Below are 52,950 nucleotides of genomic sequence, written 5' to 3' on the forward strand. Positions count from 1 at the left end.
GTAGAGCAGGCGAGCTGAGCGGGCGGGTCCTCAATCTCGGTCACGACGCCTCCTCAACGACGTGGAGGTGGAAGCGGGAGGCGGCGGGGAGGTGGCAGGTGCCGCAGGAGCCGGAGTCATCGGCGGCGAAGCGGTGGAGCGGATTCCCTTCCCTTTCCTTTCCTTCCTTTCCCTTCCCTTCCCTTCCCTTAAGAGCGGAATCCGGGACCTTTCCGCTCGGATTCCGCTCGGAATCCGAGCCGGAATCCGCCTCCTGCTGGCGACGCTCGGCCGCCTTCGCTGCCTTCCGGTCTCGGTCGGCGGCACGCTTCGTGTCGATCTCTTCCATCGAGTCGTTGTGTGCGAACCACGCGGCGATGCACCACTCATCGGTGATCTCGTCACGGACCACGAGGCGCAGGGTGGCTAGCTTCGCCAGTTCGGCCTTCCAGCGCGGTCGACCCAGGCGGCCGATCTGGGACTCCATCAGCCGACCGTCGGTGCCCATCGCCTTGCACCGCAGTGACATGGCCAGGTAGAGGTGCGCCGGGCCGTCGCCGGCCTCGATGATGCGGTCGTCGTCGTAAAAGGTGACCGTCACCGGCAGGAAGAGCTTCGGTTTGCGTCCCATCAGAACGGTGGCTCCTCGGCGCGCTCGCGGCGGGCACGAACGGCCGCCAGACGCTCACCCACGACATCGAGCACCGCCTGGTAGGCGTCCATGGTGGCGTCGTCGTGGAGGTCGATGGTCCGGTCGCGGTAGGTCCTTCCCAGCGCGAGCAGGACCAACGCCGGGAACCTCCTGTCGATGCGGTCGCCGGCCCATCGGTAGTTGTCCTCCGTGTCCGCAGTTGCGACGGCGACATCCGCGGGCAGCATCCACTCGAGGAACTGCTTGACCGCATGTTCGTACTGATCAAGGAGCGATTCGAGCTCCTCCACCTCGCGCCTGTGAAGGTATGCGGCGATCTGCCGGTCGACGTCCCACTCGGCGTACTGCCGGTTGTAGACGGGCCGCTCTTCGCGGACGGCCGCCCGCTCGGCGGCCGATGCAAGCTCGCGCGAGTCGTGCCACTCGGCCTCGGCGCGTGACGCGAACTGCACCCAATCCGAAGACCGGGCGTGACCGCTGTTCGTCCGGTCGCCGAGTGACTCGGTGATGCCGACGTACAGCAGCACGTCGTTCTCGTCGTAGTGCCGATACAGGGCGCACCTGCGCTGATCGGTGGCGCGAACAAGTTCCGTTGTCACCTCTAGCCCTCCTCTTCCTGCCGGAACACCAGACACCGATCGCTGTGCCGCTGAACCAACCTCTTGTCCAGCACTCCCGCCTTGCCCTCGGCGGTCCAGTACGTCCCACCGGCGGTCACCTCGCGCAGATCGACGCGCTGCGACCAGGCCGTGCACTGTTTGAGGACCGGGCAGTGCCGGTGGCAGATGTGTGCCGCGTCATAGCGGTATGCCTTGTGCATGAACAGTTCCGGGTTGAACCGGCATGCGGCCTCGTCGCGCCAGTCGCTCACGCCCGCCTCCCCACCCTGGCCTCGAGGTATCGGGTCGCCAGCTCCTCGGCGGTGCGACGGTCGACCTGGACAGCGGCGATGATTTCGTCGTCGGGGGCGCCGAGACGCAACCCCAGCACCCGGCACACCGCCTGCCGCAGTTCCACGACCTCCACCGGCCTCGCCGCGGCGAGCAGCGCTTTCCACCGCTGCTGCATCGGCCGGGCGGCATACAGGTCGTAGCCGGGTGGCGGCATCCACGGATCACCTGATCCGAGTCCCTCACCCTCGGGCGGCTCCGGGGCCAGGTACGGGCTGTCCCGCTCGGCGATCCGGGGCCTGCCCGCACCGGACACCGGGATACCGTTCGCGTCCCTGAGTGCCCGCACGGTGCGATCCGACCTGGCCGCCGACCTGGCGACGTAGCTCACGGGATGCCCGGCACGCAGCAGGCGCAGGATCTCCCGGCGGTCCTCGTCCGTCAACGGCTGGCGGCTCACCGCTCCACCACCCTGATAGACCGGGCGATCCCCGGAGCCTGCGCAAGCCGCCCTTCAGCAACCAGCACCCGAACCTGATGAGCAGCAGACGAATAGGCGTCCAACCCCACACCCCGGGCAATCTCCCGGATCGTCGGGGCCGTAGCCGTGCGTCAGCCAGTAGTCGGCGACGAACTGGATGATCTGTGCTCGGCGCCGGTCGCCGGAGACGAACGTGGAGGGCATCAGCTCACCTCCGCATCGAACGGGAGAACGTCCTGGGAGAGCCTGCGAGCGATCGCCTCGCAGTAGTACGGCTCCACTCAGCTCGCCTCCTCTCGCGGAACGTCCCGAGCCGCGGTCACGTCGTCGTAGTCGATGACCTTCACCGGGATCCCGGCCGCCTCGGCGGCGTTGGCGCAGTGCGTCGCACCGTTGGACCGGTCACGGATGAACGCCATGCACAGATCGGCGCCGAGGGAAACCATGTGGTTGTTCCGGGCGAAGCCGGCCCGCTTGCCGTGCGTGTCCCACAAGGCCGGATGCCGCTCCGCCCTGATCGGCCACAGGAGGCCCCGCTCGCGCGTCCACTTGTCGGCGATGGCGTCAGCGCCGGACGGGCAGGCGCCGTGGACGACCGTGATGTGGTCGTCGCCGGCGGCTAGCGCCTCCTTGGTGATGGTGTCGAGGCAGAAGCGGATGGACGCCTCGTCATCCCACGTCCGCGAGCCCGTAACCAAGATCCTCATTCGTCGCCTCCCGTCGTCTCTGCGCCTCACGGATCTCCCGAGCAGTCGCCGGCGGGCACAGCTCCCACCCGCCCTCGTCATCGAGGAACACCACCCCGTAGCGCAGGAGGATCGGCTCCTTCAGCGGGTCGGCGGAGCGCGACAGGATCTGCCCGTACGCCTTCGCCATCGGCTCGTGATCGTGCTGCCACCGCCCACACCACCGGCACCCGTGGACGCAATTGCTGAGCCGGTCCGACTCGGCGATCGCCGCACCGTGCACCCCACCCATGCCGGTCTTGATCCGGTGGCAAGGCTCGACCGCCCTGCCCTGGCAGCCCTCCTGCTGGATCTCACAAACCCCGCCGGAACGCAGGGCCAGAGCAGCGCGCAGTTCCACGGTGGATCGCCTCCTCTTCTTCGGTGCTGCTTTTCGGGCCGACGGAGACTCAGACCTGGCCTGCTCCTGCATCGGAGTGGACCGGCGGATCGACGTCTTGCGCTCGAGCGGCTTCCCCGACTTGAGCGGGGTGCGGCGCTTCGCCGGCTCTCTGCGCTTCATGCGGCCACCACCGCAGCGTCGAGGCTCAGCAGTCGGCGGTAGGCGTAGGCGGCCTGCTGCCAGACGACACCGTTGCCGAGGATGCGCAGCATGTCGTTGCGAGACAGGCCAGGGACGGCGCACACCCAGCCGTCGGGGAGGCCCATCATCCACTCGACGAAACGGGGCGCCAGGCGCGGCTGGCCTTTCGACCCGGATTCCGTCGGGTGCGGCGCAGGCCGGTCGAGCACCTGCTCCCAGCGGGCGATCGCCGGGGCGTACTCGCCCCACCGTTCGGCGAACGCGATGTCAGAGAGCGTCCAGCCGTCGTTGTTGACACCGACCTTGTCCTCCGATCGGCTCGCCGTGGCGTTGCGCGAGCCCCGCGAATCCGCGACCGTCGGCGTCGGCAGGAGCATGACCGCGCTCGGCAGCATCAGGTCACCGGAGCTGCCCCGCTGATTCGGGCCGCCCCTGCTCCCGTCGGTGGCGCGCGGCGCTGGTCCAGCATTGTTGCCGACGCCGCGCGCCACCGACGGGAGCAAGGCGACGGCGTCGTCGAGGCCGAACGTCCGATCCGGGTGCTCCCTCCGCTCGCGTGGCACGCGAGCGGAGGGAGCACCAGCCTGGCGTCCGAGCGCTGCGTTCGGCGTGGGCAGCAGGTAGGAGATGGCCGACAGGCTCGGGCTGTTCCGGCTCGCATCCGCAGGGCCAGCCGCACGGCAGTCGCGACGCATCGGAGTCGGCACCGTCGCGGCTGCTGCCGACTCCGATGCGTCGCGACTGCCGTGCGGCTGCTTGAAATCGGCGCGGGCCAGCACGGCGAGGCTCGTGATCGTGGATCGCGCGCCACCCGGCATGGCCGCCCCCGTTGCCATGTGCGCCTCTGGCGTCTTGCCGTCGTCCTTCGCCATCGGCGTCGGGAGGAGCGTCACGCCGTCAGGTCGAACAGCACCTCCGACAGCGGCGGACGGAACCCCTTCCCCGCCCGCCGGCCCGGCGATCCAGTGTCCGAGGCTTTCGGCGTCGGCAGGGTGCGCGACGATGAAGACCCGCTTCCGGCGGTGCGGGGCGCCGACGTCGGAAGCGGGAACAGTGACCCACCGCGCGTCATACCCGAGGTCGGCCAGGTCTCCGAGAACAGCTCCCGATGCTCGCAGAACAGGCTGTTCACGCCCGTCTCCCACACACCACGGGCAGGGTTCCAGATCGCTGTCGGCTCGGGCACTGTGCAGACCCTCCACGTTCTCCAGAAAGACAAGCCGCGGACGGATGACGTCGATCGCGTCGGCGATGTGGGACCAGATCCCGGTCCGGGTGCCTTTGCCGAGTCCGGCGCGTTTCCCGGCGCCGGAGACGTCCTGGCAGGGGAAACCGGCACCGAACACGTCGGCGCGCGGCACGGCCGTCCAGTCGGTGGCGGTGATGTCGCCGAGGTTCGGCACGCCCGGGTAGTGGTGGGCGAGCACCTTTGACGCGGCCGGGTCGTTCTCGGCGTGCCAGACGTGGCCGAGCGGGCCGAGGACGGCTTCGATGCCCATGCCGAGCATCTCGGCGCCTGAGCAGAAGCTGGCGAATGTGGTCACCTCTGCCTCCTGTGGACTTCGGTCGGGGTGTCGTCACGGTGACGACCCGGGTTGACTGGGTGGAAAGCGCGCTTGCGCCTGTGCATCTGCGGGTCAGGGCAGTGGATCCACGACCGGAGCACTGCCGTGTCCCGCTGCTCGCGAAGCTCCCGGCTCTCGGAGCGCAGGGCTTCAAGCTCGGCGAGGAGGCCAGCGCGACGGCGGAGGAAGGAGAAGAGCCTCACGGTGGCCCGTCCGGGATGCCGTAGAGCCTCAGCACCTCGGCCTCGTAGTCCTTCGCGTCCTGCGTGTACGGCATCACCTGCAACGCGAAGAGTAGGTTCACCCGGGCCGGGGTCAGGTCCAGGTCGGACGCGGCGACGATCCGCTGCTCGGCGCAATCGCCAGCACCCAGCGGCGGTGGTGGTTCTGCTGCTGCTGCCGGATACGGCTCGGATCGGGTAGACCTCGAGAAGATCCCGACAACGGCAGCAGCGCAGCCAGCCAGGACGAAGCAGGCGCCGATGAGGAGTTCCTTCACCGGACACCTGCCGGAGCCTTGGTCAGCTCATCAAGCGCCGTCGGCAGGTAGGCGTCGATGAGGTCGAGTTGGGCTTCGCACACCGGCGGCGGTCCGGGATCAGGCTTCGGCTCGTCATCCCCGGGGCCGTCGTCGCGGCGCTCCTCAAACTCCGTGCACTCATCGACAACCGCGTACGTACCCGTCTTGCCGTTGAGCTCCCACGTGATGGTCCTCTCGGTCCATTCGCGCGGTGTCACCTCGCCGAGCAAGGCGACCGTGAGGATCGGGCAGAACACCTCGGGGTCGACGTTCGGGTTGTCGTGAACGCAGTCGTAGCAGTGGCTATCGGCCCAGATGTCGAACTCGGTGCCGTTGCTGAACGCGCGGCCCGGACGGGCGTCAGCGCGGATTTCGTCCTCAGCGCGCATCGGGTGTCTCCTCGGGCTCACGGAGGATCGAGCGGGCAACAGCGATTGAGGCGGCGAACATCCGCTCGGTGTAGGCGCCGATCCCGCCGAAGGTCTTGTTGATGAATTCCTCTTCGCGCTGCCAGGCGAACACGGCGTTTGCGATGTCCTGCGCTTGGGCGTCGAGCCAGTCGGCGAGCGCCAGTGCCACAGGCGGATGCATCAGGGCGATATACGACGCGTCGGGTCGCCCCTCGGTGAGTTCACCGGTGTCCGCGATCATCATTCCGCCGTCAGCGGTGGTGACCTCACTGTCGGCGAGGTCTACGGCCCATCCGTCGTCGGAGAAGGATGCTGCTCTGGCGTGCTCGCGCAGCTTGGCTGCTGCACGACGGAGAAGATCAGCCGACACGGTTCACCTCCAGCCGACCGTTGGAGACCAGTTCGCTCGGCCCGCGCCAGCCGCGCATCTCGGCGAGCAGTTCGGGCCAGGTCATCCAGTCGCCGTCGGTGCTGCCGTCGTCGTCGGTGATGTACCAGCGGCGCTCCTCGTCGCCCGCCTCGACGTAGGCGTCGGTGCGGTAGGCGACCGCTCGCAGGTCGCCGTCGTGGTCCCACCAGGCGACGATGGTCCGCTCCGGAGGCTCGGGGATCAGGTCAGCCGGCATCTCAGTCCTCCCTCTTGGTGCTCGACGAGGAGCCGAGGCTCGGCAGCAGCACCATGAGCAGGACCGACCACCAGTAGCCGATGGTCGGGATCGCCGGCCACCAGTGGGCGTGGGCGACGTCGAGGAAGAGCATGAACAGCCAGCCCTTCAGCAGCGACAGGAGCGCGAAGGTGATGAGGCCGGTGATGCAGCCCTGCAACGCCTTCCCGCGCTGCTCGGACTTGCGGCCCTTACGGATCAGCCGAGCAGCCTCGGCGTAGTCGATGCTCACGAGGAGGCTCCCATCCGCCCGTAGCCGCGCGGCAGCGAGTTGACGGTGAGCGCGACGCACTCCAGCAGCTCCGCGACGTAGCGCCCGCGCTCGAACCCGTCCGGGATGTCGTTCAGCTCTTGCAGGACGGTGTTGAACGCCTCGAGGTCCATCGCTGCGCGGGCCGCGATCAGGCGACGTGACCAGGCGACGGAGGCGCGGACCTCGGACTCGTTGACGGCTCCCGTGTCGACGTTCCAGCCGACCATGCGGAACCGGCCGACCTCGCCGCCGTCGCTCGCGTGGTTGATGAACGTGTCACACCACGCCTTCAGGGCCGTGAACAGCCCCTCGCCGGTGCATTCTTCGTTGAGTCTTTTCAGCACCCGCTCGGCCTTGTGCCAGTCTCGTGCGAGGGCGGCGTGGTAGGCGTTCGTCGCCAGCCGGACAGCCTTGCTGTGCTGCTCGTCAGCGCTCATCGGTGTCCTCCAGCAGTGCGGAGCGCCGGTCGATCGCTTCGATCCACGCCGCAGCAACGGCGGCGACTTGGACCAGCTCGGCCCGCAGCTTCGCGGGGTCATCCTCAGCAAGCGCCTCGGCGACCTCCTCCTCCAAGACGTCCGCCCACGCGAGCGTCCTTTCAGCGGCCTGGGAGTTGGTCCAGAGTTTCGCCGATCGCGCGGCGGCCCGGCGGCCCGGACCGGCAGTTCCGTCCGGGTGGTTCTGCTCGCCCCATTTCGCGTCCTGTGCGGCCCGCTCCCGGGCGATGTCGCCGTAGACCCTGCTGTATGCGGTATCGGGGTTGATGTTGCTCACGGTGCTCCTGCCTCTCGGTGAGCTTGTGACACAGCGGCGGCCTCCTCGCCGGAGCCCGGCAGCAGGAAGCGGTGCATACCGGACATGTATGCGACGTCGAGCATCCTGCGGTCCCAGTAGCCCTCGTCAGTGCCCGCGCACTCGGGGCAGACGACGTTGCGCTCCTTGGCCTGGGAGGCGCCGATTCGCCAGCCGGCAACCCTGGCCGAGTCGTCATCGGTGCCGGCAGGGCTCAGGACAGGCTGGCGCTTCTCGGCCATCTCGCAGATGTCGCAGCGGTAGACGACGGTCGCCACGGGCCTACACCTCCATCGTTCCGAGGCATCCGCACTGGTCGTCGGCTGCCTTCTGGAGTGCGCGGCCGAGGCGGACGACCTCAGCACGTGCCTCGTCCCGCTCCTCGACCGTGTGTTCGTGGAGGCTGTAGAGGTGGCGTAGTTCGGCCTCAAGTTCGTCGCGCTTCTCGTCGGATTCGACGAGGGCGAGCAAGTGGTTCATGGCGCGTTGACGGGCGGACCTCCAGGCCAGCCGGAACCGCTCGGCGCCCCGGCGCATGTTGCAGGCGCCGCAATCGCATTCGCTCACTTCGCTGCTCCTGCCTTGTGTTCGGCGACCAGGGCGGCGACCTGTTCGCGCGTCCACTCGCTCGTGAAGCTCTCCAGCTCCCACGTGGGCAGCGAGCTGGGGGCCATGACGGCGGGTAGCAGCGCGGCCGGGAGGTCCACGCCGAGCGGGTCGGACTCGAAAGCGCGGCGGTGGGAGTCGAGGCGCTGCCGCGCGGCGACCCGCCGACCAATGTCCCGCCGCACCACACGACGACGGACACGGTGGACGATCGGATGCTCATCGGTGCGGATCTCCTCGATGAACGAGGCCAGCCGGGCAACCTCGCCCGAGTCCGACTCGCTCAGGACATCCGTTTCCGCTGCTGCCATCTCAGCCTCGGACCGGGCGCGTCCGCGCTCCACGTTGAGCGGGACGTCCATCTCTCCGGCGAGGGTTTTTCTCCTGGCCATCACCAGCAGGTAGGCCAGAACACCAGCACCGAGAACAGCGATGGCGATGGGCAGCCAGGTGTCAGCCACGGCCCACCATCCGCAACCACCATGCCCGCCGTGTCTGCGGCTGGTAGAACGAATCCGGAGCCTTGTGCTGCGAGAAACAGGTGGAGCACATCCACGACTCGCAGATCGAGCAGCAGGCCAACGCCACAGCAGGATCTGCCTTGCCGCACCCGTCACACTCGGTGCCGTCAGGTGCTTGGTGGTCGACTGCGTGCCGCCCGATGTGGTCGGAGTGGCGGCGGATCAGGTCACGCAGCATCGAATTCCTCCGAGATCAAGTTGGGGTACTTGCCCATGTCGAACGACGTCACGAACGCCTGAACAGGCAGCGGCAGATCAGCGGCGACAGCGTTGCCTTGGCCGTCGAACGCGATCACGTGGGCGTCGCCCCGGACCGGGTCCAGGTAGACCTCAACGGACCTGGCTCGCGGGATGACGTCGCGGACGTAGCGGGCAACCGGGTCGTTCGACTCGCTGCCGACCAGACCCTTGTGCCCCATCGCTGAGAGGTTCGTGGCGATGGCCTGCTCGGTGGTGCCGAGAGCCGTCAGCGCCTTGCCGATGCCCTCGTCGCTGAACTCGTAGGTGATGCGCTCGGTCACTTCTTTCGACCCCCCTCGCCCGCGGGCGGGATGTTCTGGCCGCTGGCCTTGTCCGGGTGGCGGTAGCCCTTCGGACCCTTCACGTTCTTGTCGGGTCCGGCTTTCGGGTCGTTGCTGCTCTTGCTCACGGCTCGATCACCTCTCGTGGAGCGGCCTGCGGACGGTGGTCCCGGATCGTGATGACGTGGGTGCCTGACTTCGGGTAGGCGGTGATGTGCTCGCGACGGCAGGGAGCGAACGGGATGAGCACGTAGTCGCCCGGCGCGAACTCCATGACCTGCTTGTCGCCGGTGACGAGGTCTTCGACGGTGACACGGAACTGGTGGCTCATGCCGGCTCACCGCCGTCGTCGAACACCTCGGTCACGTCGCCCAGCTCGCGGAGTCCGGCCAGTGTGCGGCTCTTGCAGCAGCGGGGCCTGCCGGAACAGCGGTAGAAGGCACTGCCCTCGCGGCGGATCCATCGGTGCGTGAACAGGCCGTCCTCGGCGACGACGTCGACCACGTTCGGGTCCTCGGCCTCGGTGGCGAGCTTGGGCCAGGTGCGCGGCTCTCGCATCACCACGGTCACGGAGCCCTCGTAGTCGAGGATCTCGGCGAGGGTCGTCGTTGCGTTGCCGCGCTTCGGGTCGAGCCACACTGGCGCGGAGACGTCGTCGCGACGCGGGTACCGCATGCCCGACTCGCCACCGATCAGCGCTACGGCTCCTTCCGGGACCTGCGGCAGGGTCAGCACCAGCGGTACGGCCTGAGCGGGCTGCTCCTCGCCGCAGTAGTGGCAGGTCATCGACCGCACGCCACAGGTGCCGCAGGTGATGAGCGTGAGTGGCGTGTACGGCTCGGGCTCGCGCACGGCGGTCACGGTCAGCGGGGCGTAGTCCATCAACTCGCCGTCGGACCAGGGGTGGGGGTCGTCGGCGTTCACGCCACCCAGGTGCCAGCGGCCGTCAGTGCCCCGCTCGTGGTCCCATCCAGTGCGGTCCTCGACTTCGGTCACGTCGTCTGGGATGGACTTTCCGGGCTGGATGATGTCGCCGATGGCGGTCACTTGGTCACTCTCCAGATGATGTAAGCCCAGAAGGCGAAGACGGCGACGACGATGAGGAGGGCGACAAGGTTGTCGCTCACGCGTGCCTCGCGTAGGCGCAGGAGTTGCAGGAGCAGCAGCCGCAGTGCTCGCAGTTCACCGGCTCTTCCCAGTCGCCGGAGTCCGCGTCGTAGTAGCCGCCGCAGTCGTTGCCGCAGTGCTCGTCCGAGACGGTCTTGCCGTCGCCGCACTCGGTGTACTTGACCTTGCTCATTTGCCGTTTCCTTTCGGCGATTCGTTGATGGCCGCAGCAGTGGCGATGAGTGCGGCGATGACGAGCAGCAGCAGGGAGAGGCCGTTCATGACGTCTTCCGGGCCATCTCGTCGAATTCTTTGGCGATGACTCGCTTGCCGGTGGAGATGGCGCGGAGTCGCCCGGCTGCGTCGTCGAGAGAGACGGCATCGAAGACGACGCCTGCGATGAGGTCGACGAGTTCGGCTTCCTGGCGCAGCCGGGCGGCCACCTCGGCGGGGCTTGCCACTTCGCTCACGCCTTGCTCACCCACAGCAGGAGAGCGCCACCCCAGCAGGGGGCGGTCGCGCAGGCGACGGCGACAGTGGCGAGGATGGCGACGATGAGGACCACGGCCAGGGATTCGTGCCATTTCGCGGGCTGGTCGTTCAGCTCGGTCACCGCGACACCTCGATCCAGTCGTCGGCGAGCCCTGCATCCATGGCGTTGTTGCGCCGGATGTTCTGTGCGGTGGCGGCCACGTCCGCGAGAGTGGCGTGCACGTGGGCGAGTGCGATCGTCTGGCTGATCTGCCCCTGCTCGAGGTCGGCCTGCGCGGCGGACATCGTGACGCCGAGGAGTGCTGCGCTCTTGTCCTTCGCCAACTGGGCGAGACGCTCGGCCTCGCGGTAGTGCCAAGGTCCGGTAGCCATTAGTACGGCCTCCCAAACTCGTCGAATTCGGCCTCACGGCCCTGGTGGTGGATTGGCGCGGCGACGTACTTCAGGGCGCCGATGAAGGCGGCGAGGAGGAGGAGCACGGCGGCGAAGGTCAGTGGGAAGCCCACGGCCGCCCTCCCATCGCCTGACGTCCGAAGTCCTTCAGGCGGTAGTAGGTGACGCCTTTCGCTGTCGTCTCGCCTCGCCCGCGCGGCTCGTCGGGCGTCAAGGCCCGCACCCACTCGTGGTCGATGAACTCCTTGACCATGGCGGTCACCCGCCGGTAGGTCTGCTTGTCGAAGACCTGCCCGGCCTCGCCGTAGATCCGTCCGCCACCGGCAGCAATCAGCCGCAGCAGGGCTTTTCGGGTCGGGGTCGGGTACAGGCCGTTGACCTCAGGCATCGGGGATCACCTCGGCCTTCGCCAGGAGCTGGCCGGTCGTGGCACGCGCCTTGTTGGTGTCGAGGCCACCAGCGCCGGGGAGCGCGTGGTCCCAGTAGATGTGCCGCCACATCTCGCTCTGCCCGGCGTCGGGGTCTTCTGCGCTGCACCACTCGCGGTGGCCGCAGGACGGGCAGACCATCCAGCAGGGGAGCTTCGGCCCGCTCACTGGATCACCACCGAGAGCACCCAGGCACCGGCGAGGATCAGAGCGCCGAGGACGATGAAGCCGACGATGGCGGCGAGGTTGAGCAGGAGTCGCTTCACCGCTGCCCACCTCCGGTCATCAGCAGGTGGCGCAGTTCGGCATCGAAATCGATGACCTCGGCGCCGTAGGGCACGAGGTCTTCGGCGTCGATGAGCAGGGCCCGGATGTTGTCGGCGGGACAACGAAGGATGGCCCGGCCGTCGGGGCTGGACAATGCGAGGTGGTACCGGTCCTCGGCGTCGGTCCAGCAGCAGAAGTCACCGACACCGGCAGGTCCGAGGAGTCCGTCGCGGAGGATGTCCCGGGCGAGGCGCCACACGATCCGCCGTCCGTCACACCGGCGGCCGAAGTTGGCGACTACCTCCAGCGGCTCTGAGGTGCGGTAGGACAGGGTCAGCCATAGCTGGGCGACGGTCGGGTCGATGACGGTGAACAGCACCTCGGTGCGGATCGTGCTCACCGCTGCTCTCCCCTGAGGTACTGCTCGATCCGGTCGAGCCGGGCGGACATCCCGAGCGCGGTCAGGGGCGCGTACTCATCGCCGATGATCTGCACCGAGTCCCGGAGCGCGGCGACCTCTTCGAGTACCGCATGCACGCGGTCACTGATTCCGGTGCGTTCTTCTGCTGGCGTGTTGGCGGTGCGTTCCTCACCCGTTGAGACGGCCGCCGGCTCGATGAGCTCGCGCCTCGGCGCCATCCGCTCGGCCATACCACGCAACGCACCGGTCAGCTCGCCGAGCTGCGCGACGAGCGCGGCGACGGACGCCCTGAGGCCGTCGCTGTCCGGCTCCGGCGCCGGGCCGCCGTTGAGCCACGCCACACGCTCGGCGGCTTCGCGGATGCTGCCGTGGTCGCTCTCCGGCTCCCAGTCGGTTCCGCCCTGACTGCGCGGGGTGCCGGTGCCGACAGTCCACAGGCCGGGCTCGGACTGGATGTAGTGGTAGCCGCTCACTGCTGCTCTCCTTCAGAACTCGGGGTGGCCCATCCCTGCGGGAAGCAGCTCCGACAGGGCGAGGCCATCTGCCGCTGCGCGTACCAGGCGCCGAAACGCAGGTACGGGCTTCCGGCTGCCGCCCCGCAGTGGGTTTGGGTTGAGCCCTCCGCGTGCGGGCGGTGGATGATGACGTTGGGGCCGGGGCGCCGGACGGCGAGGACGTCGTCTGTCTCGCTCACAGCGCCACCAGCGCAGCCTCAGCAACCTGCCGCTTGTAGTCCTCGTGCGCGACGACCCGCACCACGGCCCGGGTCGTGTTGGCGAGGCTGCTGAACATGCCCAGCGCCGTGGCGTAGTCGATGGGTCGGCTGTACTGCACGCCGTTGGTGAGCACGACGTACCGCTCGAAGGTGTGCACCTCGTCGAGCACGGCCCACATCTCGTCGCTGAGTTTGGTTTTGGCGCCTTTGCCCCCGTCGGCGCCGAGCAACTGGAGTAGGGCGTCACGGTCGTAGGTGTGCTTGGCGGTGCTCACTCGGACTCACCACCCTGGGCCTCGCGCTGCGCCCTGCGGCCGAGATCCATCAGTTCGTGGTAGTCGTCCATCTCGCGGCGGACGACGTACACGGCCTTGTAGGAGGCCGTGCCGAATCGCCTCGACGCGCGGTAGTGCGTCTTGTCGTCGTTGACCGTCATCTCCACGCCGAGGGCGGCGGCGATGCGCTGGATCTCCTCGATGCCGACCTGGTCGTCATCGCTGCCGACGTAGTACTCAACTTCGACGCCGAAGTCCCGCAGCGGGACGCCTTCGTTCTTCGCCAGGAACGTCACTAGTCCCTCAAGGTCGGACAGCAACTCCTCGCGGCGGCCGTTCTTCTCGGTGTTCATTTCGGTAAGCTCCATTCGTCTGGAGCGGCTCGCGCGATCCACGGGCAAGGTGTTGGCGGGCCGCTCTTGGCTTGTTCAGGTCAGATGCGCGCGTTCTTGCGGATCTTCTTGCCGAGCGAGCGCCAGTACCGCTCCCGGTTGGCGCGCTCCGTCGGTGACTCGGCGTCGGGGCCCGTGTAGCCGTAGTAGACGGCGCCGGACGGGACGAGGGTCGGGGAGGCCATGTCTCTCCTTCGATGAGCTTTTGGGCTTGTTCAGGTCTGGGGAAGACCGGCCCGGTGCCGGGTTGGAGCAACGCCAGTCGCCCTCAGGCCACCCGGCGCCGGGCCGGGGCTCAGGCAGCCTCGGACTTGCCGAGGTACTCGTCGAGGTCCAGGCCGAGCAGCTCGGCGGCCTCGGCAGGTGACTTCGCCGCGGGCGCGAGCACCCGCAGGGCGAGCAGCCGGTCGTACTGCTGGACCTTCACCGTGTAGGAGCGGGTGGCCTTAATGACCTCTTCGCGCTTCTCTGCGATCTCGTCCCAGGACCACACGACGATCAATTCCCGCTGGTAGGTCACCTCACCGGCGACCTTGACCTTGCGGCCCTGCCGGCGGGGCACGCTGAGCAACTGCCCGTCGTAGGAGACGAGCGCCCGGTTGCGGTCCTCGAAACGCACGATCTCCTTGCCGAGCCCGGCACGACGGCAGGCCCGGGAGACGTGCAGCGCCCACGTCCGCTGCGCCTGAACGGCGTCGGTGAGCTTGTCCTCGAACAGGTCGAGCCGCTCCGACGTGTCGGTGGTGGCGTTGCAGATCTCGGCGAGCAGGTCTTCGTACTCGTCCTTGTCCCGCTCGGACCATGCGGCCCGGTTGATCGCGTAGCGGCTCACTGGACTCTCCTCAGGTGACGGACTTTGCTCTCGCCTTCGGCGATCTGGGCATTGCTCACGGCGCGCTGAAGGTCGTCCAGGTCGGCGACAAAGTGGCCGAACTCCTCCAGTAGCTGCGCGTCCGCCTTCTCGGCGATCTCCTCGCCGGAGTACTTGCGGAACGCCTTCCGGGCCGCGAACACGGCGTCAAGGAATGCCTTTTGCCATTCGTGGTGCGGGTTCGGGTCGGGAGCGTGCTTGTCCAGTACCGCGGCGACCTTGCGCGGCATCGGCCCGATCGGCGTCTGCACCAGTTCGTCGCCGGGGTCGGCCGGAGTGGAGGCGGCAGGAAGGGCGTCCGCCTCCTCCGCTCCGGCCCCACCGGGGGCATCCCGGTGGTCGTGCTCCGGCTGGCCCTCGGGGGCCGGAGGGTCTTGGGGTGCGGCAGGCAGCGGGTGATCTGCATCGCCGCTTGAAGCCCCGTCGCCTGCCGCTGGTCCGGACTGCACGTTGTCAGCCGCGCCGGTGTCCGGACCTTCGCCGGTACCGTCGGCGCTTCCACCGCCGCCGGGGCCGGACGTCTGGTTGTCCGACTGGGGAATTTCCCCAGTCGACTGGGGCGCCTTGGAACTGGCGGATTCCGCCAGTTGACGCTCCTTGCCGTCGCCACCCTTCCGGCGCTGGGTCGGCTGGAGCTTGCCGAGAGCCTGAAGGTCAGCACGGATGCGGCCGACAGTGTCGTGGTGGACACCGCACCGGCGGGCGTGTTCCCGGTCGGCCATGATCGGGTCGCGCATCAGCGACTTCTTGACCAGCTCGCGCCGAGCCGCTCGGTCAAGGTGCCGCCGGGCCAAGTTGACCGTTAGCGCGTAGTCGACCTTCTCGAAGTCCTCCAGGTCGCGGACGATGCGCTCCGGGCATTCGATGCCGAGCATGAGCGCGATGGCCTTCCGGTGATGCCCGTCGAGCACCTCGCTGTTTTCGTCCACGTCAATCGGGACTCGGATGCCATTGGCCTGAATGTCCTCGCGCAGCGCGGCAAACTCGTCATCGCCGAGCGGCGGAAGAAGCTGATACTTGCCGTTGCTCATGCCGGCACCACCGCAGGCGTGTGGGCGGTGGTGCGCTGGTAGAGGGCGTAGGTGCGGCGCATGGGGGCTCCTCAGGCGAACAAGTGCGCGGATCGTGGATCGTGGGCAGCGACGCCGACGGCGAACGCGTACCAGGTGCCGGCGTCGCAGACCCCGTCGATTACGGCCCGATCTGCGCAATCCGCCGCCTCGTCGAGCGCCAGCAGCGCCTCGCGAACCGCCAGAGGTGATTCGGTCGGTTCGAGCCTCGCGGCCTCGATGGCGCGGTCCCACTGCTGCTCGGCGGTGGCTGGGGTCTTCAACGTGTTCATCGCGTTCCCCTCAGGCGGCGGTGCAGGTCGGCGTCGAGCTCGAGGAGGTCGCAGGTACGGAGCCGGTCGGCGGTGTTGGTGACGGTGCGGTTCATGCAGTTGTTCATGCCGCACTGGCCGGGGTCTCGCCGCGCACGATCGCCTCGACGTCCGAGCGGCGGAAGCGCTTGACACCGAAGACATCGACGTACGGCAGCTTTCCGATCCGCGCCCAGCGGTGCACGGTTTCGTCGGTGAGCCGGAGGACCTCCGCCACCTCGGCGGGCGTCATAAGCTCGGGAAGCTGTTCCATGGACAGGTACGTTAGGGGTGGACGTTAACCTGTGTCAAGGACAGGTTCAGGCCAGCTCGCTTGCTTGGTGTGTCAAAATCGGTATCCTGTCCGTTATGAGTACCGACGTTCTGGGGACCGCGACAGAAGAGCCGGCCGCCCCGGCGGCCTGGATCCCCGATGACACCGACTTCGGCGCGCGACTGGCGATGGTCAGGTGGCGGATGGGCTGGAACATCAAAGAAGCCGCAGCGGCATGTGGGGTGCCGGCGGCTTCATGGCGACTCTGGGAGCTAGGTGGCGCTCAGCCGCGCAAGCTCATGGTTGTGGGGCGGAAGATCTCCAGCCGTACCGGCGTGAGTCTGGCTTGGCTGGTGGATGGCCGGGACCTGGTCGGCGGGCAAACACCCTAGTGTGTCCGGTCTGCGACGGTCAGACCCCCTTGGGGTGCCAAACCGTCTTGATCTCCAATAAGGCGAGCATCCGGGAAACGCCGGGGTCAGCGGCCCAGTCCGGGTTGCTGGGACGGATCACCCGTTTGAGATTTTCCGCCGCGGCGACCTCCAATTCGACCGCCGATGTGGCGTCCGTCACACCGGTGAGATCGACGGCGTTCACATCCATGTGCGCGGCGAGCCACGGCCCCATCTCGCTGACCTTCCCCGTCAGCACGTTGACCACACCACCCGGCAGGTCGGACGTGGCCAGGACCTCGGCGAGCGAGACGGCCGGCAGCGGGCGGGTCTCGGACGCGATCACCACGACGGTGTTGCCGCTGACGATCGCCGGCGCGATGACGCTGACCAGTCCGAGCAGGGAAGAGTCGGCGGGGGCCACGACGCCGACCACGCCGGTCGGCTCCGGGGAGGACAGGTTGAAGTACGGCCCGGCGACCGGGTTCGCGCCGCCGTGGACCTGGGCGATCTTGTCGGCCCACCCCGCATACCACACCCAGCGGTCGATCGCGGCGTCGACGACGAGCCCGGCGTCCTTGCGCGAGCCGCCCTCGGCCGCCTTGACCTCGGCGATGAACTGGTCGCGGCGGCCCTCGAGCATCTCCGCGACCCGGTAGAGGACCTGTCCGCGGTTGTACGCGGTGGCGCCGGACCACTTCGCGACCGCGGCGCGGGCCGCCGTGACCGCGTCGCGGACGTCCTTGCGGGAAGCGAGAGCGGCGTTGGCGAGCAGCTCGCCCGAGGCCGAATGCACCTGGTAGGACCTCCCGGACTCGCTGCGGGGGAACGCGCCGCCGATGTAGAGCTTGTAGGTCTTGCGAACGGCGAGGCGCGTCGGCGTCTCAGTGCTCAAGGTAGGCCTCCAGCCCGTGCCGGCCACCCTCGCGGCCGTAGCCCGACTCCTTGTATCCGCCGAAGGGCGAGGTCGGGTCGAACTTGTTGAACGTGTTGGCCCAGACCACGCCGGCGCGCAACTTGTCCGCGATGTCCAGGATGCGCGAGCCCTTCTCCGTCCACACGCCGGCGGACAGACCGTACGGCGTGTTGTTGGCCTTCTCGACGGCCTCGGCTGGCGTGCGGAACGTCAGGACCGACAGCACCGGCCCGAAGATCTCCTCGCGGGCGATCCGGTGCGCCTGGGTGACGCCGGTGAAGACGGTCGGCGCGAACCAGAAGCCGCGCTCCGGCAGCTCGCACGGCGGCGACCAGCGCTCGGCACCCTCGTCCTCGCCCACCCGGGAAAGCTCCCGGACGCGGGCGAGCTGCGCGGCCGAATTGATCGCGCCGACGTCGGTGTTCTTGTCCAGCGGGTCGCCGACACGCAGCCGCGCCATCCGCCGCTTCAGCGACTCCAGGAACTCCTCGGCGACCGACTCCTGCAGCAGCAGCCGCGAGCCGGCGCAGCACACGTGGCCCTGGTTGAAGAAGATGCCGTTGACGACGCCTTCGACCGCCTGGTCGATCGGCGCGTCGTCGAACACGATGTTGGCGGCCTTGCCGCCCAGCTCCAGGGAGAGTCTCTTGGTCGTACCGGCGACAGCCCGCGCGATCTGCCGTCCGACCTCGGTCGAGCCGGTGAAGGCGACCTTGTCGACGCCGGGGTGCTCGACGAGCAGCCGGCCGGTCTCCCCGGCGCCCGTCACGATGTTGACGACCCCGGGCGGCAGCTCGGCCTGCTGGCAGATCTCGGCGAACAGCAGCGCGGTCAGCGGCGTCGTCTCGGCGGGCTTGAGCACCACCGTGTTGCCGGCCGCGAGCGCCGGCGCGATCTTCCAGGCCAGCATCAGCAGCGGGAAGTTCCACGGGATGACCTGGCCGGCCACGCCGAGCGGCCGCGGGTCGGGCCCGAAGCCGGCGTAGGGCAGCTTGTCGGCCCAGCCGGCGTAGTAGAAGAAGTGCGCGGCGACCAGCGGCACGTCGACGTCACGCGACTCGCGGATCGGCTTGCCGTTGTCCAGCGACTCCAGGACCGCGAGCTCCCGGCCCCGCTCCTGGATGATCCGGGCGATCCGGAAGAGGTACTTCGCCCGCTCCCGCCCCGGCATCGGCCCCCAGACGGTGTCGAACGCGCGCCGCGCGGCCCGCACCGCGGCGTCGACATCGGCGGCGTCGGCCGCGGCGATGTCCGCGAGCAGTTCCTCGTTGGCCGGGTTGATCGACTTGAAGGACTCACCGCGTCCGTCGACGAACTCGCCGTCGACGAACAAGCCGTACGACGAGCGGATGTCGACGATGGAGCGGGACTCCGGCGCCGGTGCGTACTGGAATTCCATCGGGCTAGTCCAGGGTGAAGTAGTCGGGGCCGCAATAGCGGCCGGTGGCCATCTTGGTGCGCTGCATCAGCAGGTCGTTGAGCAGGGTCGACGCGCCGAAGCGGAACCGGTCGGGGTGGAGCCAGTCGGGGCCGGCCGTCTCGTTCACCAGCACCAGGTATTTGATCGCGTCCTTCGCGGTGCGGATGCCACCCGCCGGCTTGACCCCGACCACGCGGCCGGTCTGCTCGCGGAAGTCACGGACCGCCTCCAGCATCACCAGCGTCACGGGCAGCGTCGCCGCGGGCTGCACCTTGCCGGTAGAGGTCTTGACGAAGTCGGCGCCGGCCAGCATCGCCAGCCACGACGCCCGGCGCACGTTGTCGAGTGTGGCCAGCTCACCGGTCTCCAGGATGACCTTGAGGTGCGCGCCGCCGCACGCCTCCTTCACCGCGGCGATCTCGTCGTGGACCTCCGCATACCGACCGGCGAGGAACGCGCCGCGGCTGATCACCATGTCGATCTCGTCGGCACCGGCGGCGACCGCGGCGCGGGTATCGGCCAGCTTGACGTCGAGCGGCGCCTGGCCGGACGGGAAGGCGGTCGCGACGCTGGCCAGGTGCACCCCGGTGCCCCGGAGCGCCTCGGCGGCGACCGGGATCATCGCCGGGTAGACGCAGACGGCGGCGGCACTCGGACAGGTGGCGTCGGCCGGGTCGGGCCGCACGGCCTTCGCGCACAGCGCGCGCACCTTGCCCGGCGTGTCCGAGCCCTCCAGCGTGGTCAGATCGACCATGCGGATCGCGAGGTCGAGTGCCTGCGCCTTGGCGGTGGTCTTGATCGAGCGGGTGCCGAGCATCGCGGCGCGTTGCTCCGCGCCGACCTGGTCGACACCCGGGAGGCCGTGCAGGAAGGTCCGCAGTGCGGCTTGGGAACGCGCGACCTCGACGGTGAGGGTCATGATGCCGAGTTTAGGCCCTGCCCTGCCGCTCCGGTCGGCCCGCGGCGGTGCCTCGGCTCGACAAGGGCGGCAGCGCAGGGCCTACGCTCTCATCCTGTGGACATACTCGTGGTGGATCACCCCTTGGCCAAGTCACGCCTGACGGCGATGCGGGACGAACGTACCGACAGCGCCGCCTTCCGGGCGGCGCTGCACGAACTCACCACGATGCTGGTGTACGAGGCGGCGCGCACGTTCGCGACCGAGCGGTTCCCGGTGCAGACCCCGGTCGCGACGGCCGAAGGCACCCGGCTGGCCAGCCCGCCGCTGCTGGTGCCGGTGCTGCGGGCCGGACTGGGCATGGCCGACTCGGCACTCGCGCTGTTGCCGGAGTCGTCGATGGGGTTCGTGGGGCTGGCCCGGGACGAGGACACGTTCGAGCCGCGCGGCTACATGGAGTCGCTGCCGCGTGACCTCGCCGGCATCCCGGTGCTCGTGCTCGACCCGATGCTCGCCACCGGCGGCTCCCTCGAGCACTGCGTGCGGCTGCTGGTCGACCGCGGCGCGACCGACATCACCGTGCTGTGCGTGCTCGCCGCGCCCGTCGGCATCGAGCGGCTGGTCAACTCGGGCCTGCCGATGCGCCTGGTGACTGCGGCGATCGACGAGAAGCTCAACGAGCGCATGTTCATCGTTCCCGGCCTCGGCGACGCGGGCGACCGGCAGTTCGGCGGGATGCCCCGATTCTGAAATCCCGATGAAGAAACGTCGCCGGATCGGGGGATTGCCGCTGCTCAGGGCTTGCTCGGCGAGCCGGGTGGCGGCCTACGGTGTCCGGCGATGAAGCACCGACGAGTCACCTTCCTGCGGTCCCATCCCGTGCTCGCCGTCGTCGCGGCCGTCATCGGGCTGGCCGGTTCGGGCGCGATCGCGTCGACCGTGTCGATGCGGGCCGAACCGCGGCGTCCGGACGTACCGGTGGCGCAAGAGATCGGCAGTCGCCTCGGCGGTGGCGCCGGACCGGCCGGGGCCGACCCGGCCCATCCCGGTGGGGCGCCGTCGTCGCAGGCGGCGCACGCGTCACCCGCGGCCGGGCAGACGCGGCGCTGCACGGTCGGCGCGAAGCTCGTGCCGACCTGCGGGCTGCTCTGGGGCGTCGCGCCCGGCGCGTTCACCGACCTGCCGGCGGCGCGGGCGCTGGCCAACTTCGAGCGCACGACCGGCCGCCACGCCGACATCCTGCATTCGTACCATCGCGGCGACGAGGTGTTCCCGACCGCCGACGAGATCGCCGCGGTACGGCAGCCGAAGAAACGGATCCTCTTCGCGAACTGGAAGGTCGCCTGGGGCACCACCTGGGCCGACGTCGCCGCGGGCGGCCAGGATGCGCGCATCGACCGCGCCGCCGAGCGGCTGAAGGCGTTCCCCGGCACGCTGTTCCTCGCGCCGCACCACGAGCCGGAGAACGACGTGCGCAGCGGCGGCGGCATGACCGCCAAGGACTACGCCGCGATGTTCCGCCACACCGTCGAGCGGCTGCGCGCCCGGGGCGTGACGAACGTGGTCTTCGTGCTGGCCTACATGGCCTACGAGCCGTGGTGCGTCCAGCCCTGGTTCGACGATCTCTACCCCGGTGACGACGTCGTCGACTGGATCGGCATGGACCCGTATCTCTACGCCAAACCGGGCGGCTACGGTTACGGCGACTTCTCGTACCTGGTCAACCGCACGTCGGACCCCGCGAAGTGGCCCGGGTTCTACAACTGGGTCACCCGGACCCACGGCAACAAGCCCCTGATGGTCGCGGAATGGGGAGTGTACGAGCACACCGCCGACCCGGCGCAGAAGGCGTGGATCTTCTCGACGGTCGGCCGGCAGCTCGCGCAGTTCCCGGCGATCAAGGCGCTGGTCTACTTCGACTCGCCGCACGCGCCGAAGGGCGACACCAGGCCGGACTCCTCGGATTCCGCGCTGGCCGAGTTTCGCCGCCTGGCCGAGTCGACGGTGTTCTCCGTGACCCTCTAGCGCAGGCCGAGGGCCGCGGCCGTCTCGGTGCGCAGGGCGACCAGGGAGGCCGCCGCGGTCTCCCGCGCCTTGCGGATGTCGCCGCCGACGACCGGCTCCACGACCTCCAGGTAGGCCTTCAGCTTCGGTTCGGTGCCCGACGGGCGGACCACGACGCGGGTCGTCCCGGCGCGGAGGATCAGCACGTCGGACTCGGGGAGCCGGTCCTCGACGCCCGTCACCGGCTCGTCGAGCAGCGCGGCCGGCGGCCGCCGGCGGATGGTGTCCATCGCCAGCGCGATGTCGGCCAGGTCGTCGACGCGGACGGAGAGCTGGTCGGTGGCGTGCACGCCGTAGCGCTCGGCCAGCTCGTCGAGCCGGTCGGTGAGGGTCTTCAGTTCCGCCTTCAGCCCGGCCGCGAGTTCGCAGACCAGGAGGGCGGCGGTGATGCCGTCCTTGTCGCGGACGATCGACGGGGCAACGCAGTACCCCAGCGCCTCCTCGTAGCCGTAGACCAGATCGTCACCGGCCCGCACGATCCACTTGAAGCCGGTCAGCGTCTCTCCGTAGGGCAGCCCGCGCGCGGCGCACATCCGCGACAGCAGGCTCGACGACACGATGGTGGTCGCGTAGCGCCCCTGTGTGCCGCGGCGCATCAGGTGGTCGGCCAGCAGGACGCCGACCTCGTCACCGCGCAGCAGCCGCCAGTCGCCGCCGTCGGGGACCGCGACGGCGCACCGGTCGGCGTCGGGGTCGTTGGCGATCGCGATGTCCGCGCCCGACTCCCGGGCCAGGGCGAGCAGCAGGTCGGTCGCCCCGGGCTCCTCCGGGTTGGGGAACGCGACGGTGGGGAAGTCGGCGTCGGGCTCGGCCTGCGCCGGCACGACGAACGGCGCCGGATAGCCCGCGGCCTCGAGCGTCGTGACGAAGACGTCCCGGCCGACACCGTGCATCGGGGTGTACGCGACGAGCAGGTCACGTGGCACCGCCGCGTCGACGACACCGATCGCGGCGTCGACGTACGCCTGCACGATCTCCTCGGTGAGCACCTGGCCGGGCGGCCCGAGCGGCACCTCGGCGAGCGGCCCGACGGCCCGGATCGCCTGCTCGATCTCCACGTCGGCCGGCGGGACGATCTGGGAGCCGTCGCCGAGATAGACCTTGTAGCCGTTGTCCTGCGGAGGATTGTGGCTCGCGGTGACCATGACCCCGGCGGCCGCGCGGTGGTGCCGCACGGCGAACGCGAGCACCGGGGTGGGCAGCGGCCGGGGCAGCAGCAGCGCCTCGCGGCCGGCGCCGGTGGCGACGCGGGCGGTCTCCACGGCGAACGCGTGCGAGCCGTGCCGCGCGTCGTAGCCGATGACCAGCGGCCCTTCGACCTCGTGGTCGGCGAGCCGGCGGACCAGACCGGCCGCGGCGGCCCGGACGACGGCGAGATTCATGCCGTTGGGCCCGGCGCGCAGCGGTCCGCGCAGCCCGGCGGTGCCGAAGCGCAGCGGACCGGCGAACCGGTCGGCGAGCTCGGCGCCGCCGTTGCCGCTGTCGAGCACGGCGCGCAGCTCCTCGCGCGTGGCCGGATCGGGGTCGTCGGCCAGCCAGGCCTCGGCTTCCGCACGCAGATCACGCTCCGTGGAGGTCATCTGCCTTTCTTAGCACGGCGTTTCCCCGGCCCGGTGCCCGGACGGCGAGCGTGCTCACTGGCCCGCGGCCGGGCCGGTGAGGTCGAACGAGCGGACCATCTCGTTGAAGATCGCCTTGCTCTCGTCGAAGCGGGCGTCGGGCACGGTCACGAAGAAGTGGTACGCCTTGCCGTTGACCACGATCGCGTTCCACAGGGCGTGGCGCTTCTGGTCGCCCGAGCCGCAGGTGTACTCCAGCAGCGCCCCGTCGTGGCCGTCGAGCTTACCGTCGCCCAGGTTGACCTGCTCATACGGGGCGGCACAGCTCGCCGCGGTGGACTTGAGCCGGTTCGCCGCGCCCTCCAGGAACGCCTTCGGCGTGCTCGAGGCCTTCTCGATGTTGATCCGGACGCGGCGGTTGGCATCGGCCGGGTCGGTGATGTCGAAATAGGGCGCGCTGGCGTTGCCGGCCTGCTTGCGGGTCCAGCCCTTCGGGACGTTGACCGTGATGCCGCCCGGGTGGCTGAACGACTCCACCTCGAACGGCGGCTTCGCCGGCGCGCTCGATGCCGGGCCGGCCGGCCGCTGGCCTTGCGAGGTGGAGCCGGCACCGGAGAACAGTCCGGCCGCCGCGCCGACGCTGAGGAGCAGCACGACCGCGACACCGGCGGCCACCGCGATCTTCGCCCATTTCGGCGCCCGCTTGGCCCGCTCGACGAGCTGGGTCGCCACGTTGCCGGTCGGCGGGGGAGGCGGCGGCACCTGGGTCCAGTCGGTGCCCAGCGCGTCGGCCGAGAAGCGACTGGCGTCGGTCCGCTCGAGCTCGGCCTCGTGGGCCGTGCCGGCCGCCGGCGCCGAGTGCATGCGCCGCAGCGCACCGCTGACCGTCTCACCCGGTGCGATCATCGCCCGGCCGCCGATCTGGCCGGTCGGGGCCGGCTGCTGCGGCGTCACCACCGTCGGCTGCTGCACCGGGCGGACCACCGCATACGGATCGGTCATGTGCGCCGGCGCGTTGCTGGCCAGCGGGCCGGCGAGCAGGTCACGCAGGACGGCGCGGGCGGTCTCGACGTTCCACCGGCGGCCGGGGTCCTTCTCGAGCAGCCCATAGAGCACGCCTGCGAGCGGGCCGGCCCGCATGGCCTGCGCCGGAGGCTCTTCGACGACGGCCCGCATGGTCTCGAACGGATCCCGCTTGTCGAACGGCGGACGCCCCTCGACGGCGGTGTAGAGCGTCACGCCCAGCGAGAAGAGATCGCTCGGCGGGCCGAACTTGGCGCCGATGGCCCGCTCGGGCGAGATGAAGTGCGGCGAGCCGAGCACCATGCCGGGCGTGGTGAGCTCGCTGTCGGTGGGCATCCGGGCCACGCCGAAGTCGGTGAGCACGCAGCGGCCGTCACCGCAGATCAGCACGTTGGCCGGCTTGACGTCGCGGTGCAGCACCCCGGCGGCGTGGGCCACCTCGAGCGCGCCGAGCAGCGCGATGCCGATCTTGGCCACCGCGCGGGCGGCCAGCGGACCGTCCTCCACGATCATCTCGGCCAGGCTGCGGGCCTGGAGGAGCTCCATGACGATCCACGGCCGCGCGGCCTCGGTCACCACGTCGTAGACCTGGACGACCGCGGGGTGTGAGAGTGCGGCCGCCGCCCGGGCCTCGCGCAGCGTCCGCTGATACATCGAGTCGCGGTCGCTCGGGGCCATGTTGGGCGGCAGAATCACCTCCTTGACGGCGACGTCGCGGCGCAGCAGCGTGTCGCTGGCCCGCCAGACGGTGCCCATGCCGCCGTGCCCGATGGCGGTGCGCAGCGCGTAGCGCCCGCCGATCACGACACCCGGGGCCGCACGCTGCCCCGGCACGGGCGGCGCGGTAGAACCCGGCTCGCGAGGTTCCCGGGCGGTTGTGTTGTTGGGAGTGTCGGAGCCGCGCGCAGGATCACGCCCGGCTCCGGCAGAGGCCAGAGCACCGGTGGATGGCAGCGGCTCGCCGTGCCATGTCGGGAGCTGAGTCACAGGCAGTAAACCGTCATGGGAAGGGGAGGTTGACTTCTCGCCCCACTATCTTGCGTGGTCTTGCGCGCTGAAGAAAGGTGGGGTCACCTCCTTCACCGTACCGTGACCCGGCTACAACCCATCGTGCCGATCTTGTAGCGGATTGAACCTTCGCAGGATTGAATCCGCTCTTTCGGGGAACCGAAACGGTGGGTCGCAGCGTCTACGCAGGTGACGGAAACGCGCCCGGAACATCCGGACCCTAGTTTTCTGGATTTCACCGCGGCAGCGCCGATAGATGGACGTACGGTGCGGTGTGAGGCCCCGGCTTCGTGCCAGCCTGCGACGTCTTTCGTCACTGTGCGTCAATCTTTGGCAACCGTAGTCGCGGTGCCGCTGTGAGAAAGTGTCGCGACACCACGTGACCGTGTCGCCTGTCACCCGTTGTAGGAGGTGAGGGGTACTTGTCCGGAGTCGAACCGGCACTCCCGACGGTGCCTGCGACTTTGCGCCTCCAAGGGGATTCAAGTGACGCTCAGCTATCCGAACATCACGAGAATGATGTTGCGCTCCGTCACGTTGGCCCAGTTAGTCTGTCCATGGCACGCATGGGGCGGGCCGCTCCATTAGACCGAAATAGAGAACTCACCGTGACGAGAGCGCTGACGCTGCCCGATCCTGCCGCTGCTGCGGCACGGTCGATCAGCGAGTTGACGTCGTCCTGGCCCGAGACTCCACCTGGGGCCGATCCGCTGCCCGGTCAGCTCGACCGCTGGCTCGCCTCCCGCGGCGCCGAGCTCGTCGCGGTACGACGTCACATTCACGCGCACCCGGAGCTGTCCGGCCACGAGTTCGAGACCGCGGCGCTCGTCGCCCGCGAGCTGACCCGTGCCGGGCTGTCACCGCGCATGCTGCCCAAGGGCAACGGCGTGATGTGTGACATCGGTTACGGCGACCGGGTGATCGCGCTGCGCGCCGACCTCGACGCGCTGCCCCTGCCCGACACGAAGGACGTGCCCTACCGCTCGACCGTCGACAATGTCTGTCACGCGTGCGGTCACGACGTCCACACGACCGTGCTGCTCGGCGTCGGCCTCGCGCTGGCCCAGCTCGCCGAGCGCGACGAGCTGCCGGGCCGGGTGCGGCTGCTGTTCCAGCCGGCCGAGGAGACCATGCCGTCGGGTGCGCCCGAGGTCATCGCGGCGGGCGGCCTCAAGGACGTCGCCGCGATCTTCGCGCTGCACTGCGCGCCGCAGTTGCCGGTCGGCCTGGTCGGCGTCCGCTCCGGGCCGTTCACCGCGGCCGCTGACAAGATCGAGGTCCGGCTCACCGGCCGCGGCGGGCACACCGCCCGTCCGCACCTGACCGCCGACCTGGTCCACGCGCTCGGCCGCATTCTCGTGGACGTGCCGTCGCTGCTCGACCGCAAGCTCGACGCGCGGGCCGGGGTGTCGATGGTGTGGGGCGCGGTGCGGGCCGGCGAGGCCGCCAACGCGATCCCGATCGAGGGCGTCGCCCGGGGCACCATCCGCGTCCTGAGCCGCGACGCCTGGCGTGACGTGCCCGAGTTGGTCACCAAGCTGGTCCACGACGTCATCGCCCCGACCGGCGCCGACGTCGAGGTCAACTACACCCGGGGTGTCCCGCCCGTGGTCAACGACCGGCTCGCCACCGCGGTCGTCGCCGGTGCGGCCGGTGCGGCCCTCGGGTCCGACCGGATCGTCGAGGCCGAGATCAGCATGGGCGGCGAGGACTTCGCGTTCTACCTCGACGGCGTGCCCGGCTCGATGATCCGGCTCGGCGTCGGCGTGCCCGGCTCCGAGACCAAGTTCGACATCCACCAGTCGGCCTTCGACGTCGACGAGCGCTCCATCGGCTACGGGGTGCGGGTCATGGTCCACACCGCCCTGGCCGCGCTCAGCGCTGGAGCCTTCTAGCGCGTGTTTCATCCGCCTGTTTCATCGCCGGGGTCGAGGTGAGGCGGAGTCCAAACGTTGGCCGCTCCTGCCGCCGTTCATGTTCGTCGGCGTCGACGACCGCCCGCCGGAACGCGTCGGCGCGGTGCTGGCCCGGCCGGGACACAGGATCCCGGACCGGGGCCAGCACACCCCCCGTTGCGCCAACCTCTGGCGGGACACCGGCCCCGTCGGCGGACCGGTGGAGCCGCCGACCGCGAAGGACGTGCGGTTCGCCGACCCGCCGGGCATCGACATCCCGCCCGGCGGCACGATGCTTCCCGAGGCTGACGGCCGTTCCGGCTACCAGTCGCGGTCAGCGGTCTTCCGCAGGACCTCGCGGATGCTGCTGGTCCGCGGGTTCCGCGTCAGCCGGCGGCCCCGCCGACCGGGTAGTTCCCGCGGCTTCCCGGCGGCCCTCAGCCGTAGGCTCGGACCCGCCTGCCTCGCCTGCTTCCGGCACCGCGGCCGCCCCTGCCCCGGAAACAGGCGCTGAAACCGAAGGCGATGGGGCAACCGACGGTGGGGCGGAGAGCGGGCCGGCACCGCCCTGCGGCGGGACGGGAATCGGGCCGGAAACCGGGAAGGCCGGGCCACCGACGGGCGGTGGAACCGGGCCACCGGCACCCGGCCGGCCACCCGGGAACGGCGGCGGGACTCGCCCGGGCGGCACCGGGGAACCCGGCGGGATTCGGCCGGGCGGCACCGGGGAACCCGGCGGCGGCACCGGGAGACCGGCGTGCGGCATCGCGGGGCCGCCCGCACCGGCCAGCGCCGGGCGCTTCGGCCGGAACCGCCGCAGCAACCAGATCAGCAGGTAGACCGGGCCGCCCACGAGCACCAGCCAGGGCAGCAGCCAGCCGAGCGCGGTCAGCGCGACCCGCAGCGAGGTGACGAACGCGGACCAGCCGTTCTCCAGGCCGACCCCGATGCCGAGGTCCTCCTTGTCGACGGCCGCCTCGGGGCCGAGCAGCACCAGCGTGATGGTGGACAGCGCGGTCAGCCCGTCGAGCCTGCGCTTGCGGGCCTGCAACGACTCCAGATCCGCCTCCCGCCGGGACAGCTCCGACTCCAGCGAGGTGATCTCGCTGATGGTCTGCGCCTTGGCCAGCAGCGCCCGGATGCGGTCGACACTCGCCTGGGCGGTCCGCAGCCGCGCCTCCACGTCGACCACCTGGTCGGTCACGTCCTGCGCGGTGATCTGCCGGCTCTCCTCGTCGCCGAGGGACTTGAGCTGGTCGAGCGTTGTGGTGAACTTCGCCGCGGGGACGCGTAACGTCAGCGTGCCCTGCGAGCGCCGGTCGTCGTGGCGGCGGTTGTCCCCGCCGACGAACCCACCCGCGCCGGTGGCGAACGCGATCGCCTGCGCGGCGGCGGTGTCGACGTCCTTCACCCGTACCGTCATCGTGCCCGCGTAGATGATCGAGCGGTTCTCGACGTCCAGGTTGTCCGGCACCTTCGCCTGCGAGTCGGCGCCCTCCGCGGGCTTGTCCTGCTGCGGGCCGGCGCCTCCCTGCTGCGCGGGTGCCGCCGCCGGGGGTGCCGCGCCGGAGGAACTGGCGTCGTCGCGGCTGTCGGCACCGCACCCGCTCAGCGCCATCAGCACGGCGGCGCACGCCGCCGTGAGGAACAGTGTGGTGCGCCTGACTGACATGACGCCTCCTGGGTAGGGTCGATCGGGAGATCCGACTGCACCCTGGGACGCGGCCCGGTGCAGGTGCGTTCCCGCCGCTTGTGTCACGGTTCTGCCACGAGGAGGTCACCGGATGCGCATCACCAAGTACACGCACGCCTGTCTGCGGCTCGAACACGGCGGCGGGGTCCTGGTGATCGATCCCGGCGTGTTCAGCGAGCCGGAGTCGCTCGACGGTGCCGACGCGGTGCTCATCACCCACGAGCACTTCGACCACATCGACATCGAGAAGCTGCGCGCCGCGGCGGCGAGGCAACCGGCGCTCACCGTCTACACCCACCCCGACGTCGAGGCCCAGTTGGTCGACCTCGACGCCGAGAAGTTCGCGGTCGCACCCGGCGACACGTTCGTCGCGGCCGGCATGACCGTGCGGGCCCGCGGCGGTCAGCACGCGATCATCCACCCCGACATCCCGCGGATCGTCAACGTGGGTTACCTGATCGAGAGTCCGGACGGGCCGATCTACCACCCGGGCGACTCGTTCTTCGTGCCGGAGGACGAGGTCGCCACGCTGTTCGTCCCGGTCTCGGCACCGTGGCTGAGGCTGGCCGAGGCGATCGACTTCACGCGCGCGCTGCGGCCGGACCGCGCGTTCGCCCTGCACGACAGCCTGCTCGTGGAGGCCGGCCAGCAGATCGTCACCGGCCACATGACCCGCCTGTCCGGCACCCACTACACGCGCCTCCAGCCCGGCGAGTCCGTCTGAGGTCTTCGTCGGTACATTCCGTGCGTGCCTGAAGGTCATACGATCCACCGCCTCGCCGAGCGGCACCGCGAGTTGTTCGCCGGCCGCGCGGTGCGGGTCAGCAGCCCGCAGGGCCGGTTCGCCGCGGGCGCGCGACGGATCGACGGCCGGGTCCTGGAGAGCACCGAGGCCCACGGCAAGCACCTGCTGCACCACTACGCCGGCGGCGACACGCTGCACATCCATCTCGGGCTTTACGGGAAGTTCACCGAAGGTGACGGACCGCCGCCGCGGGAGTGGGGCGAGATCCGGCTCCGGATGGTCAACGACGAGCACTGGCTGGACCTGCGCGGTCCGGCCGCGTGCGAGTTGCTCGATCCCGGCGAGGTCGCGGCGCTCCACGCACGGCTCGGACCGGATCCGCTCGTGCCGGACAGCGACGGCGACAGCGCGTACCGAATCATCAGGAAGTCCGGGCGGACCCTCATGGGTCTGCTCATGGACCAGTCCGTCGTGGCCGGCGCCGGGCTCATCTACGTGACCGAGGCGCTGTTCCGGGCCGGGCTGCCGCCGACGATGACCGGCAAGAGCCTGTCCCACGCGCAGTGGCAGGAGATCTGGGCCGACCTGCGGATGCTGATGCGCACCGGCGTGGCCGTGGGACGCATCGACACCGTCCACAGCGCACACATGCCGGAGGCGATGGGGCGGCCGCCGCGGGTGGACCGGCACGGCGGCGAGGTGTACGTCTACCGCCGCACCGGCCAGCCCTGCCTGGTCTGCGACACGCCCGTGCGCACGGCGGTGCTCAACGCGCGCAACGCGTACTGGTGCCCGGTCTGCCAGCAGGCGGCGTAGATGGTCGCGTCGATCTTGCGGTTGTGGTGCCTGACAAACCGGGCATTCAGGGAGTGACCCGGCACCACAACTGCAAGATCGACGCGGTGTTAGTCCTCGTCGTGCTGCATGAGCTGGCGGGCCGCCTCGGCGATGGAGCCGGAGATCGACGGGTAGATCGTGATGGTGTGGGCCAACTGGTCGACGCTCAGGTGATTCTCCACCGCCATCGCGATCGGCATGATCAGCTCGCTTGCCCTGGGCGCCACCACGACGCCGCCGACCACCAGGCCGGAGGCGGGCCGGCAGAAGATCTTCACGAAGCCGTCGTCCAGCCCGGCCATCTTGGCCCGCGCGTTGCCGGCCAGCGGCAGCGTGACCGCCCGCGCCGGCACCTTGCCGCTGTCGATGTCGGACTGGGTGATTCCTACGCTCGCCAGCTCCGGGTCGGTGAAGACGTTGGCGGCGACGGTGCGCAGCTTGAGCGGCGCCACCGCCTCGCCGAGCGCGTGCCACATCGCGATGCGGCCCTGCATGGCCGCGACGCTGGCCAGCGGCAGCAGGCCGGTGCAGTCGCCGGCCGCGTAGATGCCGGGGACGTTGGTCCGCGAGACCCGGTCGACGGTCACGTAGCCGCCGGGCGCGACCTCGACGCCGTAGTCCTCCAGGCCGAGCGTGGACGTCTGCGGTACCGAACCCACGGCCATCAGCACATGGGAGCCCTCGACCGTCCGGCCGTCGGCCAGCTCGACCACAACGCCGTCGGCGGTGCGGCGGGCGGCGGACGCGCGGCAGTTGTTGAGGATCGTCATGCCGCGGGTGCGGAAGACGCGCTCGATCGCCATCGCGGCGTCGGGGTCCTCATGCGGCATGACGCGGTCGCGGCTGGACACCAGGGTCACCTCGGTGCCCATGGCGAGATAGGCGGACGCGAACTCGGCGCCGGTCACCCCGGATCCGACGACGATGAGGTGCTCGGGCAGCTTCGGCAGGTCGTAGACCTGGCGCCAGTCGAGGATGCGCTCGCCGTCGGGCACGGCGGTCGGCAGCACGCGCGGGGTCGCGCCGGTCGCGATCAGCACCGTCGACGCGGCGATCACATACGGAGCGTCACCACTCGTCGGGGTCACCCGCACGGTGTGGGTGTGACCGAGCGTGTCCTCGCCGAGGCGCGCGGTGCCCGTGACGAACTCCACACCGGCCTTGACGAGTTTGGCATAGATGTCGCCCGACTGTGCCGCGGCGAGCCTTTTGACCCGCTGGTGCACCGCGGCGGCGTCGACCCGCACGTCAGGCCCCGGCGGGCCGATCACCCCGAACTCCTCCGTGTCGAGGTGCGCGGTGACGACGTCGGAGCTCGCGATGAACGTCTTGGACGGCACGCAGTCGTGCAGGACGCAGGCGCCGCCTGCGCCTTCGGCCTCGATCACGGTGACCTCGGCGTCGAGCTGCGCGGCGACCAGTGCCGCCTCGTAGCCCGCCGGGCCCCCTCCGATGATCACGATCCGGCCCACGCTGCCCACCCCTCCTCGAGCTTCCCGGACCATTCTCCCACCCGCCGGCACGGCACCACCCGAGCGGTGCGCCCCGCGCCGACGAGTGGATTCGAATACGACACGCTCTGCAGTATTCTCTCGTACACCCGGTCGGGTCTATCGTCATCGCCGTGCGTCATTACGCCGCGTATGGCTCGAACCTTGACCCTGCCCGCATGCGGGCCTACTGTCCGTATTCGCCGATGATCGGCACCGGCTGGCTGGAGGGCTGGCGCCTCACCTTCGCCGGTGAGGACGTCCTCGGCTGGGAGGGCTCGGTCACCACGATCGTCGAATCACCCGGCGATCGGGTCTTCGTCGCGCTCTACGACGTGCACCCCAACGACGAGAAGCAGCTCGACGAGGTCGAGGGAGCGCTCTCCGGCACGTACCAGAAGCTTCACCTGCGCGTCGCCACGCTCGACGGCGAGGACACCGCGTGGGTCTACGTCTTCAACGGCTACGAGGGCGGCCTGCCCACCGCGTGGTATCTCGCCGAGATCGCCAACGCCGCCGCGAAGGCCGGCGCCCCGGCGGACTATCTGGAGGAGCTGCGCTCCCGGCCCACCAAAACGGCTATGCCGTGACCCGCCGCTCGTACATGTCGGCGGCGAAGGTCATGGTCATGCCCACCCCGGTGTAGAGCTCGTAGGCCCCGGTGGGGTTGGTCAGGTCGACACCCAGGCCGGCTGACGTGCGGCCCTTCGCCGCATAGGCCGCGAAGGCCGTCCGCAGCAGTGCGCCGCCGATGCCGGCCTTGCGGTGCGGGCGGAGCACGGCCAGGTTCTTGACCCAGCCCTCGTTGTGCTCGACCGCCTGGTCGGCCGACTGGAGCACGCCGACGACCTCGCCGTCGGCCAGGTGGACGAACCACTCGTCGAAGCTCACCGACGGCAGCCGGCGCAGTGCCGCACGCCAGTCGCCGTACGACGTCGGCTGGTAGTCGGGCGTGTCGGCGAACGCCGACTCGAGCACCTCGTGGAACCGCCGCATCTCGGCGTCGTCGCCGGCCCGCACGGGCCGGACGTCCGGGCCTCCGGGCGCCTGTTCCTGCCCGGTCAGCACGCGGCGCATCCGGGCGTGCCGTTTCACGAACCGGAAGCCCTTCTCCCGCAGTACGGCCACATAGGCGGTCTCGACGGCGAGCGTCCCCGCCCGGAGCGTCACCCCGGCGTGCCCGGCGTCGCGCGCCCGCTCGGCGACGCGCGGCAGGGCCAGGTCGAGCAGCGGACCGTAGGCGGGCCACCCGCACTCGGGCGTGCCGTAGACCTCGACGTTGTCGCGGGCGCCGCGCTGGGGGTTGTCGAGGTACGCCCACGCGACCGCCGCGCCGGACGGGTCGAAGGCCAGCCACATGTCGACCGCGGGATCCTGGTTGGGCGCCGTGAGGGTCGCCACGATCTCGTCCTCCGACCAGTCGGGCTCGCCGAGCGCGGCGATGTCGCCGGCCCTGGTGATCGCCAGGATGGCGGGGACGTCGCGCAGCGAGCACCCACGGACGGTCCAGCCGGGCAGCCCCCGAAGCCCTGTCACGCCGGCGACGCCTCCTTCACCGACGTCACCGCCGCGTCGAGCAGGTTGACGAGTTCGATCCGTTCGGCCGTGCCCAGCGCCCGGAACGCCTCACCGGCGATGCGGTCGGTCAGCGCCTCGGCCCAGCTACGGCGGCGTACCAGCGGCTCATACGCGGGGTAGGGCGGCTGCCACCCGAACGCGGTCGCCCCCGCCTCACCCTCGGGCCCGGCGATGATGGCCTCCAGCGGGCTCAGGCCGCTGGCCCGGATCGCCAGTAGGTGAGCGGCCCCGCGATGCTCGCGCATGAGGTGGGCCAGCACCGCGGCCCGGGCACCCGGCGAGTCGTCGGGCAGCGGCATGGCCCGCCAGGCGGCGAACAGCGGCATGCCGGCCGTCTCGGCGCTCACCACGACCCGCTCGGCGAGCTCGACCAGCTTGGGCAGCGCGTAGAAACTCTCGAGGTGCTCACGCCCCCAGCGGCAGCACTCGTCGAGGTTGTCGGCGGCGATCTGCTCGGGTGGGGCGACCTTGCGGGCGGCGTCCCAGCCGTCCTGCACGGTCTCGGGCGCGATGAAGCCCAGCGCGGCCGCGACGGTGTCGGCGCGCACGTCACCGAGGGCGCCGCCCCGCCCGGCCACGTAGAAGGCCCAACCGGTCAGCCCGATCTGGCGGGCCCGGCGCATGGTCTTGGGATCGTCGCTGAAGGCGCCGCCCAGGACCAGCACCGCCTGCTTCGCCGCCGCGGCCGCCTGCTCGGGAGTCACCGGGCCATTCTGCCCTCCCGCACGGATCACGGTGAAGCCACTCGTTCGTGGCACGCAGTAGTTGACCTTGGTGGATCTCCGTGGCTCGGGTGGGCTCAGGTGGCAGCGGGGCCGAGGTCGGACAGGGCGGCCTGGGCCAGCGCCACCCGCTTCTCGGCCAGCGCGATCGCCTTCTCCGCCGCCGCCACCTGCTTCTCGGCCTCCGACTTCGCCGTCTCGGCGTCCGACAACTGTTGCAGCGCGGTCATCAGCTCGCGACGGGCCTGGCGGACCGCCCGGGCGTGCTCCTCCTCCGCCTGACGGCGCTCCTCCTCCCTGCGACGGGCCTCGGCGCGGCGCTCACGCTCGTCGTCCGACGGCGCCGACCGGATCTGGCGGACAGTGGCGGAAGCAGCGGCAGCGGAGTCGCCGGTGCCGTGCACCAGCCGGAGCTGCGGACGCGGTGTCTCGCCGAAGCCGGTGTACTCCAGGGCCTTGGTGAGGCTTCCCTCCCGTACCGCCGCTGCCACCTCGGGATCCGCGAGCGCCGCCGCGAACGTGTTCTCCACCTCGGTCAACGGCAGGTTGCCCCGCCCCGGGCCGGCCAGCTTCGCGGCCTCCCGGGCCAGCGCGCCGACGGTCGCCCGGCGCCGGGTCGACAGCTCCCGCAGCTCGGCACCCCGCAGCTCGCGCTGGGCCGTGCGCAGCTCCTCGGCCAGCTCGAGCAGCTCCTCGACCAGGTCCGGCCGCTCGTGCGCCACGAGGTTGACCAGCCAGGCGGCGACCGTCGGCTTGCGCAGCTTGGCGATCGCGGCGGCCAGCCGCGTGTCACGGGCCTTCCGCGCGCGGGCGACCTCCTCGGTGCGCAGCGCGACGAAGTCCTCCGGGGGCGCCGCGTACAGCCGGGCCACGACGGCGGCGAACGAATCGTCCACGACTCCGATCGTAGATTCACGTATGGTCGCCGCATGCGCGCCGACGTCTACTTCTCCCTGGATGTGGAAGCCGACGGCCCGATACCGGGGCCGTATTCGATGGTGAGCGTCGGGCTCGCGGTCGCCGGGCGCTTCGACGGCACGTTCACCGCCGCCGACCCGGCCGCCGACACCTTCTACCGTGAGCTGCGCCCGATCAGCGCCGACTTCGTGCCGGAGGCGCTGGCCGTGTCCGGGCTCGACCGGGAGGCGCTGCTGCGCGACGGCGCCGACCCGGTCACCGCGATGGCGGAGCTGACCGCCTGGGTCTCCCGCACGGCGGGCGCCGACCGGCCGGTGATCGTGGCGTATCCGGCCGTCTTCGACTGGATGTTCCTCTACTGGTACCTGCTGAGGTTCACCGGCGAGAGCATCTTCGGCCACTCCGGCTGCCTGGACATGAAGACGTTCTACGCCGTGCGCGCCGGCGTGCCGATCGGCGCCGCCGTCAAGGGGCGGATGCCCAAGCACCTGCTGTCGAAGCGCCGGCACACGCACCACGCCCTGGACGACGCGATCGAGCAGGCCGAGCTCTTCGCCAACCTGATGGCCTGGAAACCGTAGCGCCGCGGACGGCCGTGCCGCGCTATGCGTGCTCGACGAGGTGGTCGCCGCGCTGCGGCTGATGCGGGTCCTGTACGAGGCGCCGGGTTACGTGCCGTCGTCGTACCGGCTGTCGTTGCGCGGCGACGGCGACAAGTACGTGGACGATCCGCCGATGTGGTCACGAGCGACCGCCGTGCTGCGCGACGCGCTCGCCGCGGCCGGAGTGTCCTATGTGGAAGCTCCCGGCGAGGCGGCCTTCTACGGGCCGAAGATCGACGTGCAGCTCGTCGACCCGCCGGACGCGAGGGCACCCTGGCGACCGTCCAGGTGGACCACTCCCAGCCAGCCCGGTTCAATCTGTCCTATGTGGACGCTTCCGGCGAGCGGCGCCGGCCGGTCACGACCGCACGGCGCAACTACGCGGCCTTGTGGCCAAGCAACCCGACGTTTCCCTTGATCTACGAACCCCAGCCGCACCATCCGGCCCGCTCAACCGTGATCGCGAACGCATCGCGATCACGGCGTGAAGTCGTGGGGGACTCGAGCATGATCACGGAGGTTCGTGCGGGTCCGGCGCAAGGTTGTGGACGTCGACGTCTGCCAGGCGGGCCGCGTCCCTGCGTGGGTGGCCGTCGTGGTAGCCCCGCCGGCTGGTGTGGAGTCGCGTGGTCGCCTGGGCCACCACAGGATTCCACGGCCGCTACCTATCGGCCAGGGCCGGGGCGGGCGCCGCGGATCTTCACGGCCGCTCACCTGCTGGCCTGGGCCGGGGCGGGTGCTGCGGATCTTCACGGCCGATTACCTGTCGGCCAGGGGTCGGGGCGGGCGCGGCGGGGCCGCTCGCCCGCCGGTCAAGGGGTCGGGTGGGCGCCGCGGACCGCCATCCAAGTCGCCCTCCGGGGCCGCGTCAGGACGGGAAAACGGGGCATCCATTCTCCAGCACCGGACGAAGAATCGGGTGATTCCGGCTAGATCCACACGTAGTCGTACATATATGCATACAGTTTATTCGTGCTGGTTGTTACCACTGAAGGGCTCCCCGGATACGAGATCACCACGGTGCTCGGCGAGGTGCTGGGCGTGGTCGCGACCTCGCGCAACCCCTTCGCGGCCGGTATCCGGTCCACCGAAGGCGGCCCGGGAGCGGACATGTCGCAGTTTCTCGTGCAGACGCGGTCCCGCGCCGTCGGGCAGATGGTCGCGGCGGCCGAGCACCGCGGTGCCAACGCCATCGTCGGCATGCGGTTCGACCATCGGGACGTCACCAACACGTGGGTGGAACTGTGCGCATACGGCACCGCCGTGGTCGCCGTCGCCCTGAACGTGCGGACCGGCGCCCACGCGGCCTGATGCCTACTTGATCTCGGTGATCACCGCGCCGGCGGAGACCACCTCGCCAACCTTGGCGCTCAGGCCGGTCACCACGCCCGCCTTGTGGGCGTTCAGCGGCTGCTCCATTTTCATCGCCTCCAGGACGACGATCAGGTCGCCCTCCGCGACCGTGTCACCCTCGGCCACCGCGATCTTGACGATCGTGCCCTGCATGGGGCTGGTCAGCGAGTCCCCGCCCGCGGCGCCGGACTGCTTCTTCGAGGCCGACCGGCGACGCGGTGCCGACTGGGCGGGGGCACTGGCCGTACCGAAGCCGGAGGGCAGCGTGACCTCCAACCGCTTCCCGCCGACCTCCACCACGACCGTCGAGCGGGGCTCGGGCTCCTCGGTGGCCTGGCCCGCGCCGGCGAACGGCGGCACCTCGTTGACCCACTCCGTCTCGATCCAGCGGGTGTGGACCCGGAACGGGGTGTCGGTGAACGCCGGATCGCGCAGCACGGCGCGGTGGAACGGCAGCGCGGTCGCCATGCCGTCGACGACCATCTCGTCGAGGGCGCGGCGGGCACGCTCGACGGCCTGGTCGCGGGTCTCGCCGACGACGATGACCTTGGCGAGCAGCGAGTCGAAGTTGCCGCCGATGACGCTGCCCGACTCGATGCCGGTGTCGACGCGGACACCGGGACCGGTCGGCAGGGTCAGCGTCGTCACGGTGCCGGGTGCGGGCAGGAAGTTGCGGCCCGGGTCCTCGCCGTTGATGCGGAACTCGATCGCGTGGCCGCGCGGCGTCGGGTCGGCGTCGAACCGGAGCTTCTCGCCGTCGGCGACGCGGAACTGCTCGCGGACGAGGTCGATGCCGGTGGTCTCCTCGGTGACCGGGTGCTCGACCTGGAGGCGGGTGTTGACCTCGAGGAAGGAGACGGTGCCGTCGTTGCCGACGAGGTATTCGACGGTGCCGGCGCCGTGGTAGCCGGCCTCCCGGCAGATCGCCTTGGCCGACTCGTGGATCTGGGCGCGCTGGGCGTCGGTGAGGAACGGCGCGGGCGCCTCCTCGACGAGCTTCTGGTGACGCCGCTGCAGGGAGCAGTCGCGGGTGCCCACGACGATGACGTTGCCGTGCTGGTCGGCGAGGACCTGGGCCTCGACGTGACGCGGCTGGTCGAGGTACCGCTCGACGAAGCACTCGCCGCGTCCGAACGCCGCGACCGCCTCCCGCGTCGCCGACTCGAACAGCGCCGGGATCTCCTCGATCGTGCGGGCGACCTTCAGGCCGCGCCCGCCGCCGCCGAACGCGGCCTTGATCGCGACGGGCAGACCGAACGTCCTGGCGAACTCGAGGATCTCGTCGGCGTCCCGCACCGGCTCGGGGGTGCCGGGTACGAGTGGCGCACCGGCGCGTTGTGCGATGTGGCGGGCGGTCACCTTGTCGCCGAGGTCGCGGATCGCCTGCGGGGTCGGGCCGATCCAGGTCAGCCCGGCGTCGATGACCGCCTGGGCGAAGTCCGCGTTTTCGGACAGGAAGCCGTAGCCGGGGTGGACCGCATCCGCGCCGGACTGCCGGCAGACGTCGATGAGCTTGTCGATGCGCAGGTAGGAGTCGGCCGCGGTGTCGCCGCCGAGCGCGTATGCCTCGTCGGCGAGGCGGGTGTGCAGGGCGTCGCGGTCCGAGTCCGCGTAGACCGCCACGCTGCCCAGGCCCGCATCGCGGCAGGCACGGATGACGCGGACGGCGATCTCGCCCCGGTTGGCGATGAGAACCTTGCGCACGCTGAACGCTCCCTTGGGTTAACCCTTCGGCGCAGTCTAAGCCTTGGTTCGGCACCCGGCCTTGCCAACAAAGTCACTGTGGGGCATTAGTCAAGTTTTCCTATTACGCTTGTGCCGTGTCGAATACGCGTCTGATGATCTTGGGCCTGGTGTCGCAACTCCAGCCCGTCCATGGCTACGACATCCGCAAGGAGTTGACGAGCTGGAACGTGGAGAGTTGGGCCAACGTCCAGCCGGGCTCGATCTATCACGCGTTGCGCAAGATGACCGAGGAGGGCCTCCTGGAGGAGGTCGACACCGAGCAGGTCAACAACCGTCCCGCCCGTACGCGGTACCGGATGACCAGGGACGGCGAGGCCGAGTACCAAACGCTGCTACGCAAGTACTGGTGGGAGTACCGGGAGCCGGTCGACCCCTTCCTCGCCGCGTTCTCGTTTCTGCCCTCGCTGCCGCGGGCCGAGGCGGCCGGCGCCCTGCGGGCTCGCGCGCGACTGCTGGAGGGTTGGTCCGCGACCTATCGCGACCATGACGAGGAATGGTCCGCGAGCAAGCCGCCGCACGTCGGCTGGCAGTTCGAGCTCACCATGCTCCGCTGCGAGGCGGAGGCCCGCTGGTGCCACGACATCGCCGCGCGGATCGAGGCCGGCGAAGGCCTACACGTGAACGAGCTGCCCGAGGGCGCCTACGGCGAGGCGTGGCGCAACAGCCTCCGGGTGGAGTACGGCGATCCGGTCGATGACGAAGATGAGTAGTACGCGACATATTCAATCTTGACCACGCGATGTATATCGCGTTACCGTCTCCCTGCTGATGTGAAGACAGGGAGACCGACATGATCGAGACCAAGGGGCTGCGGAAGTCGTTCCGCTCGCGCGCCGGTCGGGAGACGAAGGTCGTCGAAGCGGTCCGCGGGGTAGATCTCTCCGTCAAGGAAGGGGAGATCTTCGGGTTCCTCGGCCCCAACGGCGCCGGCAAGACCACGACACTGCGCATGCTCGCCACGCTCATCACACCCGACGGTGGCGAGGCCGAAATCGCCGGTGCCGACCTGCTCAAGGACCCGGGTGAGGTCCGGCGCCGGATCGGCTACGTGGCCCAGGGCGGCAGCACCTGGGACGAGAGCACGGCGCGCGAGGAGCTGGTCCTCCAGGCCCGCTTCTACGGCATTTCCAAGGCGGAAGCCCAGCGGCGGGCGGCGAAGGCGCTCGACGCGTTCCAGCTCACCGACTACGCGGACCGCCGCACCAAGACCTACTCCGGCGGCCAGCGCCGCCGGGTCGACATCGCGCTCGGCATCATCCACGAGCCGAGGGTCGTCTTCCTCGACGAGCCGACCACCGGCCTCGACCCGCAGAGCCGGGCCCACATGTGGGACGAGATCCGCCGACTGCGCGACGAGGGCATGACGGTCTTCATCACCACTCACTACCTCGACGAGGCCGACGCGCTCTGCGACCGCATCGCGATCATGGATCACGGCGAGATCGTCACCGAGGGGACCGTCGACGCCTTGAAGCGCGAGGTCGCCGGCGACGTCGTGACGGTGGGGGTCAACGGATCCGCCAGTTTCGCCGCCGACCTGCTGCAGAACCAGGACTATGTGCGCAGCCTGGAGCAGAAGACCGGCCAGTTGCGCCTCTACGTCGACGAGGGCGCCGTCGCCATCCCGCACATCCTGCGGCTGCTCGACCACGCTGGGGTGACGCTCGGCTCCATGGAGCTGCACCGGCCCAGCCTCGACGACGTCTTCCTGATCAAGACCGGCCGATCGCTGCGAGAGAGCTGAGGAGACCAGCGATGAAATTCCTCCGTGACACCTGGCTGGTGTTCCAGCGCCAGATGCAGCTTATGCTGCGCAACCCGGTCTGGCTGATCGTCGGCGTCATCCAGCCGCTGTTCTACCTGCTGCTCTTCGCCCCGCTGCTCAAGCCGGCGCTGGGGGTGAGCAGCAACGCCGAGGCGTACAAGCTCTTCGTCCCCGGCCTGCTGGTGCTGCTGGCGATGTTCGGCTCGCTGTTCACCGGCTTCGGCCTGATCGCCGAGCTGCGCGCCGGGGTCATCGAGCGTAGCCGGGTGACACCGGTCAGCCGGCTGGCGCTGCTGGTCGGCCGCTCGCTGCGGGACGTCGTGTCGCTGCTGTTCCAGGCCCTGCTCATCGTGCTGATCGCGGTGGGGTTCGGGCTGAAGGTCGCCGTGCTCGACGTGATCACCGCGTTCGGCCTGATGGCGGTCATCTCGCTGATGCTCTCCGCGTTCTCGTACGCCATCTCCCTCAAGCTGCGCAGCGAGGACGCGCTCGCTCCGCTGCTCAACACCATCTCGCAGCCGCTGCTGCTGACCGCGGGCATCCTTCTGCCGCTCACCTTCGCTCCGAACTGGCTGAAGACCGTCGCCGACTGGAACCCCTTCTCGTGGGCCGTCGACGGGGTGCGTGCGCTCTTCGCCGGCAACCCGGGTGCCGACTCGGTGTGGCAGGCCGCGGTGGTCATCGGCGGATTGACCGTGATCACGGTGATCTGGGCGTCGCGGGCGTTCGCGAAGGGCGTCCGCTAGCTGCCCGCCTCGTCCCCATGACCGCGTTGATCTTGCAGTTGTGGTGTCTCTCGACTTTCGGAGTTTTGGTTGATCAATTCGGGTGAGTGCGGCGTGGTGGCGTGATCGACGGCCGAACATGGTGAAGCATCGACGGTCTTCTTCCTGGCAGAAGGGGACTGTCGATGCTTCAGACGCAGATTCTACCGACGTCGTTGACCTCGTTGCTGGCCCTGCTGCGGCCGTGTTTCACCGGGCCGTCGTTCCGCACGTTCACCGCCCTGGTCGCGGGCATGATCGCGCAGCCCGGCCGGCGCACCATCACGGGGATGCTGACCGGGGCCGGGCTGGCCGGGGTATGGCACCACTCCCGGGCGTACTGGTTCTTCGGTCACGCCCGCTGGTGTGTCACGCAGGTCAGCACCGCACTGACCAGGCTGGTCGTGTCCCACCTGCTGCCCGGTGACGCCCCGGTACTCATCGCCGTGGACGACACCCTGTTCCACCGCTCGGGCCGCAAGGTCCACGCCACCGCCTGGCACCACGACGGCGCCGCCACCGGGCCGCGGCGCAACAAGGTCGCCTGGGGCAACAACTGGGTGATCGCCGCCATCGTCGTCACCCTGCCCTTCCACGACCGGCCGGTCAGCCTGCCGGTGGCCTTCGCCCTGTGGACCAAGGGCGGCCCCACCAAACAGGTCCTGGCCTGCCGGCTGGTCAGCATCATCGCCGCAGCCACCAACCACCCCGACCACCCCGACCACCCCGACCACCCCGACCACCCCGACCGGCCTCGCCGGCCCGTCCACGTGGTCGCCGACGCCTGGTACGCCGGCGCTGACGGCGCACCAGGCGCCACGGTCGGCGCCAACCGCGAACGCGGCCTGCCCACCCTGGTCAGCCTGACCTCCCGACTCCGCGCCAACGCCAAACTCCACGCCATCGCCGTGCCCACCCCCGGCAAAGGCGGCCGCCCCAAACGCATCGGCGCCGTACTCGGCACCCCCAAACAGATCGCCGCCACCACCACCGCGTGGACCACCACCCAGGTCACCCGCTACGCACGCACCACCACCGTCCACATCGCCGACCTGCACTGCCTGTGGTACGGCGTCTACCGCTCCCGCACCGTCCGGGTCCTGCTCGTCCGCGACCCGAACAGCACCGCCAAAGCCGGCTACGACCTCGCCCTCATCACCACCGACCTGACCAGCACCGCCGCCGACCTGGTCGCCCGCTACGCCGCCCGCTGGTCGATCGAGGTCGCCATCGAGGACGCCAAACAAACCACCGGCATCGGCCAGGCCCGCAACCGTACCGCCACCGCCGTAGCCCGCACCGTCCCGTTCGGCTTCACCGCGCAAACCCTCGTCGTGTGCTGGTACACCCTGCACGGCCACCACCCCGACACCGTGACCCAACGCCGCGCCCAGGCCCCCTGGTACCGCAGCAAAACCCAACCCTCCTACCACGACATGATCATCAAGCTTCGGCGCGTCATCATCACGGCCAGGTTTCGTGCAGGAAAGGCCGCAAACCCCACCCCCCACGAAACCCGGGCCGTACTCCTGGCCTGGGCAGAAGCCGCGGCCTAGGAGCACAGAACTCCGAAAGTCGAGGTGTCTGACAACCCGGACAAGATGGGAGTGTCGAGGCACCACAACTACAAGATCAACGCGACGAGTGGACGCGGTCAGTGGCGGCGGGCGATGGTCAGGCCGTCGGCGATCGGCAGGAGCATCGACTCGACCCGGTCGTCCCGCAGGACGAACCGGTTGAACTCGATGATCGCGATCGTCGCGGCGTCGGACGGGTCGGGATCGAGGACACGGCCGTGGCGGAGCACGTTGTCGACCAGGATCAGGCCGCCCGGGCGCATCCGCGGCACGATCTCCTGCCAGTAGCCGAGGTAGCCGGTCTTGTCCGCGTCGATGAACACCAGGTCGAGGTGCGGCTCGGCGGGGAGCGTGGCCAGGGTCTGCGCGGCCGGGCCGAGCCGCAGCTCGATCCGGTCCTCGAGGCCGGCGCGCTTCCAGTACCGCCGGGCGATACTCGTGAACTCGTCGGAGATGTCGAAGCAGGTCAACCGGCCGCCGTCGGCGAGCCCGCGAGCGATGGCGATGGACGAGAGGCCGGTGAAGGTGCCGATCTCGACCGCGGTCCGCACCCCCGCGATCTTCGTCAGCAGGGTGAGGAACGCCGCCTGCTCTTGGGCGATCTGCATGCCCTGGTCGGCCGGCAGGACCCGGGCCGTCTCGTCGATCAGGTCCCGGACGAGATCGTCGGGCTCGCTGCCGTTGGCGACGACGTAGGCGAGCAGGTCGTCGCTGAGCGAGAGCGTTTGCTTGGTCATACCACCATGCCTACCAGAGCGAAGTGACCGGTACGCCGACCGAGGCGAGCAGGTTGCGCAGCGTCGGCAGCGACAGCCCCACCACGTTGCCGTGGTCTCCCTCGATGCCCTTGACGAACAGCCCGCCCAGCCCGTCGATCGTGAACGCCCCGGCCACCTGCAACGGCTCCCCGGACGCGACGTAGGCGGCGATCTCCTCGTCGGTCGGCTCGGCGAAGTGCACGGTCGTGCCGACGGTCGCCGCCGCCTCCCTGCCGGTGGCCGTGTCGATCAGGCAGTGCCCGGTGTAGAGGATCCCGGACCGGCCGCGCATCGCCTTCCATCGCCGCGTGGCCTCGTCGGCGTCCGCGGGCTTGCCCAGGATCTCGCCGTCGAAGGCGAGCACCGAGTCGCAGCCGAGGACGAGGGGACCGTCGAGCGGGCCGGCCACCGCGCGGGCCTTGAGCTCGGCGAGCGTGCCGGCGAGGGTGGCCGCGTCACCGGCCGCCACGGCCGACTCGTCGACGCCGCTGACGATGACCTGTGGCGACAGGCCGGCGGACCGGAGCAGCTTCAGCCGGGCGGGGCTGGCTGAGGCGAGAATGAACGTCTTCACGGGTCAGAACGCTAGCGCCTCGTCCGTACCATCGCGCCATGCGGAAGCTCTGGGCGGAGCTCAAGGCGAGCGCGGGCGGTCGCTGGATCAGCGGCCCTGCCCGTTCTGCTACGACCGGGTGCCGGTGGCCGCGCTGATGTGCCGGCCGTGCGGTCAGCAGTTGGTCGCCGAGCTGCCGTCACTCGCCGACGCCGAGCGGATGCTCACCGAACGGGAGGCACGTCGCTGGCCGGCCCTGCCGCCGATCACGATCCCGCGCCGCCGTGGTGGCGCGAGCACGGAGGAAGGGACTAGCGCCAGTGCGGACGGGCACCCGGCAGAGCGCTCTCCCGCCACCGGGAGCGTGCCGGACGGGCCGGGGGAGCGGTCGGCGCGAGACTGAACAGCGCACCCACGATCGCCGCGACCTCTTCGGCTGTCGGAGTGCCCCGCACGACCCTGAACAGCGACTCCTCGCTCACGCGACCTCCCGAACAAATCCACGAAACGTTGCCGTCCTGCGAGCATACGCACACCTGAGCGGCGCATACTCGGGTGGAACGGGAGTCGATGGCGAATTGGGGGGCGCATTGACAAACGTCCGGATTCGCGCTGCATCGACGTTGTTCGTCGCGGCGCTGTTCGTCGTACTGCTGCCCGCTGTGCCGTCGAGTGCCCGGGAAGGCGAGTCGCCCGCGTCGATCTCCGCGTCGCTGCACTATCTTGTGACGTTCGTCGCGCGGTCCTGCGACAGCTTCGCCAATGTGATGGGCAACCGCGTCCGCGACGACCGCATGGAGTCGCCGTCGGCGCCCGGCCGCGACAACACCTACCGCGACGGCCAGGCCGTCGACCCGGCGGTCGAGGCCGCCAACAGCGCCGGCTGCGCGCCGCTGAACGGCTGGCACTTCTCGCTCGGTGCCGGCCACGAGAAGAAGGGCCCGCTGTCGACGGTCACCACCGCCGCCGTCGACTCCGGCGCCACGGCCGCCGGTGTGCCGCTGCTCGACGGCAACGGCCAGCGGACCGACACGATGGTCGACGGCGCGGTGACCCTGCAACTGACCGACGACCAGGCGCGAGCCGCGGCGCGGCGGCAGTTGTGGGTCCAGGGCGGCACCCCCGGCGACCCGCTGCTCTCCGCGGCGCTGCCCGGATACGGCTTCGGCGCGTTGCGCTGCGCCACCGACGGCCACACCGGCGGAAACGTCCAGTGGCTCGGCTTCCCCAGCGGCGTCCGGCACGTCTTCTGCTACGCCTACTACGTCAAGACCGCCGCGGCACCCGGCACGCTCGTCGTGCGGGCCCGCACCGCCGAGGCCCCCGGCTACCCGCAGCGGTTCGCCTTCGACGCGAGCCCCAGCTATACCGCCGACAAGCGGATCTCCGTCGACACCACCACCGATGCCACCTTCGTGCGCAGCTCCGGCGGACAGCCCGCCACGGTCGTCTCGCGCACCCCACCCGGCTGGACGCTCACCGGCCTCGGCTGCGGCAAGAGCGGCGCCGGGCGCAGCCTCACCACCACCGACCTACCCACCGCCACGGCCACCGTCACGCTCGCCCCGGGCGAGATCGTGACGTGCACGTTCACCTACACGCCTCCTGCCGCGCCGCCCGGGCTCACACTGCGGCTCTTCGGCGACAATCCGGGCGGCGCGTTCGGCCTCGCGGTGGCCGGTGAGGGCGGCACCCGGCAGTTGACCGCGGCGCTGACCGGCGACGGCTCGGCGACGGTGGCAACGGGTGCGGACCTCGCGACGCTGCTGCCGGGCGCCTATCCGGTAACCGTGACCCCGCCGCCCGGCGAGGCCGCGGTGTGGAGCCTGACCGGCGTCGGCTGCGGTGAGACCGAGCTCAAACCCGAAGGCATGACGGTGACCGTGGTCGTCACCACCGGCACGCCGACCGACTGCACGCTCCGCGTGAGCCGCAAGCTCGGCGGCCTGGAGCTGCGCAGTGTGACCGTCGGCGGCACCGGCGCGGCCTCGTTCGCCGTGACGCCGCTCAAGCAGGGCGCGCCCGGCTGGTCCGGCGTCGCGACGACCACCGGGACCGGTGTCGCGGCGATCGCGCAGGGCGACGTGCCGCAGGCACTGCCGTTCGGCGAGTACCTCGTCACCCCGGTCCCGCCGGTCTCCACAGTGGACGGCCGCTGGCAGCTCAGCTCGTTCGCCTGCGATCCCGGCCGGTCGCAGGACATGCCCGACGTCGGCGCCGACGTCGTGCCGCTCTCCACCGGTGAGCCCGCCGCGAAGTGCACCGCCACCTACACGTTCGAGTCGGCGCGGCAGTTGCGGGTGACACTGCGCTTCGCGGGCAGCGTCGACGGGCGCGCGGGTGCCGTGGTTCTCGACGTCAACTGCGCCGACGGCTCGACCGGCCGCGCCGTTCTGAGCGACGGCGACAACGGGGAGGCCGCGCTGCCGGCGCCGCTGGGTTTCCTGCACCCGACGAAGTGCACGATCGAGCGACCGGTCGCGTCGGCGGTGAAGGAGGCCACGGTGTCGGTGACCGCCGTACTGGACCCGGTGCCGGGCAACGCTCCGTTGGCGATTCCCGGCACGATCGACATCGGCGGCGACGTGGAGCTGTACACGGTGGTTGTCACAGTCACGTTCGAGACCGCCGCGGAGGCGCCCGCGCGGCAGAGGGTGCTCGACACGTTCCGGGTGCTCCCGATTGCGCTGATCGGTGCCGGTCTGGTGGGAATCGGCCTGGTCATCCTCTTGATCATGGTGCTTCGATCGCGCGGTTACCGGGACGAGTGATCGCTGCCGGAACCGGACTGTCTCACACGAGCCCGGGTTGGGTAACTTGCTAGTGGTGACCCAACCCGAGTCCTTGATAGCCGAGCGGTATCGATTGATCGAGTTGCTCGGCGCGGGCGGTATGGGCCGGGTCTGGCTCGCCCGCGACGAGATGCTGCGCCGCGACGTGGCGATCAAGGAGGTCATCCCGCCCCACGGGCTGACCGCCGAGGAGCGCAACGAGTTGCGGTTGCGCACACTGCGCGAGGCCCGGGCGGCGGCCCGGCTCAACGACCCCAACGTCGTGCGGATCTACGACGTGATCCAGACCGAGCAGGCACCGTGGATCGTCATGGAGTACGTGCCGTCCCGCTCGCTGCACCAGGTGATCACCGACGACGGCCCGCTGCCGCCGGAGCGGGTCGCGCAGATCGGCCTCGCGGTGCTCAGCGCGCTGCGCGCCGCGCACGCCGCCGGGGTGCTCCACCGCGACGTCAAGCCGGGCAACGTCCTGCTCGCCGACACCGGCCGGGTCGTCCTGACCGACTTCGGCCTGGCCGTGTTCGAGGGCGGTGACGGCGCCGTCACGCGGCCCGGGCTGATTCTGGGCTCCCCGCAGTACATCTCCCCGGAGCGCGCCCGCGAGGGCGTCTCCGACCCGGCGTCCGACCTGTGGTCCCTCGGCGCCACGCTCTACGCCGCCGTCGAGGGCCGCTCGCCGTATGCCCGCTCCACCACCTACGCCACGCTGACCGCTCTGGCGACCGAGGAGCCCGACCCGTCCACGCGGGCCGGCGCGCTCAAGCCGGTGCTCACCGCGTTGCTGCGCAAGGATCCGCGCTCCCGCGCCGGGACGGCCGAGATCGAGCGGTTGCTCCTGCGCGCGGCCTCCGGCGCGCACCGGGGCCGGCCGTGGACGCTGCCGGCGCTGCCGCGCCCGCGGCGATCCAAGGAGGGGCAGTCGACGGGCCTGCGCAGCCCCTCGCGCGGCTCTGGCGGCTCGGTCCATCCGGTGGCCGGCGGCGACGCCGTCACCGCGGTCCCGGTCGCCCCGGTCAGCGCGCCCCCGGCCGCCGGGTCGGAGCGTTCCCACGCGATCGAGCCCGAAACCGAGCCCGAAACCGAGCCCGAAACCGAGCCGGTAGCCGAGCCGGTAACCGAGCCCGTCGAGCCGCGCATCGACCTCCCGGGCCGCGCTGGGAGCAGCGCGCCGCCGCCGGTCGAGACGAACCTCGACGAGGAGCCGCCGGCGACCGGTGCCGAGCGCCGGCGGCGCTGGACGGTGCTCGCGGCCGCCGTCGCGGTGGCCGCCGTCGTGGTCGCGGCCGTCCTCCTCATCACCGGCTCCGGTGACGAGGAGACGGGCAACCGGCCGACCGGCCTGCCGTCGGCCATCGAGGCGACCACCACGCCGGCCACGCCCGGCGAAGACGCGTCCCGAAGCCCGGCCCCGAGCCGGTCGCCGCAGGTGGAGGGCTCGGCCGGCAACGAGGTGACGCGGTTGCCGGCCGGCTACCACTACGAGACCGATCCGACCTGGGGCTGGACCGTCGCGGTGCCCGACGGCTGGATCCGCACGCCGCACGAGTCGTCGAGATCGATGATCTACTTCGTGAGCAACACCGACCAGCGGATGCGGATGGGCATCGACACCACCGACAAGCCGTCGGCCGACCCGGTCGCCGACTGGACCGCGCAGGAGGCCCAGCGGGTGCGCGGCCGGATGTATGCCAACTATCAGCGGGTCAAGATCGAGCCGGCCCAGTTCATCGGGGACTGCGCCGACTGGCAGTGGACGTATGACAGCTCGCGGGGCGGCCGGATGCACGTGTCGAACCTGGGTTGTCGCATCCGGCCGAACCTGGGCCACGCCCTCTACTGGGAGGTCCCCGAGGAGCTCTGGGCCAGCCAGCCGGTGACCACGACGTACGGCGTCATCCGCGTGTCGTTCCGGCCGAAGCCGCCCTCCTGACGGACCTCCAAGCTACAGCGGGATGTTGCCGTGCTTCTTCGGCGGCAGCGTCTCCCGCTTGGTCCGCAGCAGCCGCAGCGCCCGCACGACCTCGACGCGGGTCGTCGACGGCGGGATGACCCCGTCGATGTAACCGCGCTCCGCCGCGACGTACGGGTTGGCGAGCGTGTCCTCGTACTCCTGGATCAGCTCGGCACGCAGCGCGGCCGGGTCCTGCGCCTCGCGCAACTCCTGCCGGTAGAGGATGTTCACCGCACCCTGCGCGCCCATGACCGCGATCTGCGCGGTCGGCCACGCGAAGTTGAGGTCCGCGCCGAGGTGCTTGGAGCCCATGACGTCGTACGCGCCGCCGTACGCCTTCCGGGTGATGACGGTCACCTTCGGTACCGTCGCCTCGGCATACGCGTAGATCAGCTTCGCGCCGCGCCGGATGATGCCGTCCCACTCCTGGCTCGCGCCGGGCAGGAAGCCCGGGACGTCGACGAACGTCAGGATCGGGATGTTGAACGCGTCGCAGGTCCGCACGAAGCGCGCCGCCTTCTCCGACGCGTTGATGTCGAGGCAGCCGGCGAAGTGCATCGGCTGGTTGGCCACGACGCCGACCGGGTGGCCCTCGACGCGGCCGAAGCCCACGACGATGTTCTGCGCGAAGAGCGGCTGGACCTCCAGGAAGTCCTCGACGACCGCCTCGATGACGGTGTGGATGTCATACGGCTGGTTCGCCGAGTCCGGGATCACCGAGTCGAGCGCCAGGTCGTCCTGATCCACCTCGAGCGTCGCGGGCGTGGGCACGACGGGCACGTCGTCGAGGTTGTTCGACGGCAGGTACGACAGCAGCGCCTTGACGTATTCGATCGCGTCGTCCTCGTCGGAGGCCAGGTAGTGCGCGTTGCCGGACTTGGTGTTGTGCGTCCGCGCCCCGCCCAGCTCCTCGAACTCGACGTCCTCGCCGGTCACCGTCTTGATCACGTCGGGGCCGGTGATGAACATGTGTGAGGTCTGGTCGACCATGACCGTGAAGTCGGTGACCGCGGGGGAGTAGACCGCCCCGCCCGCGCACGGCCCCATGATCAGCGAGATCTGCGGGATGACGCCCGAGGCACGCACGTTGCGGAAGAAGATCTCGCCGTACAGCCCCAGGGAGACGACGCCCTCCTGGATGCGCGCGCCACCCGAGTCGTTGATCCCGACGATCGGGCAGCCGATCTTCATCGCGAGGTCCATGACCTTGACGATCTTCTCGCCGAACACCTCGCCGAGGCTGCCGCCGAAGACTGTGAAGTCCTGGGCGAACACGCAGATCTGGCGGCCGTCGACGGTGCCGTAGCCGGTGACCACCCCGTCGCCGTAGGGCCGGGTCACCTCCAGGCCGAAGTTGGTGGATCGGTGCCGGGCCAGCTCGTCGAGCTCGACGAACGACCCCGGGTCGAGCAGCATCTCGATCCGCTCCCGGGCGGTCTTCTTGCCCCGGGCGTGCTGCTTCTCGACGGCCCGCGCCGATCCCGCGTGGACCGCCTCGTCGGTGCGCCGCCCGAGATCCGCGAGCTTTCCTGCGGTCGTGTGGATGTCGGTCCCGGCTCCAGCGTCGACACCAACCTGCTCAATGGTCACTCTGGGCATGGTAATCGCGGGGCCTTAGGGTCGAGCTGTGAAGATTTACACCGACCTGGAGCGCCCTCCGCTGCGCCCGGCCGCGTTGCGGCGCGCATTGGTCGTTCCGGGCGGGCTCTGGACCGATCTGCGGGTGGTCGAGGAGACCGGATCCACCAATGCCGACGTGGCCTCGGCCGCGCACGACGGCGCCGCCGAGGGGCTGGTGGTCGTCGCCGAGCGGCAGATCGCGGGCCGGGGCCGGCTGGGCCGGCAGTGGCAGTCGCCGCCGCGTGCCGGCCTGGCGCTGAGCCTGCTGCTGCGCCCGACGGTCGCGCCGACGAGGCTGGGCTGGCTGCCGCTGCTCACCGGAGTGGCCCTCGCCGAGGCGGTCCGCCGGGTCGCGCGGCTGGACGCCTACCTGAAGTGGCCCAACGACCTCCTCCTCCAGGGTGACCGCAAGACCGCCGGCATCCTGGCCGAGGCCGTCGGCGACGGCGCGATCGTCGTCGGCGTCGGTCTCAACACCACGCTGCGCGAGCACGAGTTGCCGCGCCCCGACGCCACGTCGCTGGCGCTCGCGGGGGCCGCCAGCGCCGACCGCGACCCGCTGTTGCGAGCCTTCCTGCGGTCTTTCGAGGAGTGGTACGGACCGTGGCGCGCGGCCGACGGTGATCCGTCCGCCTCGGGACTGCACGAGGCCTACCTCTTCCACTGCGGGACGATCGGCCGCCGTGTGCAGGTCCAGATGCCCGGCGACGAAACGCTCGTCGGCACGGCCACCGGCATCGACGACGACGGGAGACTACAGGTCGCCGACCGGTCGGGGGCGGTGCGGGCGGTGGCCGCCGGTGACGTGGTCCACGTCCGTCCGGACACGCCCGGCAACACGGCCGGGTAGGAGGTGCCGCCGGGGACACCGAAGGGTCTAGCCTCACCTCGACATTCATGAACGAGGAGGTTGGCGTGGGGTTCCCGGAAAGCGTCCTCACCAAGGACGAGCAGGTGGTGCTGCACCTGCACCCCCACTGGAAAGCGCTGTTCCTGCCGGTGGTCTGGTTTGTGCTCGCCCTCGCCGCGGTCATCGCGGCGGTGGTCTTCACCGGCTGGGGCATGATCCCGTTGCTCGTCGTGGGCGGCATCGCGCTGGCGGTGGTGCTGGTGGTGACCGTGTGGCCGTGGATCAGGTGGCGGACCACGCACTATGTGTTCACGAACGAGCGGGTGATCATGCGCAGCGGCGTGTTCTCGCGCAGCGGCCGTGACATCCCGCTGGGCCGCGTCAACGACGTGTCGTTCTCGCACACGCTCTTCGAGCGGATGCTGGGCTGCGGCACGCTGACGATCGAGTCGGCCGGCGAGCGCGGCCAGGTCCAGCTCACCGACCTGCCCCAGGTCGAGAAGACCCAGAGCGCGCTGTACGAACTGGTGGACGCCGACCGCCAGAAGCACACCTTCGGAGACGACGACCGCGACGCCTTGGTGCGGGAGATCAAGAACGACTAGCGCGCCGCGCCCCACCCGCGTCGATCTTGCAGTTGTGGTGCCCGACAAACCGGGCATTCAGGGAGTGTCCCGGCACCACAACTGCAAGATCGACGCGGGTTTGGGGGCGTGGTTCGGGGGCGTGGTTCGGGTTAGCGGCGGTGGCCGGCCGGGGTCTCCAGGTGGAGGTCCTCGGACTGGCGCGGCGCCGGGGCGACGGAGAGGTCCGTGAAGGCGACCTCCAGGGCCTCGACCTCGGCCTCCAGCTCCTGCTCGGCGGTGGCCGGCGTCTGCTTGAAGACGAACGTGCGATATGCCCAGAAGCGGAACACCATCGCCAACGCGATGCCCACCGCGTTGGCGATGTTGAACGCCAGCCGGTCGTCGCTGTTGTGCTCGCTGAAGTGCAGCCCGTACTTCGCGACGGCCAGGACGGCGCCCTGGATGACCAGGCCGACGCCGTTGAGGGCGAAGAACAGGGTGTATTCGCGGCGGATGGTGCTGCGGTCGCGGGACTGGAACGTCCACTGACGGTTCAGCACGTAGGAGACCGTCGTGGCCACGACCGCGGCGACGATCTTCGCCTTCAGCGGGCCGATCGACAGCAGCAGGTTGAGCACGGCGTAGTCGATGACGGTGTTGACCCCGCCGACGGCGGCGAACCTGAACAGCTCGGTGACGAGCGACCGGTAACGTTCAGGAACGAACCGGTCGCGAAGATTGCTGGCAAGGCGCACCGTGCAACCTTACGGTAGGTG

74 protein-coding genes (1 of these 74 running past the window's edge) are annotated in these 52,950 nt (G+C 70.2%); 19 read left to right on the forward strand and 55 right to left on the reverse strand.

The features are described from left to right. The 39 genes from Drose_RS04430 to Drose_RS04615 all read right to left on the reverse strand — a co-directional run. Positions 1 to 44, reverse strand: partial view of a hypothetical protein gene (locus Drose_RS04430; protein WP_260726886.1) — the beginning only. 238 nt of this gene lie to the left of the window's left edge; only the first 44 of its 282 coding nucleotides appear in the window; the start codon lies at positions 42 to 44; its stop codon lies off the left edge, out of view. Then, positions 41 to 610 (reverse strand): hypothetical protein, encoded by a 570-nt coding sequence (locus Drose_RS04435; RefSeq protein ID WP_260726887.1) that lies wholly within the window; start codon positions 608 to 610, stop codon positions 41 to 43. The genes Drose_RS04430 and Drose_RS04435 overlap by 4 nt, the downstream gene beginning before the upstream one ends. After that, positions 610 to 1,230 (reverse strand): hypothetical protein, encoded by a 621-nt coding sequence (locus Drose_RS04440; RefSeq protein WP_260726888.1) that lies wholly within the window; start codon positions 1,228 to 1,230, stop codon positions 610 to 612. Before Drose_RS04440 ends, Drose_RS04435 begins: the two co-directional genes overlap by 1 nt. A gap of 2 nt (positions 1,231 to 1,232) precedes the next feature. Then, positions 1,233 to 1,502 carry a WhiB family transcriptional regulator gene (locus tag Drose_RS04445; protein ID WP_260726889.1) on the reverse strand — a complete coding sequence of 90 codons (270 nt, stop codon included), beginning with the start codon at positions 1,500 to 1,502 and terminating at the stop codon, positions 1,233 to 1,235. Continuing rightward, the gene (locus Drose_RS04450; protein ID WP_260726890.1) at positions 1,499 to 1,981 is read right to left on the reverse strand and encodes a helix-turn-helix domain-containing protein; all 483 of its coding nucleotides are present in this window, start codon (positions 1,979 to 1,981) and stop codon (positions 1,499 to 1,501) included. The genes Drose_RS04445 and Drose_RS04450 overlap by 4 nt, the downstream gene beginning before the upstream one ends. Further along, on the reverse strand, positions 1,978 to 2,091 hold the full coding sequence (locus Drose_RS38980; protein ID WP_390891321.1) for a hypothetical protein: 114 nt from the start codon (positions 2,089 to 2,091) through the stop codon (positions 1,978 to 1,980). The genes Drose_RS04450 and Drose_RS38980 overlap by 4 nt, the downstream gene beginning before the upstream one ends. Before the next feature lie 192 nt (positions 2,092 to 2,283). Further along, entirely contained in the window at positions 2,284 to 2,709 is a 426-nt protein-coding gene (locus Drose_RS04455; RefSeq protein ID WP_260726891.1) for a DUF2493 domain-containing protein, read from the reverse strand. Then, a complete protein-coding gene (locus Drose_RS04460) occupies positions 2,672 to 3,250 on the reverse strand; it encodes a hypothetical protein (protein ID WP_260726892.1) in 579 nt (192 codons plus the stop codon). Before Drose_RS04460 ends, Drose_RS04455 begins: the two co-directional genes overlap by 38 nt. Continuing rightward, positions 3,247 to 4,815, reverse strand: a complete 1,569-nt coding sequence (locus Drose_RS04465) for a DNA cytosine methyltransferase (protein ID WP_260726893.1) — start codon at positions 4,813 to 4,815, stop codon at positions 3,247 to 3,249. Before Drose_RS04465 ends, Drose_RS04460 begins: the two co-directional genes overlap by 4 nt. A gap of 220 nt (positions 4,816 to 5,035) precedes the next feature. Next, entirely contained in the window at positions 5,036 to 5,335 is a 300-nt protein-coding gene (locus Drose_RS04470) for a hypothetical protein (protein WP_260726894.1), read from the reverse strand. Beyond that, positions 5,332 to 5,745 (reverse strand): hypothetical protein, encoded by a 414-nt coding sequence (locus tag Drose_RS04475; protein WP_260726895.1) that lies wholly within the window; start codon positions 5,743 to 5,745, stop codon positions 5,332 to 5,334. Before Drose_RS04475 ends, Drose_RS04470 begins: the two co-directional genes overlap by 4 nt. Continuing rightward, entirely contained in the window at positions 5,735 to 6,136 is a 402-nt protein-coding gene (locus tag Drose_RS04480; RefSeq protein ID WP_260726896.1) for a hypothetical protein, read from the reverse strand. Before Drose_RS04480 ends, Drose_RS04475 begins: the two co-directional genes overlap by 11 nt. Continuing rightward, complete coding sequence (locus Drose_RS04485) at positions 6,126 to 6,392, reverse strand: hypothetical protein (protein WP_260726897.1); 267 nt, start codon at positions 6,390 to 6,392, stop codon at positions 6,126 to 6,128. Before Drose_RS04485 ends, Drose_RS04480 begins: the two co-directional genes overlap by 11 nt. A 1-nt stretch (position 6,393) precedes the next feature. After that, on the reverse strand, positions 6,394 to 6,663 hold the full coding sequence (locus tag Drose_RS04490) for a hypothetical protein (RefSeq protein WP_260726898.1): 270 nt from the start codon (positions 6,661 to 6,663) through the stop codon (positions 6,394 to 6,396). After that, positions 6,660 to 7,121 (reverse strand): hypothetical protein, encoded by a 462-nt coding sequence (locus Drose_RS04495; RefSeq protein WP_260726899.1) that lies wholly within the window; start codon positions 7,119 to 7,121, stop codon positions 6,660 to 6,662. Before Drose_RS04495 ends, Drose_RS04490 begins: the two co-directional genes overlap by 4 nt. Next, on the reverse strand, positions 7,111 to 7,458 hold the full coding sequence (locus Drose_RS04500; RefSeq protein ID WP_260726900.1) for a hypothetical protein: 348 nt from the start codon (positions 7,456 to 7,458) through the stop codon (positions 7,111 to 7,113). The genes Drose_RS04495 and Drose_RS04500 overlap by 11 nt, the downstream gene beginning before the upstream one ends. Beyond that, a complete protein-coding gene (locus Drose_RS04505) occupies positions 7,455 to 7,754 on the reverse strand; it encodes a hypothetical protein (RefSeq protein WP_260726901.1) in 300 nt (99 codons plus the stop codon). Before Drose_RS04505 ends, Drose_RS04500 begins: the two co-directional genes overlap by 4 nt. A gap of 4 nt (positions 7,755 to 7,758) precedes the next feature. Next, positions 7,759 to 8,043: a hypothetical protein gene (locus Drose_RS04510; protein WP_260726902.1), complete on the reverse strand. Its 285-nt coding sequence runs from the start codon at positions 8,041 to 8,043 to the stop codon at positions 7,759 to 7,761. After that, positions 8,040 to 8,543: a hypothetical protein gene (locus Drose_RS04515; protein WP_260726903.1), complete on the reverse strand. Its 504-nt coding sequence runs from the start codon at positions 8,541 to 8,543 to the stop codon at positions 8,040 to 8,042. Before Drose_RS04515 ends, Drose_RS04510 begins: the two co-directional genes overlap by 4 nt. Positions 8,544 to 8,770: 227 nt before the next feature. Next, positions 8,771 to 9,124, reverse strand: a complete 354-nt coding sequence (locus tag Drose_RS04520; RefSeq protein ID WP_260726904.1) for a hypothetical protein — start codon at positions 9,122 to 9,124, stop codon at positions 8,771 to 8,773. Further along, entirely contained in the window at positions 9,121 to 9,252 is a 132-nt protein-coding gene (locus Drose_RS04525) for a hypothetical protein (protein ID WP_260726905.1), read from the reverse strand. Before Drose_RS04525 ends, Drose_RS04520 begins: the two co-directional genes overlap by 4 nt. Further along, a complete protein-coding gene (locus tag Drose_RS04530; protein ID WP_260726906.1) occupies positions 9,249 to 9,455 on the reverse strand; it encodes a hypothetical protein in 207 nt (68 codons plus the stop codon). The genes Drose_RS04525 and Drose_RS04530 overlap by 4 nt, the downstream gene beginning before the upstream one ends. After that, positions 9,452 to 10,171 (reverse strand): hypothetical protein, encoded by a 720-nt coding sequence (locus Drose_RS04535; RefSeq protein WP_260726907.1) that lies wholly within the window; start codon positions 10,169 to 10,171, stop codon positions 9,452 to 9,454. The genes Drose_RS04530 and Drose_RS04535 overlap by 4 nt, the downstream gene beginning before the upstream one ends. Before the next feature lie 76 nt (positions 10,172 to 10,247). Further along, on the reverse strand, positions 10,248 to 10,424 hold the full coding sequence (locus Drose_RS04540) for a hypothetical protein (protein ID WP_260726908.1): 177 nt from the start codon (positions 10,422 to 10,424) through the stop codon (positions 10,248 to 10,250). 85 nt (positions 10,425 to 10,509) lie between these two features. Continuing rightward, the gene (locus tag Drose_RS04545; protein ID WP_260726909.1) at positions 10,510 to 10,701 is read right to left on the reverse strand and encodes a hypothetical protein; all 192 of its coding nucleotides are present in this window, start codon (positions 10,699 to 10,701) and stop codon (positions 10,510 to 10,512) included. Next, positions 10,698 to 10,844 (reverse strand): hypothetical protein, encoded by a 147-nt coding sequence (locus Drose_RS04550; protein WP_260726910.1) that lies wholly within the window; start codon positions 10,842 to 10,844, stop codon positions 10,698 to 10,700. Before Drose_RS04550 ends, Drose_RS04545 begins: the two co-directional genes overlap by 4 nt. Next, positions 10,841 to 11,095 carry a hypothetical protein gene (locus Drose_RS04555; RefSeq protein WP_260726911.1) on the reverse strand — a complete coding sequence of 85 codons (255 nt, stop codon included), beginning with the start codon at positions 11,093 to 11,095 and terminating at the stop codon, positions 10,841 to 10,843. The genes Drose_RS04550 and Drose_RS04555 overlap by 4 nt, the downstream gene beginning before the upstream one ends. Continuing rightward, entirely contained in the window at positions 11,095 to 11,229 is a 135-nt protein-coding gene (locus tag Drose_RS04560) for a hypothetical protein (protein WP_260726912.1), read from the reverse strand. The genes Drose_RS04555 and Drose_RS04560 overlap by 1 nt, the downstream gene beginning before the upstream one ends. Then, positions 11,214 to 11,504, reverse strand: a complete 291-nt coding sequence (locus tag Drose_RS04565) for a hypothetical protein (protein ID WP_260726913.1) — start codon at positions 11,502 to 11,504, stop codon at positions 11,214 to 11,216. The genes Drose_RS04560 and Drose_RS04565 overlap by 16 nt, the downstream gene beginning before the upstream one ends. Beyond that, entirely contained in the window at positions 11,497 to 11,712 is a 216-nt protein-coding gene (locus Drose_RS04570; RefSeq protein WP_260726914.1) for a hypothetical protein, read from the reverse strand. The genes Drose_RS04565 and Drose_RS04570 overlap by 8 nt, the downstream gene beginning before the upstream one ends. 94 nt (positions 11,713 to 11,806) lie before the next feature. Continuing rightward, positions 11,807 to 12,211, reverse strand: a complete 405-nt coding sequence (locus tag Drose_RS04575) for an SsgA family sporulation/cell division regulator (protein ID WP_260726915.1) — start codon at positions 12,209 to 12,211, stop codon at positions 11,807 to 11,809. Further along, positions 12,208 to 12,705 carry a hypothetical protein gene (locus tag Drose_RS04580; protein ID WP_260726916.1) on the reverse strand — a complete coding sequence of 166 codons (498 nt, stop codon included), beginning with the start codon at positions 12,703 to 12,705 and terminating at the stop codon, positions 12,208 to 12,210. Before Drose_RS04580 ends, Drose_RS04575 begins: the two co-directional genes overlap by 4 nt. Before the next feature lie 217 nt (positions 12,706 to 12,922). Beyond that, complete coding sequence (locus Drose_RS04585; RefSeq protein ID WP_260726917.1) at positions 12,923 to 13,222, reverse strand: hypothetical protein; 300 nt, start codon at positions 13,220 to 13,222, stop codon at positions 12,923 to 12,925. Further along, complete coding sequence (locus Drose_RS04590; RefSeq protein WP_260726918.1) at positions 13,219 to 13,575, reverse strand: hypothetical protein; 357 nt, start codon at positions 13,573 to 13,575, stop codon at positions 13,219 to 13,221. Before Drose_RS04590 ends, Drose_RS04585 begins: the two co-directional genes overlap by 4 nt. Before the next feature lie 80 nt (positions 13,576 to 13,655). Next, on the reverse strand, positions 13,656 to 13,799 hold the full coding sequence (locus tag Drose_RS04595; protein WP_260726919.1) for a hypothetical protein: 144 nt from the start codon (positions 13,797 to 13,799) through the stop codon (positions 13,656 to 13,658). A 110-nt stretch (positions 13,800 to 13,909) separates the two neighbouring features. After that, complete coding sequence (locus Drose_RS04600) at positions 13,910 to 14,446, reverse strand: hypothetical protein (protein ID WP_260726920.1); 537 nt, start codon at positions 14,444 to 14,446, stop codon at positions 13,910 to 13,912. After that, a complete protein-coding gene (locus Drose_RS04605) occupies positions 14,443 to 15,516 on the reverse strand; it encodes a ParB N-terminal domain-containing protein (RefSeq protein ID WP_260726921.1) in 1,074 nt (357 codons plus the stop codon). The genes Drose_RS04600 and Drose_RS04605 overlap by 4 nt, the downstream gene beginning before the upstream one ends. A 71-nt stretch (positions 15,517 to 15,587) precedes the next feature. After that, positions 15,588 to 15,827, reverse strand: coding sequence for a hypothetical protein (locus tag Drose_RS04610; RefSeq protein WP_260726922.1), 240 nt, complete (start codon positions 15,825 to 15,827; stop codon positions 15,588 to 15,590). A gap of 103 nt (positions 15,828 to 15,930) precedes the next feature. Continuing rightward, positions 15,931 to 16,119 carry a helix-turn-helix domain-containing protein gene (locus Drose_RS04615; RefSeq protein WP_260726923.1) on the reverse strand — a complete coding sequence of 63 codons (189 nt, stop codon included), beginning with the start codon at positions 16,117 to 16,119 and terminating at the stop codon, positions 15,931 to 15,933. A gap of 95 nt (positions 16,120 to 16,214) precedes the next feature. Here Drose_RS04615 and Drose_RS04620 point away from each other — a divergent pair, with 95 nt between their 5' ends. After that, complete coding sequence (locus Drose_RS04620) at positions 16,215 to 16,511, forward strand: hypothetical protein (protein WP_260726924.1); 297 nt, start codon at positions 16,215 to 16,217, stop codon at positions 16,509 to 16,511. Between the two features lie 19 nt (positions 16,512 to 16,530). Here Drose_RS04620 and Drose_RS04625 read toward each other — a convergent pair whose 3' ends face one another. From Drose_RS04625 to deoC, 3 genes are read right to left on the reverse strand one after another with little or no spacing between them, the layout of a single operon-like run. Further along, complete coding sequence (locus Drose_RS04625) at positions 16,531 to 17,406, reverse strand: aldehyde dehydrogenase family protein (RefSeq protein ID WP_260726925.1); 876 nt, start codon at positions 17,404 to 17,406, stop codon at positions 16,531 to 16,533. Beyond that, positions 17,396 to 18,826 (reverse strand): aldehyde dehydrogenase family protein, encoded by a 1,431-nt coding sequence (locus Drose_RS04630; RefSeq protein WP_260726926.1) that lies wholly within the window; start codon positions 18,824 to 18,826, stop codon positions 17,396 to 17,398. Before Drose_RS04630 ends, Drose_RS04625 begins: the two co-directional genes overlap by 11 nt. Before the next feature lie 4 nt (positions 18,827 to 18,830). Then, a complete protein-coding gene (gene deoC / locus Drose_RS04635; protein WP_260726927.1) occupies positions 18,831 to 19,766 on the reverse strand; it encodes a deoxyribose-phosphate aldolase in 936 nt (311 codons plus the stop codon). A 96-nt stretch (positions 19,767 to 19,862) separates the two neighbouring features. Here deoC and upp point away from each other — a divergent pair, with 96 nt between their 5' ends. Beyond that, the gene (gene upp, locus Drose_RS04640; RefSeq protein WP_260726928.1) at positions 19,863 to 20,495 is read left to right on the forward strand and encodes a uracil phosphoribosyltransferase; all 633 of its coding nucleotides are present in this window, start codon (positions 19,863 to 19,865) and stop codon (positions 20,493 to 20,495) included. A 90-nt stretch (positions 20,496 to 20,585) separates the two neighbouring features. Then, a complete protein-coding gene (locus tag Drose_RS04645; RefSeq protein WP_260726929.1) occupies positions 20,586 to 21,770 on the forward strand; it encodes a glycoside hydrolase family 26 protein in 1,185 nt (394 codons plus the stop codon). On the opposite strand, the gene Drose_RS04650 is transcribed toward Drose_RS04645, so the two are convergent. Together Drose_RS04650 and Drose_RS04655 are read right to left on the reverse strand one after the other, a co-directional pair. Further along, a complete protein-coding gene (locus Drose_RS04650; RefSeq protein WP_260726930.1) occupies positions 21,767 to 23,389 on the reverse strand; it encodes a phospho-sugar mutase in 1,623 nt (540 codons plus the stop codon). The genes Drose_RS04645 and Drose_RS04650 overlap by 4 nt on opposite strands. Before the next feature lie 54 nt (positions 23,390 to 23,443). Then, complete coding sequence (locus Drose_RS04655) at positions 23,444 to 25,147, reverse strand: serine/threonine-protein kinase (protein ID WP_260729608.1); 1,704 nt, start codon at positions 25,145 to 25,147, stop codon at positions 23,444 to 23,446. A gap of 860 nt (positions 25,148 to 26,007) precedes the next feature. Here Drose_RS04655 and Drose_RS04660 point away from each other — a divergent pair. After that, on the forward strand, positions 26,008 to 27,294 hold the full coding sequence (locus tag Drose_RS04660; protein WP_390891322.1) for an amidohydrolase: 1,287 nt from the start codon (positions 26,008 to 26,010) through the stop codon (positions 27,292 to 27,294). Positions 27,295 to 27,628: 334 nt separating this feature from the next. Here Drose_RS04660 and Drose_RS04665 read toward each other — a convergent pair whose 3' ends face one another. Continuing rightward, positions 27,629 to 28,966: a DUF4349 domain-containing protein gene (locus tag Drose_RS04665; RefSeq protein ID WP_260726932.1), complete on the reverse strand. Its 1,338-nt coding sequence runs from the start codon at positions 28,964 to 28,966 to the stop codon at positions 27,629 to 27,631. A 112-nt stretch (positions 28,967 to 29,078) separates the two neighbouring features. Here Drose_RS04665 and Drose_RS04670 point away from each other — a divergent pair, with 112 nt between their 5' ends. Both Drose_RS04670 and Drose_RS04675 read left to right on the forward strand, forming a co-directional pair. After that, a complete protein-coding gene (locus Drose_RS04670) occupies positions 29,079 to 29,711 on the forward strand; it encodes an MBL fold metallo-hydrolase (protein WP_260726933.1) in 633 nt (210 codons plus the stop codon). A 24-nt stretch (positions 29,712 to 29,735) separates the two neighbouring features. After that, positions 29,736 to 30,548 carry an Fpg/Nei family DNA glycosylase gene (locus Drose_RS04675; protein WP_260726934.1) on the forward strand — a complete coding sequence of 271 codons (813 nt, stop codon included), beginning with the start codon at positions 29,736 to 29,738 and terminating at the stop codon, positions 30,546 to 30,548. Between the two features lie 89 nt (positions 30,549 to 30,637). On the opposite strand, the gene Drose_RS04680 is transcribed toward Drose_RS04675, so the two are convergent. Beyond that, positions 30,638 to 32,041, reverse strand: a complete 1,404-nt coding sequence (locus tag Drose_RS04680; protein WP_260726935.1) for an NAD(P)H-quinone dehydrogenase — start codon at positions 32,039 to 32,041, stop codon at positions 30,638 to 30,640. Between the two features lie 152 nt (positions 32,042 to 32,193). Between Drose_RS04680 and Drose_RS04685 the strand changes: the two genes are divergently transcribed. Then, positions 32,194 to 32,649, forward strand: coding sequence for a gamma-glutamylcyclotransferase family protein (locus tag Drose_RS04685; protein ID WP_260726936.1), 456 nt, complete (start codon positions 32,194 to 32,196; stop codon positions 32,647 to 32,649). On the opposite strand, the gene Drose_RS04690 is transcribed toward Drose_RS04685, so the two are convergent. From Drose_RS04690 to Drose_RS04700, 3 genes are all read right to left on the reverse strand, one after another. Continuing rightward, positions 32,639 to 33,595, reverse strand: coding sequence for a GNAT family N-acetyltransferase (locus Drose_RS04690; RefSeq protein WP_260726937.1), 957 nt, complete (start codon positions 33,593 to 33,595; stop codon positions 32,639 to 32,641). The genes Drose_RS04685 and Drose_RS04690 overlap by 11 nt on opposite strands. After that, positions 33,592 to 34,341: an SCO6745 family protein gene (locus Drose_RS04695; protein WP_260726938.1), complete on the reverse strand. Its 750-nt coding sequence runs from the start codon at positions 34,339 to 34,341 to the stop codon at positions 33,592 to 33,594. Before Drose_RS04695 ends, Drose_RS04690 begins: the two co-directional genes overlap by 4 nt. Before the next feature lie 95 nt (positions 34,342 to 34,436). Further along, entirely contained in the window at positions 34,437 to 35,255 is an 819-nt protein-coding gene (locus Drose_RS04700) for a TolC family protein (protein WP_260726939.1), read from the reverse strand. 33 nt (positions 35,256 to 35,288) lie between these two features. Between Drose_RS04700 and Drose_RS04705 the strand changes: the two genes are divergently transcribed. The 3 genes from Drose_RS04705 to Drose_RS04715 all read left to right on the forward strand — a co-directional run bounded on the left by Drose_RS04705 (position 35,289) and on the right by Drose_RS04715 (position 37,190). Next, positions 35,289 to 35,858: a 3'-5' exonuclease gene (locus Drose_RS04705; protein WP_260726940.1), complete on the forward strand. Its 570-nt coding sequence runs from the start codon at positions 35,289 to 35,291 to the stop codon at positions 35,856 to 35,858. 28 nt (positions 35,859 to 35,886) lie between these two features. Beyond that, the gene (locus Drose_RS04710; RefSeq protein ID WP_260726941.1) at positions 35,887 to 36,297 is read left to right on the forward strand and encodes a hypothetical protein; all 411 of its coding nucleotides are present in this window, start codon (positions 35,887 to 35,889) and stop codon (positions 36,295 to 36,297) included. A 554-nt stretch (positions 36,298 to 36,851) separates the two neighbouring features. Then, positions 36,852 to 37,190: a YbjQ family protein gene (locus Drose_RS04715; protein WP_259861474.1), complete on the forward strand. Its 339-nt coding sequence runs from the start codon at positions 36,852 to 36,854 to the stop codon at positions 37,188 to 37,190. Between the two features lie 3 nt (positions 37,191 to 37,193). On the opposite strand, the gene Drose_RS04720 is transcribed toward Drose_RS04715, so the two are convergent. After that, positions 37,194 to 38,936, reverse strand: a complete 1,743-nt coding sequence (locus tag Drose_RS04720) for an acetyl/propionyl/methylcrotonyl-CoA carboxylase subunit alpha (RefSeq protein ID WP_260726942.1) — start codon at positions 38,934 to 38,936, stop codon at positions 37,194 to 37,196. Between the two features lie 116 nt (positions 38,937 to 39,052). Between Drose_RS04720 and Drose_RS04725 the strand changes: the two genes are divergently transcribed. The 4 genes from Drose_RS04725 to Drose_RS04740 all read left to right on the forward strand — a co-directional run bounded on the left by Drose_RS04725 (position 39,053) and on the right by Drose_RS04740 (position 43,063). After that, a complete protein-coding gene (locus Drose_RS04725) occupies positions 39,053 to 39,688 on the forward strand; it encodes a PadR family transcriptional regulator (protein WP_260726943.1) in 636 nt (211 codons plus the stop codon). Between the two features lie 80 nt (positions 39,689 to 39,768). Beyond that, on the forward strand, positions 39,769 to 40,722 hold the full coding sequence (locus Drose_RS04730) for an ATP-binding cassette domain-containing protein (protein ID WP_260726944.1): 954 nt from the start codon (positions 39,769 to 39,771) through the stop codon (positions 40,720 to 40,722). 11 nt (positions 40,723 to 40,733) lie between these two features. Then, positions 40,734 to 41,489 (forward strand): ABC transporter permease, encoded by a 756-nt coding sequence (locus Drose_RS04735; protein ID WP_260726945.1) that lies wholly within the window; start codon positions 40,734 to 40,736, stop codon positions 41,487 to 41,489. A 164-nt stretch (positions 41,490 to 41,653) separates the two neighbouring features. Then, complete coding sequence (locus tag Drose_RS04740) at positions 41,654 to 43,063, forward strand: IS701 family transposase (protein ID WP_260726946.1); 1,410 nt, start codon at positions 41,654 to 41,656, stop codon at positions 43,061 to 43,063. A 98-nt stretch (positions 43,064 to 43,161) separates the two neighbouring features. On the opposite strand, the gene Drose_RS04745 is transcribed toward Drose_RS04740, so the two are convergent. Both Drose_RS04745 and Drose_RS04750 read right to left on the reverse strand, forming a co-directional pair. Further along, positions 43,162 to 43,821, reverse strand: a complete 660-nt coding sequence (locus Drose_RS04745; RefSeq protein ID WP_260726947.1) for an O-methyltransferase — start codon at positions 43,819 to 43,821, stop codon at positions 43,162 to 43,164. A 10-nt stretch (positions 43,822 to 43,831) separates the two neighbouring features. After that, positions 43,832 to 44,416: a Maf family protein gene (locus Drose_RS04750; protein ID WP_260726948.1), complete on the reverse strand. Its 585-nt coding sequence runs from the start codon at positions 44,414 to 44,416 to the stop codon at positions 43,832 to 43,834. A 124-nt stretch (positions 44,417 to 44,540) separates the two neighbouring features. Between Drose_RS04750 and Drose_RS38715 the strand changes: the two genes are divergently transcribed. Then, positions 44,541 to 44,798, forward strand: a complete 258-nt coding sequence (locus Drose_RS38715; RefSeq protein WP_313900063.1) for a hypothetical protein — start codon at positions 44,541 to 44,543, stop codon at positions 44,796 to 44,798. On the opposite strand, the gene Drose_RS38720 is transcribed toward Drose_RS38715, so the two are convergent. Next, on the reverse strand, positions 44,707 to 44,931 hold the full coding sequence (locus Drose_RS38720) for an acyl-CoA carboxylase subunit epsilon (protein WP_313899996.1): 225 nt from the start codon (positions 44,929 to 44,931) through the stop codon (positions 44,707 to 44,709). The genes Drose_RS38715 and Drose_RS38720 overlap by 92 nt on opposite strands. A gap of 54 nt (positions 44,932 to 44,985) precedes the next feature. On the opposite strand from Drose_RS38720, the gene Drose_RS04760 reads away from it, so the two are divergent. Together Drose_RS04760 and Drose_RS04765 are read left to right on the forward strand one after the other, a co-directional pair. Then, the gene (locus Drose_RS04760; protein WP_260726949.1) at positions 44,986 to 47,166 is read left to right on the forward strand and encodes a prealbumin-like fold domain-containing protein; all 2,181 of its coding nucleotides are present in this window, start codon (positions 44,986 to 44,988) and stop codon (positions 47,164 to 47,166) included. A 55-nt stretch (positions 47,167 to 47,221) separates the two neighbouring features. Next, the gene (locus Drose_RS04765) at positions 47,222 to 49,117 is read left to right on the forward strand and encodes a serine/threonine-protein kinase (RefSeq protein WP_260726950.1); all 1,896 of its coding nucleotides are present in this window, start codon (positions 47,222 to 47,224) and stop codon (positions 49,115 to 49,117) included. Positions 49,118 to 49,129: 12 nt separating this feature from the next. On the opposite strand, the gene Drose_RS04770 is transcribed toward Drose_RS04765, so the two are convergent. Next, positions 49,130 to 50,722 (reverse strand): acyl-CoA carboxylase subunit beta, encoded by a 1,593-nt coding sequence (locus Drose_RS04770; RefSeq protein ID WP_260729610.1) that lies wholly within the window; start codon positions 50,720 to 50,722, stop codon positions 49,130 to 49,132. 43 nt (positions 50,723 to 50,765) lie between these two features. On the opposite strand from Drose_RS04770, the gene Drose_RS04775 reads away from it, so the two are divergent. Continuing rightward, positions 50,766 to 51,608 (forward strand): biotin--[acetyl-CoA-carboxylase] ligase, encoded by an 843-nt coding sequence (locus Drose_RS04775; RefSeq protein ID WP_260726951.1) that lies wholly within the window; start codon positions 50,766 to 50,768, stop codon positions 51,606 to 51,608. 47 nt (positions 51,609 to 51,655) lie between these two features. Beyond that, positions 51,656 to 52,213, forward strand: a complete 558-nt coding sequence (locus Drose_RS04780; RefSeq protein WP_260726952.1) for a PH domain-containing protein — start codon at positions 51,656 to 51,658, stop codon at positions 52,211 to 52,213. A gap of 131 nt (positions 52,214 to 52,344) precedes the next feature. Here Drose_RS04780 and Drose_RS04785 read toward each other — a convergent pair whose 3' ends face one another. Beyond that, positions 52,345 to 52,929: a GtrA family protein gene (locus Drose_RS04785; RefSeq protein ID WP_260726953.1), complete on the reverse strand. Its 585-nt coding sequence runs from the start codon at positions 52,927 to 52,929 to the stop codon at positions 52,345 to 52,347. Between the last annotated feature and the right edge of the window lie 21 nt (positions 52,930 to 52,950).

Origin of the sequence: Dactylosporangium roseum (assembly GCF_025264685.1) — a bacterium.
GTDB lineage: Bacteria > Actinomycetota > Actinomycetes > Mycobacteriales > Micromonosporaceae > Dactylosporangium > Dactylosporangium roseum.

What these genes read in the sequence shown, in the direction of transcription:
- Drose_RS04435 (WP_260726887.1), bottom strand. Translation starts at nt 610, where the DNA reads ATGGGACGCAAACCGAAGCTCTTCCTGCCGGTGACGGTCACCTTTTAC.
- Drose_RS04455 (WP_260726891.1), bottom strand. Translation starts at nt 2,709, where the DNA reads ATGAGGATCTTGGTTACGGGCTCGCGGACGTGGGATGACGAGGCGTCC.
- Drose_RS04460 (WP_260726892.1), bottom strand. Translation starts at nt 3,250, where the DNA reads ATGAAGCGCAGAGAGCCGGCGAAGCGCCGCACCCCGCTCAAGTCGGGG.
- Drose_RS04475 (WP_260726895.1), bottom strand. Translation starts at nt 5,745, where the DNA reads ATGCGCGCTGAGGACGAAATCCGCGCTGACGCCCGTCCGGGCCGCGCG.
- Drose_RS04485 (WP_260726897.1), bottom strand. Translation starts at nt 6,392, where the DNA reads ATGCCGGCTGACCTGATCCCCGAGCCTCCGGAGCGGACCATCGTCGCC.
- Drose_RS04495 (WP_260726899.1), bottom strand. Translation starts at nt 7,121, where the DNA reads ATGAGCGCTGACGAGCAGCACAGCAAGGCTGTCCGGCTGGCGACGAAC.
- Drose_RS04530 (WP_260726906.1), bottom strand. Translation starts at nt 9,455, where the DNA reads ATGAGCCACCAGTTCCGTGTCACCGTCGAAGACCTCGTCACCGGCGAC.
- Drose_RS04540 (WP_260726908.1), bottom strand. Translation starts at nt 10,424, where the DNA reads ATGAGCAAGGTCAAGTACACCGAGTGCGGCGACGGCAAGACCGTCTCG.
- Drose_RS04555 (WP_260726911.1), bottom strand. Translation starts at nt 11,095, where the DNA reads ATGGCTACCGGACCTTGGCACTACCGCGAGGCCGAGCGTCTCGCCCAG.
- Drose_RS04565 (WP_260726913.1), bottom strand. Translation starts at nt 11,504, where the DNA reads ATGCCTGAGGTCAACGGCCTGTACCCGACCCCGACCCGAAAAGCCCTG.
- Drose_RS04590 (WP_260726918.1), bottom strand. Translation starts at nt 13,575, where the DNA reads ATGAACACCGAGAAGAACGGCCGCCGCGAGGAGTTGCTGTCCGACCTT.
- Drose_RS04595 (WP_260726919.1), bottom strand. Translation starts at nt 13,799, where the DNA reads ATGGCCTCCCCGACCCTCGTCCCGTCCGGCGCCGTCTACTACGGCTAC.
- Drose_RS04605 (WP_260726921.1), bottom strand. Translation starts at nt 15,516, where the DNA reads ATGAGCAACGGCAAGTATCAGCTTCTTCCGCCGCTCGGCGATGACGAG.
- Drose_RS04610 (WP_260726922.1), bottom strand. Translation starts at nt 15,827, where the DNA reads ATGAACACGTTGAAGACCCCAGCCACCGCCGAGCAGCAGTGGGACCGC.
- Drose_RS04615 (WP_260726923.1), bottom strand. Translation starts at nt 16,119, where the DNA reads ATGGAACAGCTTCCCGAGCTTATGACGCCCGCCGAGGTGGCGGAGGTC.
- Drose_RS04620 (WP_260726924.1), top strand. Translation starts at nt 16,215, where the DNA reads ATGAGTACCGACGTTCTGGGGACCGCGACAGAAGAGCCGGCCGCCCCG.
- Drose_RS04630 (WP_260726926.1), bottom strand. Translation starts at nt 18,826, where the DNA reads ATGGAATTCCAGTACGCACCGGCGCCGGAGTCCCGCTCCATCGTCGAC.
- deoC (WP_260726927.1), bottom strand. Translation starts at nt 19,766, where the DNA reads ATGACCCTCACCGTCGAGGTCGCGCGTTCCCAAGCCGCACTGCGGACC.
- Drose_RS04645 (WP_260726929.1), top strand. Translation starts at nt 20,586, where the DNA reads ATGAAGCACCGACGAGTCACCTTCCTGCGGTCCCATCCCGTGCTCGCC.
- Drose_RS04650 (WP_260726930.1), bottom strand. Translation starts at nt 23,389, where the DNA reads ATGACCTCCACGGAGCGTGATCTGCGTGCGGAAGCCGAGGCCTGGCTG.
- Drose_RS04655 (WP_260729608.1), bottom strand. Translation starts at nt 25,147, where the DNA reads ATGGGCACCGTCTGGCGGGCCAGCGACACGCTGCTGCGCCGCGACGTC.
- Drose_RS04665 (WP_260726932.1), bottom strand. Translation starts at nt 28,966, where the DNA reads ATGTCAGTCAGGCGCACCACACTGTTCCTCACGGCGGCGTGCGCCGCC.
- Drose_RS04670 (WP_260726933.1), top strand. Translation starts at nt 29,079, where the DNA reads ATGCGCATCACCAAGTACACGCACGCCTGTCTGCGGCTCGAACACGGC.
- Drose_RS04705 (WP_260726940.1), top strand. Translation starts at nt 35,289, where the DNA reads ATGCGCGCCGACGTCTACTTCTCCCTGGATGTGGAAGCCGACGGCCCG.
- Drose_RS04730 (WP_260726944.1), top strand. Translation starts at nt 39,769, where the DNA reads ATGATCGAGACCAAGGGGCTGCGGAAGTCGTTCCGCTCGCGCGCCGGT.
- Drose_RS04735 (WP_260726945.1), top strand. Translation starts at nt 40,734, where the DNA reads ATGAAATTCCTCCGTGACACCTGGCTGGTGTTCCAGCGCCAGATGCAG.
- Drose_RS04740 (WP_260726946.1), top strand. Translation starts at nt 41,654, where the DNA reads ATGCTTCAGACGCAGATTCTACCGACGTCGTTGACCTCGTTGCTGGCC.
- Drose_RS04745 (WP_260726947.1), bottom strand. Translation starts at nt 43,821, where the DNA reads ATGACCAAGCAAACGCTCTCGCTCAGCGACGACCTGCTCGCCTACGTC.
- Drose_RS04780 (WP_260726952.1), top strand. Translation starts at nt 51,656, where the DNA reads ATGAACGAGGAGGTTGGCGTGGGGTTCCCGGAAAGCGTCCTCACCAAG.